The 42,665-nt window shown below is 66.7% G+C and carries 41 protein-coding genes and 1 pseudogene (1 of these 42 cut by a window edge); 23 read left to right on the forward strand and 19 right to left on the reverse strand.

From position 1 onward, the window contains the following. The 3 genes from BMZ19_RS13810 to BMZ19_RS13820 all read left to right on the forward strand — a co-directional run. Positions 1–1,578 carry the 3' portion of an FAD-binding protein gene (locus BMZ19_RS13810; RefSeq protein ID WP_090311815.1) on the forward strand. Its footprint begins 162 nt before the window's first position, so only the last 1,578 of its 1,740 coding nucleotides appear in the window; its start codon lies off the left edge, out of view; its stop codon occupies positions 1,576–1,578. 115 nt (positions 1,579–1,693) lie between these two features. Continuing rightward, positions 1,694–2,572, forward strand: a complete 879-nt coding sequence (locus tag BMZ19_RS13815; RefSeq protein ID WP_090311816.1) for an SDR family NAD(P)-dependent oxidoreductase — start codon at positions 1,694–1,696, stop codon at positions 2,570–2,572. A gap of 142 nt (positions 2,573–2,714) precedes the next feature. After that, positions 2,715–3,434 carry an EthD domain-containing protein gene (locus BMZ19_RS13820; RefSeq protein ID WP_090311817.1) on the forward strand — a complete coding sequence of 240 codons (720 nt, stop codon included), beginning with the start codon at positions 2,715–2,717 and terminating at the stop codon, positions 3,432–3,434. 212 nt (positions 3,435–3,646) lie between these two features. Here BMZ19_RS13820 and BMZ19_RS13825 read toward each other — a convergent pair whose 3' ends face one another. Both BMZ19_RS13825 and BMZ19_RS13830 read right to left on the reverse strand, forming a co-directional pair. Beyond that, positions 3,647–4,300, reverse strand: coding sequence for an FMN-binding negative transcriptional regulator (locus BMZ19_RS13825; RefSeq protein ID WP_090311819.1), 654 nt, complete (start codon positions 4,298–4,300; stop codon positions 3,647–3,649). Positions 4,301–4,309: 9 nt separating this feature from the next. Further along, positions 4,310–4,933: a LysE/ArgO family amino acid transporter gene (locus BMZ19_RS13830; RefSeq protein ID WP_090311821.1), complete on the reverse strand. Its 624-nt coding sequence runs from the start codon at positions 4,931–4,933 to the stop codon at positions 4,310–4,312. A 100-nt stretch (positions 4,934–5,033) separates the two neighbouring features. Between BMZ19_RS13830 and BMZ19_RS13835 the strand changes: the two genes are divergently transcribed. Both BMZ19_RS13835 and BMZ19_RS13840 read left to right on the forward strand, forming a co-directional pair. Next, a complete protein-coding gene (locus BMZ19_RS13835) occupies positions 5,034–5,930 on the forward strand; it encodes a LysR family transcriptional regulator ArgP (protein ID WP_090311823.1) in 897 nt (298 codons plus the stop codon). Positions 5,931–6,238: 308 nt separating this feature from the next. Further along, positions 6,239–6,997, forward strand: a complete 759-nt coding sequence (locus BMZ19_RS13840; RefSeq protein WP_090311825.1) for a glucose 1-dehydrogenase — start codon at positions 6,239–6,241, stop codon at positions 6,995–6,997. 152 nt (positions 6,998–7,149) lie between these two features. Here BMZ19_RS13840 and BMZ19_RS13845 read toward each other — a convergent pair whose 3' ends face one another. The 8 genes from BMZ19_RS13845 to cysD form a co-directional block, all read right to left on the reverse strand. Next, positions 7,150–8,313 (reverse strand): helix-turn-helix transcriptional regulator, encoded by a 1,164-nt coding sequence (locus tag BMZ19_RS13845; RefSeq protein WP_090311826.1) that lies wholly within the window; start codon positions 8,311–8,313, stop codon positions 7,150–7,152. Between the two features lie 235 nt (positions 8,314–8,548). Next, on the reverse strand, positions 8,549–9,004 hold the full coding sequence (locus tag BMZ19_RS13850; protein WP_090311913.1) for a nuclear transport factor 2 family protein: 456 nt from the start codon (positions 9,002–9,004) through the stop codon (positions 8,549–8,551). Positions 9,005–9,089: 85 nt separating this feature from the next. Further along, a complete protein-coding gene (locus BMZ19_RS13855; RefSeq protein WP_090311828.1) occupies positions 9,090–9,881 on the reverse strand; it encodes an SDR family oxidoreductase in 792 nt (263 codons plus the stop codon). 40 nt (positions 9,882–9,921) lie between these two features. Beyond that, on the reverse strand, positions 9,922–10,389 hold the full coding sequence (locus BMZ19_RS13860; RefSeq protein WP_090311830.1) for an SRPBCC domain-containing protein: 468 nt from the start codon (positions 10,387–10,389) through the stop codon (positions 9,922–9,924). Positions 10,390–10,463: 74 nt separating this feature from the next. Then, positions 10,464–11,651, reverse strand: coding sequence for a sulfotransferase family protein (locus BMZ19_RS13865; protein WP_090311832.1), 1,188 nt, complete (start codon positions 11,649–11,651; stop codon positions 10,464–10,466). Beyond that, entirely contained in the window at positions 11,648–12,757 is a 1,110-nt protein-coding gene (locus BMZ19_RS13870) for a DUF1214 domain-containing protein (protein WP_090311834.1), read from the reverse strand. Before BMZ19_RS13870 ends, BMZ19_RS13865 begins: the two co-directional genes overlap by 4 nt. A gap of 145 nt (positions 12,758–12,902) precedes the next feature. Beyond that, positions 12,903–14,780, reverse strand: a complete 1,878-nt coding sequence (cysN, locus tag BMZ19_RS13875) for a sulfate adenylyltransferase subunit CysN (protein ID WP_090311837.1) — start codon at positions 14,778–14,780, stop codon at positions 12,903–12,905. Beyond that, the gene (gene cysD / locus BMZ19_RS13880; RefSeq protein WP_090311838.1) at positions 14,780–15,676 is read right to left on the reverse strand and encodes a sulfate adenylyltransferase subunit CysD; all 897 of its coding nucleotides are present in this window, start codon (positions 15,674–15,676) and stop codon (positions 14,780–14,782) included. Before cysD ends, cysN begins: the two co-directional genes overlap by 1 nt. 276 nt (positions 15,677–15,952) lie before the next feature. On the opposite strand from cysD, the gene BMZ19_RS13885 reads away from it, so the two are divergent. After that, positions 15,953–16,936 (forward strand): DHH family phosphoesterase, encoded by a 984-nt coding sequence (locus BMZ19_RS13885; protein WP_244517230.1) that lies wholly within the window; start codon positions 15,953–15,955, stop codon positions 16,934–16,936. A 188-nt stretch (positions 16,937–17,124) separates the two neighbouring features. Here the strand turns inward: BMZ19_RS13885 and BMZ19_RS13890 are convergent, their stop codons facing one another. Genes BMZ19_RS13890 through BMZ19_RS13900 form a run of 3 tightly spaced genes read right to left on the reverse strand, consistent with a single transcriptional unit; the run spans position 17,125 to position 19,093 of the window. Further along, positions 17,125–18,117, reverse strand: a complete 993-nt coding sequence (locus tag BMZ19_RS13890; protein ID WP_090311840.1) for an NADP-dependent oxidoreductase — start codon at positions 18,115–18,117, stop codon at positions 17,125–17,127. Between the two features lie 48 nt (positions 18,118–18,165). Continuing rightward, positions 18,166–18,762 (reverse strand): Dabb family protein, encoded by a 597-nt coding sequence (locus BMZ19_RS13895; RefSeq protein ID WP_090311842.1) that lies wholly within the window; start codon positions 18,760–18,762, stop codon positions 18,166–18,168. Continuing rightward, positions 18,752–19,093 carry a hypothetical protein gene (locus tag BMZ19_RS13900; RefSeq protein ID WP_090311844.1) on the reverse strand — a complete coding sequence of 114 codons (342 nt, stop codon included), beginning with the start codon at positions 19,091–19,093 and terminating at the stop codon, positions 18,752–18,754. Before BMZ19_RS13900 ends, BMZ19_RS13895 begins: the two co-directional genes overlap by 11 nt. A 107-nt stretch (positions 19,094–19,200) precedes the next feature. Here BMZ19_RS13900 and BMZ19_RS13905 point away from each other — a divergent pair, with 107 nt between their 5' ends. Both BMZ19_RS13905 and BMZ19_RS13910 read left to right on the forward strand, forming a co-directional pair. After that, positions 19,201–20,202: an AraC family transcriptional regulator gene (locus BMZ19_RS13905; RefSeq protein WP_090311847.1), complete on the forward strand. Its 1,002-nt coding sequence runs from the start codon at positions 19,201–19,203 to the stop codon at positions 20,200–20,202. A 272-nt stretch (positions 20,203–20,474) separates the two neighbouring features. Then, positions 20,475–21,671 (forward strand): helix-turn-helix transcriptional regulator, encoded by a 1,197-nt coding sequence (locus BMZ19_RS13910; protein WP_090311849.1) that lies wholly within the window; start codon positions 20,475–20,477, stop codon positions 21,669–21,671. Here BMZ19_RS13910 and BMZ19_RS13915 read toward each other — a convergent pair. After that, entirely contained in the window at positions 21,646–22,983 is a 1,338-nt protein-coding gene (locus BMZ19_RS13915) for an MFS transporter (protein ID WP_212633238.1), read from the reverse strand. The two genes, BMZ19_RS13910 and BMZ19_RS13915, sit on opposite strands and share 26 nt — an antisense overlap. A 286-nt stretch (positions 22,984–23,269) precedes the next feature. On the opposite strand from BMZ19_RS13915, the gene BMZ19_RS13920 reads away from it, so the two are divergent. From BMZ19_RS13920 to BMZ19_RS13945, 6 genes are all read left to right on the forward strand, one after another. Continuing rightward, entirely contained in the window at positions 23,270–24,556 is a 1,287-nt protein-coding gene (locus BMZ19_RS13920) for an NAD(P)/FAD-dependent oxidoreductase (protein WP_212633239.1), read from the forward strand. A gap of 196 nt (positions 24,557–24,752) precedes the next feature. Next, positions 24,753–25,943: a saccharopine dehydrogenase family protein gene (locus BMZ19_RS13925; protein WP_090311856.1), complete on the forward strand. Its 1,191-nt coding sequence runs from the start codon at positions 24,753–24,755 to the stop codon at positions 25,941–25,943. A 99-nt stretch (positions 25,944–26,042) separates the two neighbouring features. Beyond that, on the forward strand, positions 26,043–27,413 hold the full coding sequence (locus tag BMZ19_RS13930) for a DUF1329 domain-containing protein (RefSeq protein WP_090311857.1): 1,371 nt from the start codon (positions 26,043–26,045) through the stop codon (positions 27,411–27,413). Positions 27,414–27,531: 118 nt separating this feature from the next. Next, complete coding sequence (locus BMZ19_RS13935; protein WP_090311859.1) at positions 27,532–29,136, forward strand: DUF1302 domain-containing protein; 1,605 nt, start codon at positions 27,532–27,534, stop codon at positions 29,134–29,136. A 235-nt stretch (positions 29,137–29,371) separates the two neighbouring features. Next, positions 29,372–29,758, forward strand: a complete 387-nt coding sequence (locus BMZ19_RS13940; RefSeq protein ID WP_090311861.1) for a nuclear transport factor 2 family protein — start codon at positions 29,372–29,374, stop codon at positions 29,756–29,758. Then, complete coding sequence (locus BMZ19_RS13945) at positions 29,758–30,210, forward strand: nuclear transport factor 2 family protein (RefSeq protein ID WP_090311863.1); 453 nt, start codon at positions 29,758–29,760, stop codon at positions 30,208–30,210. Before BMZ19_RS13940 ends, BMZ19_RS13945 begins: the two co-directional genes overlap by 1 nt. A gap of 74 nt (positions 30,211–30,284) precedes the next feature. Here BMZ19_RS13945 and BMZ19_RS13950 read toward each other — a convergent pair whose 3' ends face one another. Further along, positions 30,285–31,058: an SDR family oxidoreductase gene (locus BMZ19_RS13950; RefSeq protein WP_090311866.1), complete on the reverse strand. Its 774-nt coding sequence runs from the start codon at positions 31,056–31,058 to the stop codon at positions 30,285–30,287. Between the two features lie 166 nt (positions 31,059–31,224). Here BMZ19_RS13950 and BMZ19_RS13955 point away from each other — a divergent pair, with 166 nt between their 5' ends. Continuing rightward, a complete protein-coding gene (locus BMZ19_RS13955) occupies positions 31,225–32,067 on the forward strand; it encodes an alpha/beta fold hydrolase (RefSeq protein WP_090311868.1) in 843 nt (280 codons plus the stop codon). 132 nt (positions 32,068–32,199) lie between these two features. Here the strand turns inward: BMZ19_RS13955 and BMZ19_RS13960 are convergent, their stop codons facing one another. Next, complete coding sequence (locus tag BMZ19_RS13960; protein ID WP_090311870.1) at positions 32,200–33,333, reverse strand: LLM class flavin-dependent oxidoreductase; 1,134 nt, start codon at positions 33,331–33,333, stop codon at positions 32,200–32,202. Between the two features lie 271 nt (positions 33,334–33,604). Between BMZ19_RS13960 and BMZ19_RS13965 the strand changes: the two genes are divergently transcribed. The 6 genes from BMZ19_RS13965 to BMZ19_RS13990 all read left to right on the forward strand — a co-directional run bounded on the left by BMZ19_RS13965 (position 33,605) and on the right by BMZ19_RS13990 (position 38,121). Continuing rightward, positions 33,605–34,117: a flavin reductase family protein gene (locus BMZ19_RS13965; protein WP_090311872.1), complete on the forward strand. Its 513-nt coding sequence runs from the start codon at positions 33,605–33,607 to the stop codon at positions 34,115–34,117. A gap of 86 nt (positions 34,118–34,203) precedes the next feature. Continuing rightward, complete coding sequence (locus BMZ19_RS13970; RefSeq protein ID WP_090311874.1) at positions 34,204–35,031, forward strand: SDR family NAD(P)-dependent oxidoreductase; 828 nt, start codon at positions 34,204–34,206, stop codon at positions 35,029–35,031. 13 nt (positions 35,032–35,044) lie between these two features. Beyond that, on the forward strand, positions 35,045–35,854 hold the full coding sequence (locus BMZ19_RS13975; protein ID WP_090311876.1) for an SDR family NAD(P)-dependent oxidoreductase: 810 nt from the start codon (positions 35,045–35,047) through the stop codon (positions 35,852–35,854). Positions 35,855–35,857: 3 nt separating this feature from the next. After that, complete coding sequence (locus BMZ19_RS13980; RefSeq protein WP_090311878.1) at positions 35,858–36,622, forward strand: SDR family NAD(P)-dependent oxidoreductase; 765 nt, start codon at positions 35,858–35,860, stop codon at positions 36,620–36,622. A gap of 476 nt (positions 36,623–37,098) precedes the next feature. Then, entirely contained in the window at positions 37,099–37,695 is a 597-nt protein-coding gene (wrbA, locus tag BMZ19_RS13985) for an NAD(P)H:quinone oxidoreductase (RefSeq protein WP_090311880.1), read from the forward strand. A 12-nt stretch (positions 37,696–37,707) separates the two neighbouring features. Continuing rightward, entirely contained in the window at positions 37,708–38,121 is a 414-nt protein-coding gene (locus BMZ19_RS13990) for a DoxX family protein (protein WP_090311882.1), read from the forward strand. A 49-nt stretch (positions 38,122–38,170) separates the two neighbouring features. Here BMZ19_RS13990 and BMZ19_RS13995 read toward each other — a convergent pair whose 3' ends face one another. Together BMZ19_RS13995 and BMZ19_RS14000 are read right to left on the reverse strand one after the other, a co-directional pair. Beyond that, a complete protein-coding gene (locus BMZ19_RS13995; protein WP_090311884.1) occupies positions 38,171–39,094 on the reverse strand; it encodes an alpha/beta hydrolase in 924 nt (307 codons plus the stop codon). Beyond that, positions 39,084–39,917 (reverse strand): SDR family NAD(P)-dependent oxidoreductase, encoded by an 834-nt coding sequence (locus BMZ19_RS14000; RefSeq protein ID WP_090311886.1) that lies wholly within the window; start codon positions 39,915–39,917, stop codon positions 39,084–39,086. The genes BMZ19_RS13995 and BMZ19_RS14000 overlap by 11 nt, the downstream gene beginning before the upstream one ends. Positions 39,918–40,239: 322 nt before the next feature. Here BMZ19_RS14000 and BMZ19_RS14005 point away from each other — a divergent pair, with 322 nt between their 5' ends. Then, positions 40,240–41,370, forward strand: a complete 1,131-nt coding sequence (locus BMZ19_RS14005) for a helix-turn-helix transcriptional regulator (protein ID WP_090311916.1) — start codon at positions 40,240–40,242, stop codon at positions 41,368–41,370. A gap of 117 nt (positions 41,371–41,487) precedes the next feature. Here the strand turns inward: BMZ19_RS14005 and BMZ19_RS14010 are convergent, their stop codons facing one another. Beyond that, a complete protein-coding gene (locus tag BMZ19_RS14010; protein ID WP_090311889.1) occupies positions 41,488–42,243 on the reverse strand; it encodes a hypothetical protein in 756 nt (251 codons plus the stop codon). Between the two features lie 276 nt (positions 42,244–42,519). On the opposite strand from BMZ19_RS14010, the pseudogene BMZ19_RS14015 reads away from it, so the two are divergent. Then, positions 42,520–42,665, forward strand: a pseudogene (locus BMZ19_RS14015) (electron transfer flavoprotein subunit beta/FixA family protein); the annotation flags it as partial.

Below are 42,665 nucleotides of genomic sequence, written 5' to 3' on the forward strand. Positions count from 1 at the left end.
GGCGGCATCTGGATCCCCGACAACCATCGCATCGCCGCCCTGGGCGGACAGGACTCGCCCGACGAGGCCATCCGCTACATCAAGACGGTGACCCGCGGCCTGGTGGACGATGCACGCATCGAGGCCTACGTGGCGAACGCCCGCAAGATGGTCGAATACCTCGACCTGCAGACCCGTGTGCACTTCGAGGCGCAGCCGGAGTATGCCGACTACTACCCCGAGGCCGAGGGCGGAAAGAGCGGCTACCGCTCGATGGACCCGTTGCCCTTCGACGCCCGTGATCTGGGCGACGATTTCGAGCTGATGCGCGCGCCGTCGGGCAACACCCTGATGCTCGGGCGGATGAGCATGACCATGAAGGAGGCGCGGGTGATGATCTGCCGCGCCCCAGGTTGGATGCGCGCGACCCTCAAGGTGATGTGGCGCTACTGGAGCGACATACCCGGCCGTCTGCGCACCCGCCGCGACCGCTATCTCACCCTCGGCAACTCGCTGGTCGCCGCGCTGCGCTGCTCGCTGCGCGACCGTCAGGTGCCGCTGTGGCTGGAAAGCCCGCTGCAGGCGCTGATCGAGGAGAACGGCCGGGTCATCGGCGCGATCGTCCTGCGCGATGGCCGCCTCCTGCGCATCCAGGCGCGGCGGGGGGTGATCCTCGGTGCTGGCGGCTTCGAGCGTAACCAGACCATGCGCAACCAGTACCACCCGCAGCCGTCGCAGACCGAGTGGAGCGCTACGCCGCCCAACAACACGGGTGACGCGATCCGCGCCGGCCAGACACTCGGCGCCGCCACCGCGCTGATGGATCACAGCTGGTGGGCGCCGACCGTGCACGTCGAGGGCGAGGAAAAGCCGCGCGCGTTGTTCGTCGAGCGCGCCCTGCCGGGCTGCATCCTGGTCGACTCGGCAGGTACCCGCTTCGTCAACGAGGCCGCGCCCTACACCGACATCGTCTATGCCATGTACGCCAACCACGGCGAGCACAAGGCCAGCATCCCGTGCTGGATGGTGTTCGACGCCGATTTCCGCCACAAGTACCCCTGCGGCCCGCTGCTGCCCGGCTACGCCCAGCCTGACCGGGCACTGTCCGAGCAGGTGCGCCGCGGTATCCACAAGGCCGGCAGCCTGGACGAGCTGGCCCGCGCCATCGGCGTCGATGCCCAGGGGCTGGTCGATACCGTAGAGCGCTTCAACGTCATGGCCCAGGCGGGCCGCGACAGCGACTTCGGCAAGGGCGACTCGGTGTTCGACCGCTACTACGGCGACCCCGGCGTCACCCCCAACCCCTGCCTCGCGCCGCTCGTGCGCGCGCCTTTCTATGCGGTGCGCATCGACGCCGGCGATATCGGCACCAAGGGTGGCCTGCTGACCGACGTGCATGCCCGCGTGCTCGCCGATAACGGCCAGCCCATCGACGGCCTGTACGCCATCGGCAACACCGCCGCCTCGGTGATGGGCGCCACCTACCCGGGCGCCGGCTCGACCATCGGCCCGGCGATGACCTTCGGCTACCTGGCGGCCAACCATATCGGCAGCCGTGCCGAGGAGAAGGCGGACGCCCGGCCCAAGACCATCGCCTGAATGGCAACCCCCTGTAGGGGCGAATTCATTCGCCCTGACGGGATTTCTGGCGAATGAATTCGCCCCTACAGGTTGCCCCGGCCGTCCTTCAGCACACCCACCGAGAGGATCCAACATGAGTTCCGAGAATCGCCAGGTCGCCGTGGTCACCGGCGCCAGCCGTGGCGTCGGCAAGGGCATCGCGCTCGCGCTGGGCGCCGCCGGCATGATCGTCTACGTGACCGGCCGCTCCACCAAGGCCAGCGGCTCGCAGCTGCGCGGCCAGGTGCTGCCGGGCTCCATCCAGGAAACCGCCGAGGCGGTGACCCGCGCCGGCGGACTGGGCATCGCCGTGGCCTGCGACCACGGCGACGACGCGCAGGTCAAGGCGCTGTTCGAGAGGGTCAGCGAGGAACAGGGGCGCCTCGACCTGTTGGTCAACAACGCCACCTTCCTCCACGAGAACCTGATCGATCCCGGTCCGTTCTGGGAAAAGCCGCTGGAACTGGTGGGCATCCTCGACGTGGGGCTGCGCTCCGCCTACGTCGCCAGCTACCACGCCGCGCCGCTGCTGGTGGCCGGTGGCCACGGGTTGATCACCTTCGTGTCTTCCTACGGAGCTGGCTGCTACATGCACGGACCGGCCTACGGGGCGCAGAAGGCCGGCTGCGACAAGCTGGCCGCCGACATGGCCGTGGACCTGGAAGGCACCGGTGTCGCCGCGCTGTCTCTGTGGCTCGGCCCGCAGCGAACCGAACGCACCGCGATTGCCGGCGAGGAGCGCCGCGACCAGTACGAGGCCTTCCTCGCCCAGGCGGAAACCCCCGAGTTCAATGGTCGGGTGATCCACGCCCTGCTCAACGACCCGGCCCTGGCCGGGCTGAGCGGACAGACCCTGATTACCGCCGAGCTGGCCCCGGGTTATGGCATCAGCGAGGAGGGTGGCCGGTTGCCGCCGTCCTACCGCGAACAGCTGGGCGAGCCGCGCATTCCGCATCCGGCGCGGGTGATCTGAGCGGGCATTTCCAGAACTGTAGGGGCGAATTCATTCGCCAAATTACCCCGCCAAGGCGAATGAATTCGCCCCTACAGCCGATTGCTCAAGCGTCCGAATTAAGGTTCCGGGCGTGTTCCATTCCTTCAGAGGCTGCGTACCCATGGAAAAAGTCGTCTATGTCATCTGGCGCGAGCGCCAGACCAACCCCGAAGAATTCACCCGCCGCCTGCGCAACGAGGTCGCCGAACAGCTAGTGGCGCTCGGCGCCCGCGGGGTGCAGGTCAACGTCGCCGACGCTGCCGTCGAGCCCGCCGCCGGCCTGCGCCAGGCCAACCTGCAGCCGCTGATGGACGGCACCGTGTCGATCTGGATCGACAGCGCCATCGCCCAGTTCCGTCGCCCCTTCGATGAAGTCATCGCTGGCGCGGTGGAGCGTCTGGCCGCCTATCTGGTCACCGAGTCGGTGCCGATCCGCAACACCTGTTATCCGGCCGTTCTTGGCGAGCGTACCCACGGTTTCTCCCAGCTGGCCTTCCTCAGCCGCCCGCCGCGCCTCACCCACGAGGCCTGGCTGGACATCTGGCACAACAGCCATACCCAGGTGGCGATCGACACCCAGGACAACTTCCAGTACGTGCAGAACGTGGTGGTGCGCGCGCTGACCCGCGGCGCGCCGGCCATCGACGCCATCGTCGAGGAGTGCTTCCCGCCGGCGGCGATGACCGACCCGCAGAGCTTCTTCGACGCCCCCGGCGACGAGGAGAAATTCCGCCGCAACCTGGCGGCCATGATGGAAAGCTGCAACCGCTTCATCGACTACGACAAGATCGACGTACTGCCGACCAGCCAGTACCTGATCAGCAAGTCTGCGGCCGTCTGACCGCGGCGCTTGCAGGCAACCGGAACCCGGAGTCCGCCACGGGCGGGCTGCGGGTTCGTTTTTTGACGGGATGTGGATTCAATGGTCGATGGGCATTCCCGTCCGGTCAGCCCGAAACTGCCCGGTTTGGGTGTGTAGTCCCGGGAAGTCGTGCTCGAGTGCGGCACGTCCGCTTGGCAGGATGGCCTCTTTCTGTCCGAAGGAGCCAGTGGCTATTGCCCAGATGTCTCGGCGTCAATTGCCTTTCTAACGAGGGCTGCCATCGACTTGGCTTCATCATCGGGCACTTGCTGCAACCCGCTCACCGTGCAGAGTCGGTCCTGCAAATCTTCATCCTGGCTTGCCTTGAGCTTCCCCTCGAGTCGGTCGATGGGAATCTCGATTCCGACGATGGCGCGGAGCAACTTGTCGAGGTAGTCAGCAGGTGCATCGCCAACTTGCCAGGGCACCGGCCGTCCGGCCTCATGAACGCTCGTGAGTCGATTCAGCATGTCGAGTATCCAGTCGCGATCCTCGATTGGCCGAGCCACTCCATGTGCATGGGCCACTGCATAGTTCCAGGTGGGAACGACCTTGCCGTGTGCGACTTTGCCAGGGTACCACCCGGGGCTGATGTAGGCCTGTGGTCCCTGGAACATGACCACTGATGGGGTGTCGGCGCTCAATTTGCGCCAGATCTCGTTGGCTCGAGAAACATGCCCGATGAGGGTGCCGAAAGGACCTTTGTTCCGATCCAGGTAGAAGGGCACATGATTTGCGACAAGGCCGCCCGTGCCAGCGCACACCCACGCCCCAAGCGGATAGGACGCCATCAGTGTGAAGATGACTTCGCGGTCGTTGAGCTGGTGGTGCTTGGAAATGTACATGGCGATCCCTCAAGAAGCATTTATGCCGTGGCGCACCAGCAAGGCTGCCAACACCCACATGGTCAAGCCGATCAGGCCGTCCAGAACCTGCCAGGCCCGTGGCCGGGCAAACCAGGGCGCCAACCAGCGGGCGCCGAACCCGAGCAGTCCAAACCAGAGCATGCTGGCAGTGCCAGCCCCCATGACGAACCACCAGCGCAACTGTACTGGCTGTTGGGCGCCGATGCTGCCAACCAATAGCACCGTATCGAGGTAGACATGGGGGTTGAGCAGCGTGAAGGCTGCCGCCTGCGCTATCGCTGCCCAGCGGCTGAGGCCCATCCCGCCCTCCGCTGCCTGCAATTGCTGCGCCTGTCGCGCACGGTGCAGCGCCTGCAGCCCATAGAACGCCAGGAACGCGGCACCGGCCAGCGCCAACGCGCGCGCCAGGGCAGGGCTCTCTCCCAGAGCCTTTGCCATCCCCATGACGCCCGCAGTGATCAGCACTGCGTCTGCCATTGCACAGAACAGCACGACGCTGCCTACGTGCTCGCGGCGCAGACCTTGGCGCAGCACGAACGCATTCTGCGCACCGATCGCCACGATGAGGCCGAGGCTCAGAGCCAACCCCAGGGTAAAAACGGGAAAGAACATGGTTTGGATGCCTGAAAAAGGATTGATGCGCCTAGATTGCTTACCCTATGAAATGAAGACAAACTATCTCTACTAAATTGACTTTAGAAAATCTAATCACATGCTGGACTACGCTTCCCTTGCCGCACTGGCCGCCGTCGTCCGTGAGGGCAGCTTCGATCGTGCAGCCCGCGCACTCAGCGTGACGCCGTCGGCCATTTCGCAACGCATCCGGTTATTGGAGGAACGTGTCGGTGGTGCGCTGGTGGTGCGCGGGCAGCCTTGCCTTGCCACGGAAATGGGACGACGCCTCTGCCAGCATGTGGACCGTGTGCGTCTTCTTGAGCAGGAGTTGCACGAGGCCCTGCCGTCGCTCGCGCCGGAGGGGGGTGTAAGGGTTGCTTTGCCGATTGCGGTGAACGCCGACAGCCTCGCCACCTGGTTCGCTCCGGCGCTGGCAGCATTCGCCACCGAGGCCCCCGTGCTGATGGAGGTCGCGGTAGACGACCAGGAGCACACGTCGGAGTGGTTGCGCAGTGGCAAGGTTTTGGCCGCCGTGACCGCCTCAGCCCGCCCGGCCTTCGGCTGCAACAGTCGACCGCTGGGCGCCATGCGCTACCTGGCGGCGGCCAGTCCGGACTTCATGAAACGCCATTTCGGCGATGGCGTCGGCGCTGGCAGCCTGGCACGCGCGCCCAGTCTGGTCTTCAACAGCAAGGACGAGCTGCAGGCGCGCTGGGCTCACCGCCTGTGTCACCGGCATGTGGAGCTGCCCCGCCACATACTGCCGTCGCCCCAGGCGTTCGTGACGGCAACAGTAGCCGGCATGGGCTGGGGGCTGCACCCCCAAGCGTTGATCGCCGCTCATCTTGAAAATGGCTCGCTCATTGAGTTGGTTCCGGACACCCCGCTGGACGTGCCGTTGCACTGGCAGTACGGACGCTCGGCCTCATCGTTGATCGACGGATTGACCCGCCAGATCCTGGCCGCCGCGCATTCCGCCCTGATGCAGTCCTGACGCCTGACCGCTGCTCCAGTTCGAGCGCATACGGGGCTCTGACCTGGCCGCGCTTTCCTGCGTTGCGAATGAAGTTGGCGTCGCTCCCGCGAAGGCGGGAGCCCGCACGGACTTTCTGGATTCCCGCCTGCGCGGGAATGACGATTGCTTCAGCGTTTCCTCGGATACCTCAAGCGGACAGTGCACGCGCGGCTCAGCGCAACGGGATTAGTCTCCCTAGACGATGTAGCCCCTTCCGCCCGTTGCAACAATCGAATCCAGTCGATTGCGCGCTCGATCCGCGCTGATCCAGCAACGGGAGAACAACAATGAAACGAGTTGAAGGCAAGGTTTGCATCGTGACCGGCGCCGCCAGTGGCATCGGTCTGGAGGATGCCAGGCTGCTGGCCCGCGAAGGGGCCAAGGTGGTGCTCACCGACCTCAACGAGGAGGCCGGCCAGCGTGCGGCCGCCGAGATCGGCGGCGACGCCCTGTTCGTGCGTCACGACATCGCCAGCGAAGCCGACTGGAAGCGGGTGATCGAAACCACCCTGGCGACCTTCGGCCGCCTCGATGTGCTGGTCAACAACGCCGCCATCCTCGCCGTCGGCACCATCGAGGACACCTCGCTGGAGCTGTTCCAGAAGGTGCAGCGCATCAACAACGACGGCTACTTCCTCGGCTGCAAGTACGCCGTACAGGCGATGAAGGAAACCGGCGGCGGCTCGATCGTCAACATGTCCTCGCTGGCGGCGTTGGGCGGCATGCCGGCGTTCTGCGCCTACTCGGCGTCCAAGGGCGCGGTGGCGGCAATGACCCGTTCGATCGCCACGCACTGCAAGCAGCAGGGCTACCGCATCCGCTGCAACAGCGTGCATCCGGACGGCGTCAACACGCCGATGACCAGCGCCCTGGCCGGCGGCCGGCCGATTGCCCAGGCGGAGCTGGAAAAGGACCCGAAGAACCGCATGTGCGCCCCGGTGGACATCGCCAACGTGGTGCTGTTCCTCGCCTCGGACGAGTCGCGCTTCATCAACGGCGCGGAGATCCGCGTCGACAACGCCCAGTTGATCGGCGGCACCTGCTGATCCGTCATGCCGGGGCGCAACTGAGCGCCCCGGCCGAACACCCAACGTGTGCTGACAGGACTGCCTCTCTGTCACCTTTTACCCGGCCCCAGGCCGGGTTTTTTTTGTGCGCGCCGCCGTATCGCGCGTCCGAGGGAGCACGCGGTTCGCTTTCAGGCCAGTGCGGCGACGCTGTTGAGCAGGGTCTTGACCAGTTGGGCCTGGCGGGTGGCGCCGGTCTTGGCGAAGACGCCGCGCAGATGGGCGCGCACGGTGTTGCGCGAGAGGCACAGGCGCTCGGCGCTCTCGTCCAGGGTCAGGCCATCCATCATCAGCATGGCCACCTCGGTTTCCGTGCGGGTCAGCTGGAACAGGCTGCGCAGCAGGTGCCGCGAGGCCTGCGGCGAGTCGTTCGGGTCGCGGATGAACACCGCCACGGCCGGCCGCCGGGCCTTGCCCTGGCCTTCGTAGTTGAGGGCGATGGGGCGCAGCAGCACGTTCAGCGGCACTTCGCCGGTCGGGCGGGACAGGGTGAGCACCTCCACCGACTCGTCGCGGCCCTGCTGGCGCTGCTGCAGCACCGTCTGCACGGCCTTCTGCAGATCGCGGTTGTCCTGGGCGGAATAGGCGTGCAGCCGCTCCTGGCGACACTCTAGGCCATCGCGCGCGGCGAACAGGCGCTGGGCTGCCTGGTTGCTGCGCATCACCCTACCGGTTTCGTCGAGGATTGCCGTGCCGACCAACAGGCGGTCGATGGTGGCGGCGTAGAGCAGGCGCTCCGAGTCCAGCTCGTCGACCGTCGAATGCAGGTCAACCGCCTGCTGCAGGTGCGGCCTGAGCAGCTCGATCAGCGCCCGTTCCGCGGCGTCGAAGTCCGCCGCCGCATGGCCGCGGCAGGCGAACAGCGCACAGTGCATGCCGGCCTCGGTGCGCAGGTTGGCCGCCAGCACGTAACGCAGGTCCAGCGGCTGCAGGTAGCTGCGGTAGAAGTCGTGGGCCAGCCAGGGCTCGTCGCCCAGCACCTGGTCGGCGCTGGCCACCTGTCCCGCCGGCCAGTCGAGGAAGGGACAGATCGAATAGTAGTGCTCGCTGTAGGACGGCTCGCCCGGCAGGTGCGGGCCGTGGATCGAGGCGTTGACGATCAGCCCGGGGCGGTCGTGGGCGGGGTTGCGCAGCACCAGGGTCATGAAGCTGGCGCGAAAGCGCAGGCGCAGCGCCTCCAGCAGGCCGGACCAGGGCGTGGGCTCCAGCGGGCCGCGGTAGGTCAGGGCCAGCAGGTCGCTGAGTTCGCGGGCGTCAAGCCCCGCCAGTTCATGGGCATGTGACGATTCGTGCATCCCGCGCCTCGCTTGTTGTGGTTGTCAGGCTGGATGGGGCCAGTATTTGCGCCCCGCGGGGCCGGCAAATCGTCCGTTCGGCCTAGAGAGGTTTGTAGGGGCGAATTCATTCGCCATGGGCCGCAACGCGGCCCCCGATGTTGCCAAGGGCAGGCCGAAGGCCTGCCCTTGGCGAATGAATTCGCCCCTACAGGACGGGGTGTCCGCCAGGACACGTTTGGCCTGTCGGCGCCAATCAGTTGATCGGCTGAGAGGTGATCCTCCACTGAGCATCCAGTGGGCCGATCATCTCCAGCAGCCGTTTGTAACCGGTCTGAAGGATGCGCCACTCGCCCTGCACCTTGATGTAGCGATCTTCGTAGATCGCGCTGCCGTTAAGCAGGGTCTGCTCATCGAGGTTGATGAACACGTCGTTGAGGTACCAGAGGCCGGTGGCTTCATCGCCGTCGACGACAATTTCCGGGGTGTGGCCGTTGTGCATGCCGAATCGGCGGTTGGTGAAGCTGGTGCGGTAGAACTCCATGGCCTGCTCCAGGCCGTTCAGTTCGAGTTGGTAGGTCGGGCTGTCGAAGCGGATCTGTACCTCGGGGGCGAAAAGGCCGCGCAGCAGTTCGAGGTTGCAGGTGTCGATACCACGGAAATAGCGGGCCTTGAGCTGTTTGATCTGCTCGATGGCAACGAGGTCCAGCATGTCAGTGATCTCCAGGGGAAGGGCGAGGGCCATATGGCCATTCTGCGAGTGGCGAAAGGAAGCGACTTCCCTGTCGCCCGGCTAGTCAGCAAGGCAGAAAGTGACCGCCGTTGACGTCCAGCTGTGCACCGGTAATGACCTTGGCGTAGTCGCTGGCCAGGTACAGGGCGGCCATGGCGCAGTCGCCGTCCTCGGGGATCTTGCGCAGTGGGATCTGCTGCGCGATCTCGTAGACCAGCGATTCCATCGAGACGCCCAGGCGCTTGGCTTCGCTCTGGAAGTAGCCGATTACCGGCGCGCCCCACATCCAGCCCATGAAGGTGGAGTTGACGCGGATGCCGAAAGGGCCGAGATCCTGGGCCAGGTACTGCACGGCGGTCTTCAGCGCGCCCTTGGAGACGGCATAGCCGGATTCCAGTTGGTTGGGGGTGCGGGTGGCCATGGTGTTGACCATGACGATGCTGCCCGAGCGCTGCTGCTTCATCTGCGGCAGCACGGCCTGGGTCATGTGCATGGTGCCGAACAGGTTGACGTCCATCGCCTGGCGCCAGTCGTCCATGGACGACGCGGAGGAGCTGGCCCAAGTGCCATGGGCGTAGGCGGAATTGATCAGCGCGTCGATCCGGCCGAAGTGCTCGACCGTCAGGTCGGCGAGCTTCTGGCACTGTTCGGCTTGGGCAATGTCGGTAGGGACTTTCAGCACCGGCGTGTCGTAGCCCGCGTCGCGGATGGCCTGTTCGGCCTGGTCCAGCTTGGCCGGCGTGCGGGCGGCCAGCACCACGGCCTTGGCCTGGTATTCGGCGGCACGCACGGCCAGCTTGATGCCCAGACCAGGGCCGATACCGGAAATGATCACGACTTTGTCTTTCAGCAACATGGCACTTTCCTTCTTGTTGTTGTGTTGGGGACTCGGCTGCTCAGGTACGGCTGGCGTGCAGTTGTTCGGCGCGTCGTTTCAGGTCGCGGGCCATCTGATCGAAGCCTTTTTTCACCCAGGCACCGTGCTCGCGCATGATGGTGTCCTGGTTCAGGCCCAGGAAAATATCCGTGGTGAAGTAGCTGCAGCGGTTGGCATCGATGGCGGTGATGTACTGATCGCGGCGCGCGGCGTCCATGTTTTCCGGAACGGGGCGCTGCTCCCAGGACAGCAGTTGCTCCGGATCGCAAGCCACCAGGTATTCGAGAACCGGGAAGGTTTCGTCGCTATCTGGGGTACGTACCTGCATGACCACCGGATCGCCGATTTGCAGGCCGCACTGAATGCTCGGACAGAAGCTGTTCCACTCGTGGTAGTTGTCCAGATCGACGAGCACTTCCCAGACCACTCGGGCGGGGGCGTCAATTTCCACGGTAATCGAGGTCACAATGTTTTCGGCCTTGGCCATGACGTGCTCCTGATGGGAGTTCAGTTGATGGGGGAAAAGCGATCTGCAGCGGCGCGCTGCATGACTTTGCGCGGCTAATGTTTGGCGCCCAGATGCCGGGCGCGATACTCCGCGTAGTCCTGGGTCATCTGTGCCTCGGTCAAGCCGAAGCGCTCCAGGCTGTAGTCGTGGCTGGCCCGTTTGTCCCGGCCGTTTTGCGCCAGCCAGGCCTGCGCAGCGGCGCGGGCCTGCTCGGTGAACGGCAGATTGGCGAAGGCGTAGACGTTCTCCAGTACGTGCATCGGCTGGGTCACGGTGTCGGCGAAATGGATGTCGAGGAAGCGCGCGGCGGCGTGCTGCTCGCGCACCTGCATGGTGTGGCGGATGCCACGGGCCATGCGGTTGTTCCACTGCGCGCCGGCGGCTTTCGGGTCCGGGTTGGCGCTGTACATCTGCCACAGGGTGTGGGCCATGCTGGCCATCGACGGGATGGTCTGGGCGGGTTCGCGGTGAGTCAGAACTACCTGTGCCTCGGGGAATACATCCAGCAACAGGTGCAGGGTGTGCAGGTGCTGAGGAGCCTTGAGCAGCCAGCGCTGGCCAGCCGGTTCACCGCGTTGGGTTTTCTGCCATTGCAGGAACTGCAGCATTTTTTTCAGCTGGGTGTAGACCGGCCGCTGGTCCTGCCGGTCCAGCCAGCGGGTGTAGCTGGGCACGTTGACGTAGGCGTCCATGGCGCACATGAACGAGTGCTCCATGAGCATGAATTCCTCGTCGCAGAGCATGGCGTCCAGCGGGTGGATGGCGAGGATCTGCGGAATGACCTCGGCCATCAGATCGACTTCGGCCTTGGCCAGGGCGATGCGCTGGGTTGGCGCGGCGAGGGTTTCGTCGGACAGCGGTGCCGGGAAGCGGGTCTCCCACCAGGCCGCCGAGTAGAAGCGCGGGTCAACGGCCAGGGTGCGCTGCAGCAGGGTGGTGCCGGTGCGCGGCAGGCCGACGATGACCAGCGGGTCGTCGATGGCTATCTGGGTGATTTCCGGATGACGGCCGAGGTAGTCCTCCATCACCAGGCGGTTGACCAGTTGCCCGACCAGCCGCTCCTCGAGCAGATGCCGGCCGCTCGGCGACAGCTCGGCCTCGCTGGCCACGGCATCGAGCAGCGCCTGCAGGGACTCGCGGTAGTGGTCATCACCAAAATTGTCGAGGCCGTTGGCGCGTGCGCTGGCGGTTGCCAGCAGTTTGTCGACGGTCAAATCTTCGATTGGATGGTGCGTGCTCATACGGCCTCCGCGACAGCAGACACTTTGACCACTTTCGTGGTGGGGTGGCATTGCTCCTCGGCACCGACCCAGCGCAGGCACAGGGTGCCCTGGCGTACCCCGGCGGTTTGCAGCCAGTTGACTACGCCCGGGTCCCGTTCGCTGAGCACCAGGGTCACCCCGCCGTTGGCGTCGTACTGGGCCTGGTGTTTGTTGCAGCAGATGCGGTGGTAGCGGTAGTCCAGCGACTCCATCCAGTAGTTGTTGATCTGCAGGTTCCAGAAGTCGCAGTCCGGCACCTTGTCGATGTGGATGACCAGCGCCTCGTCTTCGCCCAGCACCCAGTGCGAGTGGTAGTAGAAGATGTTCGGGTCGCCGCCCACGGCCTGGCAAACGGCCTGGTCGGCCGGTGGCAGCTGGTTGCTGTGGGCCTGATAGCCCGCCGCCCAGTCGGCGAACAGCCTGGCGGTGTTCTCCACGAAGCTGGATACGCGGCTCAGGCCTTGCTGGAAGGTCGCGGGGTCGAGCGCCTTGGGGGTGGCATCGGTGCCGATGCGCTCGATGCTCAGCTTGGCCGGCACTTCGCTGCGCCGGTCGAGGAAGGTCTGGCGCACGATCAGCGCGTTGGTGGCGTCTTCCACCTTCAGCCAGTTGCCCGGTTGCGGCTCGCGGCTGAGGATAATTTCGAAGTTACCCTGAGCATCGATCTGCAACTGGCTGGCGTCGATGAATCCCGTCTGGATCAGGGTGCCGTCGGTTTCATAGCCGCCTTTCTGGGTGCCGAAGCTCAGGTAGGCGACGCTGCCGCGCTGGCCTTTGATGCGGTATTCCAGAGTGCCGTCCAGGCGCGAGTATTCGTAGAGGTTGTCCGGGTTGTCGGCACCGATCTTCGCGGTCTCGTGGGAGGTCTTGAAGAAGCTGGGAAAGGCTGGATCGGCGAACTCGATGTGCATTTCCAGGCCGATGCGCAGCAGACGAGTGAGGTAGCGGAAGCCTTCGGCGCGAGTCGCCGCATCGGCTGGCGTTTCCGGGCGAAGGATCTGCTCGCCGCAGCGTTTCAGGTGGTCGCAGAATTCGGACCAGGTCTGGCCGCTGAGCAGCCTTTCGTCGATCGAGCTTGTTGTCATTGTTGTGACTCTCCTGAGTGTGCGAGTCGGCCGCGGCGCCCGTGGTGCGCAGCGCGACTGACTCGCCCGTCAATGTATGTGCATGCGAGAAAAGGTTTCTTCATCCGGGCGGACTAATTGCACGCCGGGGCCGCCCGGCAATGCCTCACTGCGCCAGCAGGTGCTCGACGATGCGTTCGGCCGCCGCTTCGGCCGACTCGCTGCGGGTGTCGATGTGCAGATCGGGCGCCAGCGGCGGCTCATACGGCGAGTCGATGCCGGTGAAGTTCTTCAGCTCGCCGCAGCGGGCCTTCTGGTACAGGCCCTTGGGATCGCGCTGCTCGGCCAGCGCCAGCGGGGTGTCGACGAAGATCTCCAGGAAGGTGCCTTCGCCGGCCAGACTGCGCGCCAGATCGCGTTCGGCGCGGAACGGCGAGATGAACGAGACCAGGGTGATCAGCCCGGCGTCGAGCATCAGCCGGCCCACCTCGGCCACCCGGCGGATGTTCTCCACCCGGTCGGCTTCGCTGAACCCCAGGTCGCGGTTCAGGCCGTGACGCACGTTGTCGCCGTCGAGCAGGTAGGTGTGCCTACCGAGAGCGTGCAGCTTGCGTTCCACCAGATTGGCGATGGTCGACTTACCGGCGCCGGACAGGCCGGTGAACCACAACATGCGTGGGGTCTGGCCCTTCAGTGCGGCGCGGGCGGCGCCATCGACGTCGATGGCCTGCCAGTGCACGTTCTGCGCCCGGCGCAGGGCGAAGTGCAGCATGCCGGCGCCGACGGTCTGGTTGCTCAGGCGGTCGATGACGATGAAGCCGCCGGTATCGCGATTGTCCGCGTAGGCGTCGAAGGGGATCGGCTGGTCGAGGCTGAGGTTGCCGACGCCGATCTCGTTCAACTCCAGGGTCCTGGCCGCCAGGTGCTCGAGGGTGTTGACGTTGACCTTGTGCTTGAGGGTGGCGCAGCTCATGCCCAGGGTGCGGCAGCCGATCTTCATCAGGTAGGGGCGCCCGGGCAGCAACGGCTCCTCGCTCATCCATACCAGGGTGGCCTCGAACTGGTCGGCCACCGCCGGCGGCGCGTCGGCCAGGGCGATCACGTCACCGCGGCTGATGTCGATCTCGTCGTCCAGGGTCAGGGTCACCGCCTGACCGCAGACCGCTTCCCGCTGTGCGCCGGCCATGCCGAGGACGCCGCTGACCCGGCTCTGCTTGCCTGACGGCAGGACGCGGATCGGATCGCCGACGCGGATGCTACCGGCGGCGACGTTGCCGGCGAAGCCGCGGAAGTCCAGGTTGGGCCGGTTGACCCATTGTACCGGCAGGCGGAAGGGCGCCTGGCTGGCGCGGTTGTCGTCCAGCGGTGCGCTTTCCAGATGCTCCAGCAGGCTCGGCCCCCGGTACCAGGGCATGCTGTTACTGCGCTCGATGAGGTTGTCGCCCCTGAGCGCCGAGAGGGGGATGCACTGCACGTCGGTCAGGCCGAGCTTCTCGGCGAAGGCGCGGTAGTCGGTCTCGATTCTGCGGAACACCTCTTCCGAGTAGTCCATCAGGTCCATCTTGTTCACCGCCACCAGCACTTGACGGATGCCCAGCAGCGACACCAGGTAGCTGTGCCGGCGGGTCTGTGCCAGCAGGCCCTGGCGGGCGTCGATGAGGATCACCGCAAGGTCGGCGGTGGAGGCGCCGGTGACCATGTTGCGGGTGTACTGCTCGTGGCCGGGGGTGTCGGCGACGATGAACTTGCGCTTGTCGGTGGCGAAGAAGCGGTAGGCCACGTCGATGGTGATGCCCTGTTCGCGCTCGGCGGCGAGACCGTCCACCAGCAGGGCGAAGTCCAGCTCGCCACCCTGGGTGCCGAGCTTCTTCGAGTCGACCTCGAGCTGACCGAGCTGGTCCTCGAACAGCACCTTGGTCTCAAAGAGCAGGCGGCCGATCAGCGTGCTCTTGCCATCATCGACGCTGCCGCAGGTGATGAAACGCAGCAGGTCCTTGCGCTGTTGCTGCTGCAGGTACTGCTCCAGGCTGGTAATCGCGTTCATCAGAAGTACCCCTCTTGCTTCTTCTTCTCCATGGAACCGGCCGAATCGCTGTCGATCAGGCGGCCCTGGCGTTCCGAGGTTCGGCTCACCAGCATCTCCTGGATGATGGCTTCGAGGCTGTCGGCCTCGCTGTCGATGGCGCCGGTCAGCGGGTAGCAGCCGAGGGTGCGGAAGCGCACCTTGCGCAGTTCGGGCGTTTCGCCCGGCAGCAGCGGCAGGCGCTGGTCGTCGACCATGATCAGGGTGCCGTCGCGCCGCACCACCGGGCGCTCGGCGGCGAGGTAGAGGGGAACGATGGGGATGCGTTCCAGGTAGATGTATTGCCAGATGTCCAGCTCGGTCCAGTTGGATAGCGGGAACACCCGCAGGCTTTCGCCCTTGCGCTTGCGGGTGTTGTACAGGTGCCAGAGTTCCGGGCGCTGCTGCTTCGGGTCCCAGCGGTGCTGCGCGGAGCGGATCGAGAACACCCGCTCCTTGGCGCGCGACTTCTCCTCGTCGCGGCGCGCGCCACCGAACGCCGCATCGAAGCCGTACTGGTCCAGCGCCTGCTTGAGGCCCTGGGTCTTCCAGATGTCGGTATGCAGGGACGAGCCGTGGTCGAAGGGGTTGATCCCGCGCTCGACGCCCTCGGGATTGACGTGCACCAGCAGCTTCAGGCCCAGGCGCTCGGCGGTCTGGTCGCGAAAGGCGATCATCTCGCGGAACTTCCAGGTGGTGTCCACGTGGAGCAGGGGGAAGGGCGGTTTGCCGGGCGCGAAGGCCTTCATCGCCAGGTGCAGCATGACCGCGCTGTCCTTGCCGATGGAGTAGAGCATCACCGGGTTTTCACACTCGGCGACCACTTCGCGGATGATCTGGACGCTTTCGGCTTCCAGGCGTTGCAGGTGGGTCAGCATCGCTTGTCTCCGTGGGATGGGGCCGGCCCCGCGGGTTGCGGGCCGGCTTTTTTCCACGGTAGGGAAGCGGCCGTTTGGGATTCTTCGTCTGGTCGGACGAACTTTCAGGATTGCTTGGGGATCGACGGCTGATGCCTGCAGATCGTTACAGTCGGCGCCACTTGGAGCGGATTTGCCGAAAGTGCGAGTTAGTCCGCGCAGACGAAGAACTCTTGTCCGCGACCTCTCTAAGGTGATGAAGGAGACGATCAGTCGAACGGAGCTGAGGAGACCGACATGGCGATGGATGGGGTAGGGCGACAGGCGTACTGCGCCTTCAATGGCGACGCGGACGGCCTCTGCGCCTTACAGCAGTTGCGGCTGGCCGGCGAGTTGCCAGCCGAGGTGCGCCTGGTCAGCGGGGTGAAGCGCGATATCGCCCTGCTGCAGCGAGTGCAGGCCGGCGCCGGCGAGCAGGTCACGGTGCTGGACATCGCCCACGACAGCAATCGCGCGGATGTCGCGCGGCTGCTCGCGGCCGGTGCCAGCGTGCGTTACTTCGACCACCACTTTGCTGGCGAGCTGCCGGAGCACCCGGCGTTCGAGTCGTTTATCGACACCGATGCGCAGGTGTGTACCAGCCTGCTGGTCGACCGCTTCCTCGGCGGACGCTTCCACCGCTGGGCGGTGGCGGCGGCCTTCGGCGACGGCATGCCCGGCCCGGCGCACCGTCTGGCCCAGCGCCATGGGCTGAGCGAAGGCGACACCGCGGCGCTCGCCGAGCTGGGGGAGCTGCTCAACTACAACGCCTACGGCGAGTGTCTGGACGACCTGCATTTCGATCCGCTGGCGCTGGCGGAGCAATTGCTGCCCTATGCGGACCCGCTCGACTTCGTGCGCGACAGCCCCAGCTTCGCCAGGCTGCGCGCAGGCCATGCGGCCGACATGGCCGCGGCGGCTTCGCTGCAGCCCTGGCGGGAAGGTGCGGGGGCCCGGCTTTACCGGCTGCCCGCCGAACCCTGGGCGCGGCGGGTCAGCGGGGTGCTGGCCAACCGGCTGGCGGCCGGCGATCCGCAGCGGGCGCTGGGCCTGCTCTCGCCACGCAGCGACGGCGACTGGCAGTTCAGCCTGCGGGTGCCCGCCGACGCGCCGCTGTCGGCGGATGCCTTCTGCCGGCGCTACCCCAGCGGCGGCGGCCGCCAGCGCGCCGCCGGCATCAACCGGTTGCCGGACGAGGCGCTGGAGGACTTCGTGGCGGCGTTGCTGGCCGGCTATCCCTGACACACGCTTGGCTGACGGGAGTGCTCGACGGCAGCAGTCCCCGGGGCAATCGCATGATCCGCTGTAGGGGCGAATTCATTCGCCATGGGTCGCAACGCGGCCCCCGGGGTGCCATGGGCAGGCCGAGGGCCTGCTTGGCGAATGAATTCGCCCCTACCATGCGATTGCCCCCCATGCCCTTGGCGTGGCTAGCGTGGCGAGCCGGTGCCTTCGGCTACCGCCAGCACCTGCTTGCGGCACGGCTTGCCCTGCTGCAGACGTTCGTGGGCCAGTGCAACGTCGCCAAGCGGCAGCACCTCCAGAGGCGGCGGGAACACTCGTCCGTCCGCGATCAGCGTGGCAATTCGCTCCAGGGTTGCGCCGCTGGGCATGCGGCTGTAGGCCACTGCCGTGCGCAGGCAGCGGCGGGCGGCGGATTCATGGTCGGCTCCGGCATCCCCCGGCTCCAGGGTGAGGATCGCCACCAGCATCCCGCCCTGGCGCAGCAGGTCCAGCCCATCGGGCAGGCTGCCGGAGCCTATGCAGTCCAGCACCAAATCGACGCCCTCGGGCGCCCAGCAGCGCAACTCCTTGCCGATCTCCCCGCTACGGTAGTCGATGGCCAGGTCGGCGCCGAGCTGGCGCACGTGCTCCAGCTTGTCCGCACCGCAGGTGGTGGCTACGCGGGCCCCGGCGCAGCGGGCGAACTGGATGGCGAACCCGCCCACGGCGCTGCCGCCACCGTGGATCAGCACCGTCATCCCGGCGCGCAGCGCACCCTCGTCGAACAGCCCGGCCCAGGCCGCCAGGGCCGGGGTGGGTACGGCCGCTGCCGCGGGGAAGTCGAGGTTGTCCGGCATCCGCACGGTGGACGCCCGGGAAACGCAGGCGTACTCAGCATAGGAGCCCCATTTGCCGGCCCCCACATCGCTCTGGGCGAAGACTCGGGTCCCCGTCGGCAGGTCATCGACTCCCGCCCCTACGGCGCTTACCGTGCCGGCCAGGTCGAAGCCGAGCACCAGGGGGAAACGATACTGGAAGAAGCCCCCCAGGTAGCCCTCCCGGCACTTCCAGTCGGCCGGGTTGACCCCGGCACACACCACCCGTACCAGCACCTCGCCGGGGCCGGGCTGGGGTCGCTCCAGCTCGGCCAGTTGCAGCACTTCGCTGCCGCCGATCCGTTCCATCATCACTGCACGCATTGTTTTTCTCCGTCGCATGAATGCCGTCATTGCCGGGGATGCAATCCCTCAGCGGCTAGTTGCCAGGATGCTGGCCGGCAGCGGGCAAAACGCATGGCAGAGCGACTCCACCGTCCACTCCGCAAAGGCCGGGTCGAACCAACGATCGACCCAGCCCCAGTGATAGGGGTGCAGCAGGTACTCGCCCTGCAAGTCCCCCAGATCAGCGAATTCCTGCTGCCAGACATGGGTCCAGTGGTCGCCGGCGACGACCCGGCCCAGCCGCCAGTTGCGAATGCCCGCCATGTAGTCGGGCATGGCCAGCAGCTCGCGCTCCAGAGCCGCCACCTGGGCGTCCGCCACCCCATCGCGGACCTTGAACAGCAGGGTGCGCAGAATGCCCCCGGACAGCTCCGGCTCGCGCAGCCCCCCGCCGATGGGGCGATGGCGCAGCCGATCCACGTGCGCCACGCCGGGCAGGGCTTCCAGCCCCTCGGCGCTGGCGCCGCGCAGCTCGACGCTGAATTGTCCGGCGCCCCAGCACCCCGGCAGATTGCCGGCGCCGAAGGAGCCGGGACGGGCGCGGCACCAGCGCTCCAGGGCCGCTGCGAAGCGGGCCAGCCCGGCAGGGTCGGTCAGGTAGACCTGGGCGGTTTCAAGCGTCATGGCTGAGTTCCCCCGGCAGCGCCAGCGGCGTTTGTGCATCCACCAGGACATGGCGCCGCCGGCGCTGGCAGAGACGGTCCAGCTTCGGCCACACCGCCGGCGTCGAACCGGGGTTGCCGCGCATGCTGTAATAGGCGGGCGTATCGGGTAATTGCCAGAGCAGCCAGAGGGTGCTGGGTACCCCCGGCACCACCACCGGCGGCGAAACCCAGCGGTTGAGCAGTTGCGGCAGCGGCTCCGCCCGCCCCGGTAGCAGTTCCTCGTCCAGCAGGTGAAGGACCTGTTTCAACTCGCCCGCATCGAGGGTGAGTTCATCAAGAAGGTGGATCATCGACTGGCTCCTTTGCCAAGTTACCGCTGCATCCTGCATGCTCGTCCCCGGCCGGATCGCTACCCGACCGCTCAACCGACACCACCCGAACGCTCAGGCGGGCACAAATGCCGAACCTCCGATCCGCCAGTACCGAATCCGCCGTGGGCCTGGGCGCCCGACTGCTGGACGAGCTGCGTCGCAGCGGCGCCGACCACCGGGCAATGACCGATGCGGCCAGGCACCTGTCCGCTGGCGCCTTCGCCGCCCTCTACCGTTCCGCGATCGAGCACCTGGAAGCGCAGGTCGCCCTGGGCGACGGCCATGCGCCGATGGGCAAGCGGGACGTGGACCTGCTCTGCCGCTGCCTGCTGAGTTGCCGGACCCTGGCCGATGCCATCCGCTGCGCCAGCGACTTCTGCGCCATGCTTCACCCGCGGGCGGGCATCCTGGCGCTGTCCAGCAACGGCGCCGTCGCGGAGTTCCGCATGGACTCGCTGCGGCGGCGACAGAGCCCGGCGGCCTGCCTGGTGGATATCACCGGGCTGCTGTTCTACCAGCGCCTGTTCGCCTGGCTGATCGGCGAACCCATCCAGCCGCAGCGGAGCTTTCTCGGCCACCCCAACCGCGAAGACGCCATTCCCTTTCTCAGCCTGCTCAACGGCCCCGTGGAGGTCGGGCACCCCAGCTATGGATTCGCCTTCGACGCCGCCTTGCTGGAGCGTCCGCTACGCCGGCATCCGGCGGAGCTGGAGTCCTTCCTGGTGGACTTCCCCTTCCGCCTGGCGGCGGACGAAGCCACCGCCACCATCCCTCTGACCCAACAGGTGCGCAGCTTTCTCGATGCGGCCCTGGCCCGGCAGCTGCCGATGCCCACCCAGCAGGAACTCGGCGCCGTGCTCTCGCTCAGCGTGGCCACGCTGCGCCGCCGGCTGCAGGCCGAAGGCAGCAGCTACCGGGCCCTGCGCGATGCCAGCCTGCTGGATGCCGCCGTGCATTTCCTGCGCAGCACCCAATGGCCGGTGGAGCGCATCGCCGGGCAGTTGGGCTTCAGCAATGCCGCAGCGCTGCGCCGTGCCCTGGTGCGGCTGACCGGTCACTCCCCCAGTCATTACCGGAACGCCGGCTGAGCGTTAGAGGCCAGGACTGCGCGTTAGTCCCATCGGACGATGTTGGCCCCTTGAGCCGGCGGTTCAATCCGCAGTCATGGGGCCTTTCGGTAGTCCGGCCGCTGCCCCCACGAACGGGAGCGCGGAGTGCACCGCATGGGTATCCGTGCGCCAGGCCTGCCGTTCGCAGGGATTCCCGGCGCCGGCAACACCTTCGCTGCCACGGGCTGATCGCCCATGCCACATCTTCGGCCCTCCTGTGGGGAGGGCGTTGCCCGCTACGAGGTAATCCCATGGAGGCTGTCGCTGTCCTCAAGCGCCCGGTCACGCCGTCACCGGTCATCTACTCAGCCGTGCTGCCCGAACTGATCGGACTGGTCTACGAAGGACTGAACGAGGCCAGGCCCTGGGGGGCTCTGGCCGAGCGCCTGCGCCAGGTGCTGGGAGCGATCAATGTCACGGTCACCCTGCTGCACGCCGAGGATCGGCCGAGCGATATCCAGGTGATGTCCGTCGAGGAGGGCGACGACACCGACTGGCTGCTGGCGGAACGGCTCTACCGCGAGCGCTTCACCCATATCAAACTGGTCGATCCCAAGTCGCTGCCGCCGGGCGAGGTCATCGTCTTCGGCCCCGAGGACGTGGAGACCGAGTGCGCCGCGCACATGGCGTTCCTCAACCTCGCCAGCTGCCTGCGGACCTGCTTCGCCGAGCCCGGGGGCATGCGCTGCTGGATCGACGTGATCCGTGGGCATTCCGATCCGGAACGGCCCTTTGCGGCCAGCGACCGGGAGCTGATCGGGGCTCTGTTGCCCCACCTGACCCGCGCCCTCGGCCTCTACGCCAGACTCAAGCGCCAGGAGGCGGAAAAGTCGATCTACGAAGGCTGCCTGGATCATCTGGTCCTCGGCTGCCTGCTGCTCGATGGCGATGCCCAACTGCTCTGCGTGAACCAGGCCGCCCGCGCCATCATCGACAAGCACCGCGGCATCGAGCTGAACCATGGGCGCGTGCTGCTGCAGGAGCGCGCGGCCCAGCAGGCGCTGGAGAAGGCGATCGCCAATGCCCTCGCGGCCAGGGCGCAGGAAGGCGGGCACTACCGTGGCGAGCTGGTGCGCCTGCAGGCCCGCGATGGCGTGCTGCTGGGCATGCTGGCGACGCCGGCACCGTTGATTGCCTACTATCAGGGCCGGCATGTGCCGAGTGTGATCATCTACCTGTCGGAACTGACCGAGAGCCTGGCCATGCAGCAGGTCTCGGGTGGTTCCGCAGCGGAGCTGATCGCCCAGCTGCTCGATCTGACCCGCCAGGAAGCCCGGCTGGCTGCCTTGCTGGCCTGCGGCCAGACCATCAGCGAAGCCGCCGGGCAGATGGGCATCGCGGTGACAGCCGCACGCAACTACTCGAAGAACATCTACGCCAAGCTGGGCATCAAGGGGCAGAACGACCTGGTGCGGATCCTGTTCAAGAGCTTCGCCCTGCTGCGCTGAGCGGCGCATCGTCAGGCGCCTGGGGCCGCTGCTGCAAGGCAATCGGCAAGGTGGCCGCGGCCGCCAGGGCCGTGCAGAGCAGCAGGGCAGGGGCGTAGCTGCCGCTGGTGTCGACCAGGTAACCGACGGCGGCCGGGCCGAACGCCGCGCCGAGCCCGCCGAGCAGGTTGCCGATGCCGAGCAGGCTGCCGAAGTTGCGCGGGCCCATGGCTTCGACGAGGAGCAGCGGGGCGAGCTGGTTGACCAGGTTGAAGGTGGTGCCCCAGCTCAGGGTGAACACCGCGACCGCCGCCAAGCCCCAGGCCGGGTGCTGGGCGAGCAGCAGGCAGAGGAGGCCGGCGATGCCGATGGCGTTACCGCACAGCAGGATGGTCCTCGCGCTGCAGCGCTGGCTCAGCGCGCCGAACAGGAAATTGCCCGCCAGCGACGCGGCGCCCACCCCGGCGTACCAGGTGGAGGCGGCCTGCGCCGAATAGCCGGCCGAGACCAGGCAGGAAACCAGCGAGATGTAGATGCCCAGGCCGCTCATGGTCAGCAGCAACTGCATGGCGATCCACAGCCAGTAGCGGGGCATGCGCAGGACCTGGCCGATATCGTGGCCGGGAAGCGCCTCCGCCGCGTGCCGGCTGGCCGTCGTCGGCGCCTCGGGCAGGCGCGCCAGCCACAGCAGCAGGGGCACGCAGACCAGCAGGATCAGGCCGGCGATGAGCTGCATGACGCTGCGCCAGCCGAGCTCGCCGATCAGCCGGGTGAGCAGGTTGGGAAAGATCACCCCGCCGATGGCGGCCCCGGCGAGCAGGATGCCGAAGGCCAGGCCCTGCCGGGCAGGGGCCATCCAGCGCGAGGCCAGGGTCATGGCCGGCACGTAGGTCGAGGCGCCGACGCCGATGCCGCCCAGCGCCATGGCCAGGGTGAGCCGGTCGATGTCGGGGCTGCTGGCGGCGAGCAGGTAGCCCAGGGCCGCGAGGACGCTGCCCGCGGTCATCACCGGGCGCGGCGCGAGGCGGTCGAGCAGCCAGCCGGCCAGCGGCATGCTCAGGGTCATGCTGAGCATGAAGGCGGTGGCGAAGCGGGCGGCCTGTTCGTGGCTGCACTGCAGGTCCGCGGTGATCGGCAGGGCGAACAGGCCGAGGGCGCTGATGGTGGTGCCGAATATCACGCACAGCACCACCGCCAGGCCAAGGACCACAAGCCAGCCCTGACGCTGGTCGGGCAGGGCTGCCGCCACTGCCTGGGGCGCGGGGCGGCTTTCGGCAGCCGCCGCTAGCGCTGCGCCGTCCAGGGCCACTGCCGTCTGTTGCATACGCGCCATGCTTGATCTCTCACGTGATGGGTCGGGAAGTCCGGTCCGGAGTCTAACCAGCGGCCGATCTCCCCCAGCAGTACCAGCTGGTACTGGAGCACCGATTCGCCTCCTCAATAGGATCGATACCGCTGTGGCAGGCAGTGGCGGTGCAATTCCGCCGCGCCTCGACAGATCGAAGCGTGGGTTCTGCAGTGAATTCGAGGAGGCGGCAGTGAGTTGGAGAGGGTATCGGCGTGCAGAGGCGGGACAGGTTCCGGTCTTTCCGGTAGCGGATGCGTATGAGTCGGGAGTGGTGCCCATTCGCTTCAGCGGTTGGCCGCTGCCAGGGGAAATCCCGGCCTACCCAGGACTGGATCGGGACATTGAGGCGGACGTGGTGGTGGTCGGCGCCGGGCTGGCCGGGGCTTCGCTGGCCTTGCGTCTGGCCGAGTGCGGCGTGCGCGTCGTGGTGCTGGAGGCCGACCAGCCTGGCAGTGGCGCCTCCGGGCGCAACGCCGGTCACGTGCAGCCTTATCTGGGCTCGTTCGACCCGCTGCGTGCCCATGACGACGGCGGGCGGCGCTTCACCGACTACTTCATCGAGCACCGCAACGTCGTCTTCGATCTGTGCCGCAAGCATGGGCTGCAGGCCGATGCGGCCCGGTGCGGCATGGTCGATGCGGCCACCCGCCGGCACACCGCGCTCGAAGACAAGGTGAGGAAGTGGCAGGCCTTCGGCTACGACGTGGACGTGGTCGGCGCAGAGCGCCTCAAGGAACTGCTCGGCACCAGCGCATACAGCTACGGCATCCACTGGCGCGAAGGCGGCCGGGTCAACCCCTTCCTGTTCACCAACGGCATGGTCGCCGCCGCCGTGCGTCTGGGCGCACGGGTGCACGGCAACTCCGGCGTCGTGGCCTGCGAGCGCAGCGGCTCGTCCTGGCGCGTGCGCACCGCTGTTGGCAGCGTGCGCACGGCGCAGGTAGTGCTCTGCACCAACGGCCACGTCGGCAATGCCTTCTTCCCGGAGCTGGCCCGTACCCAGTTCCCGCTGGTGGCCTGCGGCCTGGCGACCCGGCCGCTGCCGCAGGCGGCGCTGGACATCATCAACCCGGCGCGGGTCGCCCTCATGCAGCATCCGGCCGGCCTGTATCCCCTGGTCATCGACGGGCGCAACCGCCTGATCACCGCGACCATTCCGGCTTCCGGCCGTGCGCAGCGCGCGGCGGATCATTTCGCCTACTTCCTGCGCTACCTGCGGCGCACCTACCCGCAGTTGGGCGATACGCGCATCGAGCTGGAGTCCTACTGGACGGGCATGACCGCCAATTCGTCCTCGGTCTACGACGCCTGTTACCCGAAGTTGTACCGGGTCGCCGATGGCGTGCTGGCCCTGAACAACTTCGGCTCCTGGGGCAACGTCCTCGGTCCGATGCTGGGCATCAACCTGGCCGACGCGCTGGTCAGCGGCTGTCCGGATGCCTGCCTGCTGCCGCTGGAAACCCCCAGGGCCGTGCAGTTCCCCGCCCTGTTCGAAACCAAGATCCGCCGCGTACTGATCCCGGCGGCGCGCTGGGCCGACCGGTTCCACCTCGTCTGAGCGGGTACAACCCGCGCAGTGAATGTCTTGTCGCAGGGCAATCGCATGAATGGCTTCCGAGCCTGGTCAATCCGCTGTAGGGGCGAATTCATTCGCCAAAGCTCACCGCCAAGGCGAATGAATTCGCCCCTACGGACTGGGAACCATTGCCCTGTGCCTTGCTGAAGAACAACAACCAGAGAAGAAGGAAACAAGCATGAAAGTCTTGCTATTGGGCTGCGGCAACGTGGGTGCCAACGTGGCGCGCCAGCTGGTCCCGCGTCACCCCGAGTTGGAATACGTGGTCGGCGACCTCGATCTGGCTGCTGCCGAGAAGCTAGCCGCCGAGCTGGGGTCGCGGGTGCGCGGCGTGCGCGCCGATGTGCTCGACCCCACCCGGCTCGACGAGCTGCTCGACGGCGTCGACCTGGTGTTCAACGCCGTCGGGCCGTTCTACCGCAGCGCGGTGCCGGTCATCGAGGCGGCGCTGCGCGCGCGGGTCGACTACATCGACATCAACGACGATCACGATGTGGCCGAGCAGCTGTTCCTCGATCCGTCCTGGCATGTGCGCGCGCTGGAGGCGGGAATCAAGCTGGTGATCGGTTGCGGCTCGACGCCGGGGCTGACCAACGTCATGGCCCGGATGCTCGTCGATCGCATGGACAAGGCGCGGGAAATCCATCTGGCCACCGCCGTGCCCTTCGTACCGGGTCTGCTGTCGCCGGCGGTCGTCGACCACATGATGCATATCACCGCCGGTGAGGTGGTGCAGTTCGTCGACGGCGAGTACCGCAAGATGCCGGGCTGGGGCGGCCGCCTCGAAGTGCCCTATGCCGCGCCGTTCAAGGCCTATCCGTCGTTCTTCATCGGCCATGGCGAAACCGTCACCCTGCCGCACTTCATCAAGGGCCTGGACCAGGTGACCAACCGCATCGCCTTCTTCCCCGAGGACGGCTCGCAGGTCTGGCGCTCGCTGATCGACCTGGGGCTCGGCAATCCCGAGGTGATCGAGTCGCTCGGCATCTCGCCGCTCAAGTTTCTCACCCATCACCTGGCCAGCGAGGCCGGCGTCAGGAGCGTGAGCGTCGATCTCTCGGACGAGCCCTGGGCGGTCGCCTCGCGGGTCGAGGTGGTCGGCGAGCGCGATGGTGCCGAGGTGCGCTGCGTGCTGGAGCACCACCTGGACCTGCCCACCGAGCAGGCCGAGGACAGCACTGCCGATCCGACGCCGACCTGCGCGCGCCTGGTCATCGAGGCCTGGTTGGCCGGTGGCGTCACCGGCACGGGCCTGCTGGCGCCGGAGGTCTGCCTGGACGCCGAAGCCTACGTGCGCGCCTTTGCCCGGGAGACCGGCGGCCGCCTGATCGAGAGCGAAACGGTGCTCAAGCGCGACCTGTACGCCTGATGGACGTCCCGCCCGCTTGCGTGTCGGGCGGCGACGATGACGAACGGACCGCTCCCTGCCGGGAGCGGCCTGGTGCAGAACAAGAACAAGAGGCAAACCATGAATATCCCGTTTCGTAGAACCCTCCCGCTGGCCGCACTGCTGATGCTGGTCAGCCAGGGCAGCTGGGCCAAGGTCACCGAAGCCGAGGCGCAGAAGCTCGGCAGCGAACTCACCTGCTTCGGCGCCGAGCAGGCCGGCAACGCCGATGGCTCCATCCCGGCCTTCAGCGGCCAATGGCTGGGCACCCCACCGGGCATGACGTTCGATGGCGTGGGGGCGCGTCACCCCGACCCCTATGCCGACGAGAAGCCGCTGTACACCGTCACCGCACAGAACATGGAGCAGTACGCCGAGCGCCTGTCCGATGGCCAGAAGGCGCTGCTGCGCAAGTATCCGCAGACCTTCGCCATCCCTGTCTATCCCAGCCACCGCGACTTCCGCCTCGACGACGTGCGCTGCGAGATCACTCGCAAGAATGCCCTCACCGCCGAGCTGGAGGACGGCAACTTGGGGGTGAAGGCCCTCAAGGGCGGCACGCCTTTCCCGATCCCGAAGACTGGCGACGAGCTGCTGCGCAACATGCTGCTGCCGGCCTATGTGCTCGAGGAGGATGCCGTTTACGACCAGGCGGTGGTCTATCCGGACGGCAAGGCGGCCTGGGGGCAGATGTACTACGAGATCATCGACAAGACCGGTGGCCCGGAGGATCTCGGCCAGCCGACGACGGGGATCTTCGCCTACTCGCGGGCAACCGTGCTCAAGCCGCAACGCCAGAAGGGCGAGGCTTCGATGACCTACACCTACTTCAACGAGCTGACCAACCCGCAGACCAGCTGGCAATACAACCCCGGCGCCCGCCGCGTACGGCAGTCTCCCGGCTTCGGCTTCGACATGCCGCTGGGCGTCGGTGGCTTCCGCACCATCGACGACGACCGCCTGTTCAATGGCTCGCCCGAGCGCTACGACTGGAAGCTGGTCGGCAAGCGCGAGCTGCTCATCCCCTACAACGGCTACCGGCTGGAAGGGGCGGACGTCATGTACGCCGACCTGCTCAAGCCCGGCACTATCGATCCGAAGTTCATGCGCTACGAGCCGCACCGGGTCTGGGTGTTGGAGGCCACGCTCAAGCCGGAATATCGCCATCGCTATGCCAAGCGCGTGCTGTACATCGAGGAGGACAGCTGGCAGGCGGTGATGGCCGATAACTACGACGCGCGCGGCCAGCTGTGGCGCACCAACTTCATGAACACCTACTACGCCTACGACGCCCGGGTGTTCCACGCCGGAGTCACGGTCTACCACGACCTGATGTCCGGGGCCTACCTCGCCGACCGCCTGACCAACGAGGGCGAGGCGCCGCGGCTCAACGGCGACCGGCTGAAACCCTTCATGTACACCACCGACATGCTGCGCCAGGCGGGGCGCTGAGCGGCCACGGCGAAGGGCAATTCTTACCCACTTATGGCACGGCGACGACGGCATGCCGTCGTCGCCGCGACCTGCCGCGCTCTGAATATCCGCGCGGCAGGCAATCAGGAGATTGAAGATGAAGTACTTTGCAGATAGGGCGATGGTGAACGGCCGGCTGGGGCCATGGTTGCTCGGCGCCTGGCTGCTGCCACTTGGCGCGCCGGTATCGGCCGGGTCCTTCGACCTGGGCGACGAAGTCAGCGCCGACTACACGCTGAACCTTTCCTACGGCGCGGCCTGGCGGCAGCACGACCCGGCGCGCGCCCTGGTGGACGGGCCGATCGACCCGGAGAGCGGCCTGCCGACCACGGTCAACTCCGACGACGGCAACCGCAACTTCAAGGGCGGGGCGATGATCAACAACCGGGTGGCGCTGCTCGGCGAGCTCGACCTGAAGTACCGCAACTACGGCGGCTTCGTGCGCGCCAGCACCTTCTACGACGACGTGTACTTCCACGCCAACGACAACGACTCGCCGGAGACCGTCAACAAGAGCGGCACCCACGACCACTTCAGCTCGCAGGCCAAGAACCGCGCCGGCAGCCGCAGCCGCATCCTCGACGCCTATCTGTACGGCAACCTGCAGACCGGCGAGCAGTCGATGCTCAACCTGCGTGCCGGCCGCCAGGTGGTGCAGTGGGGGGAAAGCCTGTTCTTCCCCAACATCGCCGGCGCCCAGTCGCCCGCCGACGCCACCAAGGCCAACGTGCCGGCCGTCGAAGTGAAGGACATCCTGCTGCCGGTCGGCCAGCTGTTCGCCCAGTGGCAGCTCAACCCGGCGTTCGGCCTGGCGGCCTACTACCAATACGAGTACAAGCCCACCGAGCTGGACCCGGTCGGCAGCTACTTTTCCTTCGCCGACATGATCGGCCCGGGCGCGCAGTTCATCTACGCGGCGCCGGGCTTCACGATTCCCAAGGGGCCGGACATTGATCCGCGCGACAGCGGCCAGTGGGGGGTGAGCGCCCGCTTCGCGCTCGGTAACGAGAGCGAGGCGAGCCTCTACTACCTGCGCTACCACGACAAGAACCCCAACGTGGTGATGAATTTCGAGGAAGGCTTCCCGACCTCGTACAGCGTGGTGAATTTCGACGACATCGAGCTGAGCGGGGCGAGCTTCTCGACCCGCCTGGGCAACGTCAACCTGGCCGGCGAGGTCAGCTACCGGGAGGGTGTCCCGGTGCTGGTCGACTCGCTGATCGGCCCGTCTGCCACCCGCGCCGACGCCACCCAGGCGCAGCTCTCGGCGATCTATCTCACCGGCCCCATGCTGCTGTCGGACCAGACCACCTTCATTGCCGAGGTGGCCTACCTGCACGTCAACGACGTCGATGCCTTCGAGTTCGCCGGCACCCGATCCGATGAGCTCACCTACGACCGCAACGCCTGGGCCTACCAGCTGCTGATGACGCCGTCGTGGAACAACGTCATCGACGGCTGGGACCTGAACATGCCGATCTCCTTCGCCCACCAGGCCCGCGGCACTGCCGCGGTGGCAGGAGCCTTCGGCAGCCTGGTTGGCGAGGGCGACAAGCGCGTGAGCGTCGGCCTCAACGGCAAGTACCTCAACAACCTCGAGCTGGGCATCGCCTACAACGGCTTCCTCGGTGAAGCCGATCTGGACAAGCGCCCGCTGGCCGACCGCGACTACTTCGCGTTCAGCGCCAAGTACAGCTTCTGAGGTTTTCGGCACCGTCCTGTAGGGGCGAATTCATTCGCCAGATACCCGACCAAGGCGAATGAATTCGCCCCTACAGCGGAATGGCCCGTTGCCGCCCTGCATCCCCCTAGATCGTCCGCTCGGACGATTCCGCGCCGTGCCCCGGCCGCCAGACTCGACCCCACCGAACGCCGTCGGCGCGCGACCCCGCGAGCCGCGCGTGCACACTGACCGAAGCGGCCCAAGGAACGACGACATGCTTACCCCCAAACAGATCCAGGCCCAGATGGCCCTCTACGTGCAGCTGGTAGATGCCGGCGATATCGACGGCATCCTCGCGCTCTACGCCGCCGATGCCACGGTCGAGGACCCGGTGGGCACGCCGGTGCACCAGGGTATCGAGGCCATCGCCCGCTTCTACCGCGAGGGGCTGGGGAGCAGCCGGGCCCGTGCCAGTCTCGAGGGCGCCATCCGCGCCACCCACAACGGCTTCGGCGCCGCGCCCTTTCGCGTCGAGCTGGACTGGGACGGGCGGCGCTGCTCGATCGAGGTGATCGACGTGATGGAGTTCGACACCGAAGGCTGCATCCGCTCCATGCGCGCCTACTGGGGCGAGCCCAACCTGACCATGAGGGACCTGTGATGAACCTGGAAGCCCGCATCGCCCGCCTGGAGGCGCTGGAGGCGATCCGGCGCCTCAAGCACCGCTACCTCAACGCCTGCGACCTGAAGCAGGTCGAGGTGATCCGCGACTGCTTCGCCGAGGGGGAGATCCTCATCGACTACGGCCCGCTCGGCACCTTCCGCGACCGCGACAGCTTCGTCGCGCTCTACCGGGAGCTGGCCTGCCAGCCGCGGGTGATCGACCTGCACCACGGTGCCAACCCGGAGATCGACCTGCTCGGCGAGGACGAGGCCGTGGGGCGCTGGGCGCTGTGCTACTGCAACCTCGACGGCGAAACCGGCGCCACCCGCAAGCTGGGCGGCCTCTACCAGGACCGCTACCGGCGCGTCGATGGACAGTGGCGCATCGTCGAGACCGCGTTCCGCGGGCACTTCGAGACCAGCGGCGCCAGCCTGCAGCACACCCCCTGACGCTCGAAGTGCTGGCTGGGAAACGAACAATGGGGATCGCGACGATCCCCGTTGTTCGTTTCCGGTATTGCCTTTCAGCCGGCGTTGGCGGCGGCCAGGAAGGCCGGACTTTCCCCGCCGCCATGCACGCAGATGTCCACCCCGCTGACGTAGCTGGCCAGCGGAGAGGCCAGGTACAGGCAGGCATTGGCGATGTCCTGCGGGCTGGCCATGCGCTGCAGCGGGATGCTGGCGGCGACCCGGGCGACACCCTCGGCATCGCCATAGTGCAGCTCGGCCTGCTCGGTGAGGGTCAGGCCGGCGGTCACCGCATTCACCCGCACTCGCGGCGCCCACTCCACCGCCAGCGAGCGGGTCAGGTTGAGCAGGCCGGCCTTGGCCGCGCCGTAGGCGGCGGTGCCGGGCGAGGGGCGGATGGCGCTGACGCTGCAGATGTTGATGATGACGCCGCCGTCGACCTGCGCCTGCATCACCCGGTTGGCCAACTGGCAGAGGTTGAGCGGCGCCAGCAGGTTGAGGCGGATGATCGACTCGGAGAAGCGCGGCGAGGCGGTCGCCGCCTCGGCATGCGGGGCGCCGCCGGCGTTGTTGACCAGCACGTCGAGGCGGCCGTAGCGCTCGACTACCGTCGCCACCAGGCGCTCGGCCTGTTCGACGTCGCGCACGTCGCAGGGCACGAACTCCGCCTGGCGGCCACCATGGGCCGGCAGACTGTCCGGTACGTTGCGCCCGCAGATCACCACCTCCGCGCCGCGCTCGAGGAAGCCCAGGCTGATGCCGCGGCCAACCCCCTTGCCGCCGCCGGTGACCAGGACCACCTTGCCGCTGAAATCGATCGGATCGTGCATGCACCACCTCGCTGGCCAGTTTCGGATGCCGCCAAGGCTACGAGGGCGGGGCGCTGGCGCCTTCGTCCGCGTGGACTCGGCGTTGTTGCTTAGTCTCCTCGGACGAGGCCGGGGCGCAGGTCCCTTCGGACAATGCCTTTCCGACAACAAGCTGAGGAGGGCCGCCATGGGCGCGCTACCGCAAGGGCGATTCGTGACGCTGAACGATGGGTTGCAGCTGCATTATCTGGAGGCCGGCTACCCGGAGGCCGGGTCCGGCGAGCCGGTGGTGTTCATCCACGGCAGCGGGCCGGGCGCCAGCGGCCACAGCAACTTCAAGCAGAACTACCCGCAGTTCGCCGCCGCCGGCTACCTGGTGATCGTGCCCGACCTGCCGGGCTACGGCGCCTCGGACAAGCCGGAAACAATCTACGACCTGGACTTCTTCGTCGATGCCCTGAGCGGTCTGCTCGATGCGCTGGACATCCCGCGCTGCGTGCTGGTCGGCAACTCTCTGGGCGGCGCCATCGCTCTGAAGCTGGCGCTGGACCAGCCGCAGCGGGTCGCCAGGCTGATCCTCATGGCGCCCGGCGGGCTGATGGAGAAGGAGCAGTACTACCAGCAGATGGAAGGCATCCAGAAGATGGGCGCGGCCTTCGCCAACGACGAGCTGAACGACGCCGCCGGCATGCGCCGCCTGCTCGGCCTGCAGCTCTACGATGCCTCGACCATCAGCGACGAGACGGTCGAGGAGCGGGTCGCCGTCGTCCTCCAGCAGCCGCGCTGCGTGCTGAGCACCATGCAGGTGCCGAACCTGTCGTCGCGCCTCGGCGAGCTGCAGTGCCCGATCCTCGGCTTCTGGGGCGTGAACGACAAGTTCTGCCCGGCCTCCGGGGCGCAGACCCTGATGGATGCCTGCCGCAATATCCGCTTCGTGCTGCTCAGCGAGTGCGGCCACTGGGTGATGGTCGAGCACCGCGAGCTGTTCAACCGCACCTGCCTGGACTTTCTCGCCGAAGGGCGGCAATAAGCGAAGTTTGTAGGGGCGAATTCATTCGCCAAATACCACGCCAAGGCGAATTAATTCGCCCCTACAGTTCATGCGTTTGCCCGAGAATCCGCTGCCCGTATCGGGCAACGGACTTCCGGGTTATCCGAGTGATCAGCCCTGCGCCTGCTTGTTGCGGAAGTAGGGGATCACCTTCTCGCCGATGTTCTTCAGCGTCTCCAGCTGCGCCCACTGCGGCACGGTGCCCATCTGGCAGATGAACAGGATCTCGTCGGCGCCGGCGTCGAGCAGGCGCTGCACGTAGCCGATGCAGTCCTCGACGGTACCGTAGGCGTGGTTGGGGTTCATCATCGCCAGCGCCGGGTCGGAGAAGTCCACGGTGACTTCCTCGGAGGCGAAGCGCGACTTGATCACCGCCTGGCCGTTGCCGTCGATGACGGTGTCGTCCTGCCACTTCGCCGGGTCCGGACGCTCGCCGCCGGCGTACCAGTAGGCCAGCGACTCCATGAAGTAGCGCTGGCCGCGGATACCGATGGCGCGCGCCTTCTCGTTGTCGTCGAGGACGATGGCCGGGCACAGCGCGGCGATGTGGCGGTTCGGGCGGAAGCCGACCTGGTTCTTCTCGTTACGGCTGTCCCAGGCCTCGTGGTACACGGCGACCTTCTTGGCGATATCCTCCGGGCCGCCGAAGCCCAGCACCAGCGCTCCCATGCCGCGGCCGCCGGCGTTCTTCAGCGATTCGTTGTTGGTGCAGGCCAGGTACATCGGCGGGTGCGGGTCCTGGTAGGGCTTGGGATGGATCGGCCGCCTGGGGATCTTCACGAAGTCGCCGTGATGCTCGATCTCGTCCTGCACGAACATCTTCGGGATCAGGTACATCGCCTCGTCGATCTGCGGCTGCAGGGTGGTCAGGTCGTAGCCGAAGGTGCCGGCTTCCTGCTGTGTGCCGCCCTTGCCGACGCCGAAGTGCACGCGTCCCTTGGACAGCAGGTCGAGGGTGGCGATGCGCTCGGCCACCTTGACCGGATGGTTCATCGCCGGCGGCAGGCACACCACGCCGTGGCCGATGCCGATGCGCTCGGTCTTGCCGGCGACGAAGGCCAGCACGGTCTCCGGCGCGGACATGTGCGAGTAGTTGGTCAGGGCGGTGTGCTCGACACACCAGAAGGTGTCGAAGCCGAGCTTGTCGGCCAGCACGGCCTGCTCGACGGTCTCGTCGAATACGCGGCGGTCGCCATCGCGGGAGGCGTCGAGCGTCTGTGCTTCGTAGATCAGGGAGAATTTCATGCGCTACCCCTTGTTGTACTTGGGAGTGGTTGGGTCCGGCGGTACCGGAGCTCGGGCGCATGGTCGGAAATGAAGGAAGGGGCAGATACATCCGATCAGACTAGCCAATTCGGCCCGCCGCACGGGCCGGGTTTGGCCCGTCCGCACGGGGCCCAGAGCGGGCGGGAAACGGCTGGCGGAGCACCCATTCTTGCTAGTCCCATGGGACGATGCCGGTCGTTTGACCCAGGTCAAGAATCGGCCCGACACAACCCAAGAGGAGGGCCGAGCCATGGGCCAGACCGACCTGAAATCCCAGATGCTCCAGGCGATGCGACGCCTGGCCAAGTCGGTGACCATCATCACCACCAGCAATGGCCGCGAGCGCTTCGCCATGGCCGCCACCGCGGTCGACTCGCTGTCCACCGAACCGCCGTCGCTGCTGATCTGCGTGAACCAGAGCGCCTCGCTGCACGCCGTGCTGGAGGAGGGCGCCGACTTCTGCGTGAACATTCTCGGCCACCAGCAGGAATACATGTCGCATCTGTGCAGCGGGCCGATCAAGGGCGAGGGGCGCTTCCAGCAGGGCCACTGGCAGACCAGCGCCGCGGGCATCCCCTGGCTGGCCGATGCCCAAGCGGCGATCCTCTGCAAGCAGGAAGGCAAGTTCCGCTACGGCACCCACACGGTATTCATCGGCCGCATCGAGCAGATCCACCAGCACGGCGAGATCAGCCCGCTGGTCTACGTGGACGGCACCTACACCACCACCGCGGCGACCCTGGCGCTGGCCGAGGCCAGCTGAGCCGCGCCCGCACATCCGCGAGCGGGGCGCCGCCTGCGCAGCACGATGCGCGGCCCGGGCCGTCCCGCCCGATCCGAGGAATTCCCATGAGACTTGCTGACAAGGTCGCCCTGGTCACCGGCGCCGGCTCGGGGATCGGCCGCGCCACCGCCGAGCTGTTCGCCGCCGAGGGCGCCCGCGTGGTGCTGGCGGACATCGACGAGGCGGCGGCCCGCCGCGTGCTGGAGGCGATGCCGACTGGCACCGACGGTATGGCCCTGGGCTGCGACATCGCCAACGGCGCCGCGGTTGAGCGGCTGTTCGCCGCGGTCGAGCAGCGCTACGGCCGCCTAGACGTGCTGGTCAACAACGCTGGCCTGGGCCAGGTGCCGGGCGATGGCTTCGAGCACTACCAGCAGCGCCTGGCCCAACGCAACGCGCAGCTGGCGGCCGGCCAGACGCCCGACGTATTCACCGACATGATCGTCGACCTGACCGACGCCGGCTGGCAGCGCCTGCTCGCCATCAACGTCGACGGCGCCTTCTACTGCAGCCGCGCGGCGGTGCGCCTGATGATCGCCAGCGGCAGCCGCGGCTCGATCGTCAACGTCGCCAGCCTGTCGGCGCTCAGCGGCGAGGGGCCGCTGGCCTACTGCACGGCCAAGGCCGCCATGCTCGGCATGACCAAGTGCCTGGCCCGCGACCTCGGCCCGCGCGGCATCCGGGTCAACGCGGTGTGCCCGGGGCCGACCCGCACGCCGATCATGCAGTCGATCTCCGCGGAGTGGGTGCAGGCGCTGGAGCGCGCCATCCCGCTCGGGCACATGCTCGAGCCCGAGGAGATCGCCCGTACCTGCCTGTTCCTGGCCAGTGACGAATCCAGCGCCTTCACCGGCCAGACCCTGGCCGCCAGTGGCGGCATGTTGATGCTTTGAAAGGAGGACAACCATGAGTGCAAGCATGCAGGACAAGGTGGCACTGATCAGCGGCGCCGGCACCGGGATCGGCGCGGCCGCCGCGCAACTGTTCGCCGCCCAGGGCGCGAAGGTGATGGTCTGCGGGCGCCGTCAGGCGCCGCTAGAGGCGGTGGTGGAGAAGATCCGCGCGGCCGGCGGCGAGGCGGACTGGGTGCAGGCCGACGTCACCGACGAGCAGGCCATCGACAGGGCGGTGGCGTGCACCGTCGAGCGCTTCGGCCAGCTCGACGTGATGGTCAACAACGCCGTCAACTACACCTGGGGTCCGCTGGCCCAGCTCAGCACCGAGGACTGGCAGCGCAGCCTGCGCGGCAGCCTCGACGTGGCCTTCTTCGGCACCCGCGCGGCGTTCCGCGCCATGGCTGGCCGCGGCGGCTCGATAGTCAACCTCGGCTCGGTGGTCGGCCTGCTCGGCAGCCCCGGTCTGTCCGCCTATGGTGCGGCCAAGGCCGGCGTGCTCAACTTCAGCCGCGCGGCGGCCCTGGAAGGCGCCGCCGAGAACATCCGCGTCAACGTGGTGATTCCCGGCGTGGTGTGGAGCGAGGGCACCCGCGAGGCGCTGCGCAGTGAGCAGATGATCGCCGGCACCGCCCGTACCGTGCCGCTGCGGCGCATCGGCGAGCCTATCGAGGTGGCCAATGCCATCCTGTTCCTCGCCTCGGACGCCTCTTCCTACATCACCGGGCAGAGCCTGGTGGTCGACGGTGGCAAGACCTGCGAGCTGAACGTCGGCGCCACCGACTACACCTCGCAGACCTCCAGCGAACTCAGAGGAGAATAAGAAATGCACAATCTGCTGAACACACCGGCCAGCCCGGTACTGGTCACTGGCGGCGCTTCCGGCATCGGCGCGGCCTGCGCCGAGGCCCTGGCTGCGGTGGGCCGCCCGGTGATCATCTGGGACCTGCAGGAGGACAAGGCCCGCGCCGTCGCCGCGCGGCTGGCCGAGCAGTACGCGGTGGCCTGCCTGGGTATCGGCATCGACCTGTGCGACGCCGAGGCCATCGCTCCGGCGCTGGCGCGCACCCGCGCCGAGCTGGGCGCGCCGGGCGGCCTGGTGCACGCCGCCGGGGTGGTTGACCAGAGCGGCCTGGAGGGGCTCACGGCGGCGCGCTGGGACGCGGTGCTGAACGTCAACCTGCGCGCCATGGCCCTGCTGGTGCAGGCCATGCTGCCGGATCTGCGTTCCCATCGCGGTTCCTCGGTGGTCGGCATCGCCTCGATCAACGCGACCTTGGGCAACGGCCTGATCCCGGCCTACAGCGCCTCCAAGGGCGGCATGCTGTCGATGGTGCGCTCGCTGGCCGACGCCCTCGGCGCCGACGGCATCCGCGTCAACTCGGTGTCGCCGGGGCAGATCCTCACGCCGATGGTCGCGCCCATCGTCGAGGCCAACCCGGGCATGTTCGAGCGGCGCATCCTGCTCGGCCGCCTCGGCCAGCCCGAGGAGCTGGGCCGGGTGGTGCGCTTCCTGCTGTCGGAGGAGGCCAGCTACATCAACGCCTCGGAGATCGTGGTGGACGGCGGCAACATCTCGTCGCAGCGCTGAACCAGAGTCAGCCGCTCGGCCGAGGCGCTGATTGCCTGGCGTTGTGAGCCGATGGCCAACTGCAAGGATCGGTTGACGTCTTGCACGAGGAGTAGAAGGAAGATTGCAAACCCGCAGAATCGAGGTTCCTACACCGAAGATTCTGCGAGTTTGCAATACCAAGGGAGGGCTGTGGCACGTAATTGCACTGGTGTCCCTACCGAGCTGCAGCAGGGACTGGGGCTCGGTGCCGGGCAAGCTGTTGCCAGCAGGGACGACGGCCCGGTACGCAGGCAAAAGTGCCCGGACTTGGAAACCATCACCTGCGTGCCCAAGGGGCGTCACGCATCAGGAGAGTCAATTATGTCGACGACGAAGGTATCCAAGTTGCAGTGACCTAGACTGATGGAGACGCCCGGATGGAGTTGAGCAGCGATCTGAGTACACGAATTACTGGTAGTGGGACCGCAACACAAAACTCTAAAGAGGAAGTGCTAATGGTTAAGGTACTGGTGCTTTATCATTCGATGTATGGCCATATCGAAACGATGGCGCAGGAGGTTGCCGAAGGCGCGCGCAGCGTTCCGGGCGTGGAGGTCACGGTAAAACGCGTCCCGGAAACCATGGATGCCGATGCCTTCAAAGCTGCGGGTGGCAAGGTGGAGCAAAGTGCAGCGGTGGCCACCCCGTCTGAGTTGGCCGATTACGATGCCATCATCTTCGGCACGCCCACCCGCTTCGGCAACATGTCCGGCCAGATGCGCAACTTCCTCGATCAAACCGGAGGTCTCTGGGTCAAGGGGGCTCTGGTCGGCAAAGTCGCCAGCGTATTCACCTCGACCGGCACGGGTGGGGGCCAGGAAATGACGATCACCTCGACTTGGACCACGCTGGCGCACCACGGAATGATCATCCTGCCGATCGGCTACAGCACTCCTGCACTCTTCGATATTTCTCAGGTGGGCGGCGGCACGCCTTACGGTGCATCGACAATCGCCGCTGCCGATGGCTCCCGCGAACCTGACGCGCGCGAGCTGGGTATCGCTCGTCATCAAGGTGAGTATGTCGCCAAGATCGCCGCAAAACTAAAATGAAGGAAGACCGCCATGCGATATACCTTGTTCGATAATCAGAAGAGCGAGATCCTCCTGCTGGCTCGCATCCTGTTGATGATCCTGTTCATCATTTCCGGCTGGAGCAAGCTGACGGGCTTTTCGGGCACTGTGGGCTATTTGGAATCGCTCGGTACGCCCGCGCCGATGCTTGCCGCGGTCATTGCCGTCATTATGGAGTTCTTCGTCGCCATCGTGATCGTAGTGGGTTTCTATACCCGCCCGCTCGCATTCCTCTTCGCCCTGTTCACTCTTGGAACCGCCCTGATCGGGCACCACTTCTGGACGATGATCGATGCAGAGCGCGCCGCCAATATGACCCAGTTCTTCAAGAACATGAGCATTATGGGTGGCTTGTTGCTGCTGAGCATTACCGGTGCTGGCAAATACTCGGTCGATGGTAGGTAGCCCCGAGCTGCGCCACGCAAGTTGTCATTGCGTGGCGCGTTCCCCTTCTCTAGGCCAGCGCGTTGCGCAGGTCGGCCGCGGCTAGCTCGAGCGCCGCGGCGGCGCCCTCGACTAGCGGGGCGAAGCTGGCGAAGCCGTGGATCATGCCGCTGGCGCGCTGCAGGCGCACCGCCACGCCGGCGGCCTGCAGGCGCTCGGCGAAGGCCTCGCCCTCGTCGCGCAGCGGGTCGAACTCGGCGCTGAGCAGGGTGGTCGGCGGCAGCTGCGCCAGATCGGCGGCGAGCAGCGGCGAGGCCAGCGGCTCCTCGGCCTGCTCGGCGCGCTCCAGGTACTGCGCGCGGAACCACTCCATCATCGCCCGACTGAGGAAATAGCCGTCGGCGTAGGCGGCGTAGGAGGGGCTGGCGCAGCGCAGGTCGGTGACCGGGTAGAACAGGCACTGGTAGGCGATGCGCGGGCCGCCCTGCTGCGCGGTCTGGCGGCAGGCCGCGATGGCCAGGTTGGCCCCGGCGCTGTCGCCGGCCACGGCCAGACGGCTAGTGTCGAGCTGCAGCTCGACGCCGCGCCCTGCCAGATCGCGCAGGGCGTGGAAGGCGTCCAGCGCGGCGGCCGGGTAGCGCGCTTCGGGCGCGCGGCGGTAGTCCACCGACACCACCGCCGTACCGCTGAGCAGGGCCAGGCGGCGGCACAGCTCGTCATGGCTGTCGAGGTCGCAGAGCACGAAGCCGCCGCCGTGGAAGAACACCACGAGCGGCAAGCCGGCCTGCGCTTGCGGCCGGTACAGGCGTGCCGCCAGCGGGCCGGCGGCACCGGCGACGCTCAGCTCGCGCACCTCGGCCAAGGGTGTCGGCGCGCACAGCGGCGGCATGGCGCTGGCCTGACGCAGGGTGGCGGCGTCCAGGCTGGCAAAGTCGGGGGCCGGCTGGGCGGTCATCTGCGCGAGCAGGGCGGCGATCTGCGGGTCAAGCGACATGGGAGTCTCCTTGCGGGTCGAAGGGGGCGAACTGCGGGTTGCGTTCCTCCAGCACCGACTCCAGACGGGCGCGTAGCGCCGGCTTGAAGCCCTTGTGCGGCAGGATCCAGAAACGTTTCTCGGCGATGGCGGCGAACACCCGCTCGGCCAGCTCGGCCGGGCTCATGCCCTGGCGGATCTGCCCATCCAGCAGGCGGTTCAGTTCGCCAGCGGCGCCCTGACCCTGGTCGGAGGTCATGATCTCGCTGGCCACCGGCCCCGGGCACAGCACCGAGACGCCGACCTGCGCCTGCAGGGCGGCCAGCTCGTAGTGCAGGCTCTCGGAGAGGGCCACCACCGCCTGCTTGCTGACGTTGTAGGCGGCCATGAACGGGCTGTTGAGCAGGCCGGCGAGGGAGGCGGTGTTGATCACGTGGGCGGGCCGGCCCTGGGCCAGCAGCAGCGGCAGGAAGGCACGGATGCCGTTGATCACGCCGCCGAGGTTGACCGCCAGGGCGCGCTGCCACTGCGAGTCGCTGAGTTCCCAGCAGTTGCCGGTCTGCATCACCCCGGCGTTGTTGAACAGCAGGTCGACTGTGCCGAAGCGTTGCAGGGCGGCGTCGCGCAGGTGCTCCAGCTGCGTGGCATCGGCCACGTCGGTGACCTGGGTGAGCACCTGTACGCCTTGTTCGCTCAGTTTCGCCGCCAGGCGTTCGAGAGACTCCCCGTCGCGGTCGGCGAGGACCAGGTGCAGTCTCTCGGTCATGGCCCGTTCGGCCAGGCCGCGGCCGATGCCGCTGGCCGCGCCAGTGATTACCGCGACGCGGTATGTTTGTTCGTTCATGGCTGTGCGCTCCTCGCTGGTCTGCCAGATCCCCGCCGTTATTTCAGGCGGCAGGGGGCATCGCTACGTCCGAGCGGACTAAGGCAAAAGCGTGGGGCGGGGGGAGAATGGAGTCCGGCGAGCCGGAGGCAGGCCGCGTTCCCAGGTCGAGTTCGATGGGTTGCGCGCCGCGGATCGGCGCCGCCGATCGAGCCCCGCCATGGCACCGCCCGGGATGCTTGCGGAGGGCGGGCGACGGAGAGCCCGGCCGTTTCATTGCGCCAGCACAGAAGGCCGTAATATGCTGCAGATCGCCCAGAACAATTACAAAGTTCCCACCATCATGACTGCTTTGCTCTCTCTGGAACGCCTCGGCGACATGCTCGGGCATCTCTATCAGGGTCCCCTGGAATCCGTGCCCTGGAACACCTTCCTGGACGAGCTCAAGGACCTGTTGGCCTCCAAGTACGCCACCTTCATCCTGCGCCCGCCGAGCCAGCATGTGGACGGCCTGAGCATCACCACCGCGGGGGCCTCGGAGGAGGTCACCAGCTCCTATAACCAGCATTTCTATCGCCTCGATCCCTTCGTCGACCTGCCCAACCGCCAGGTGGTCTCGCTCACCGAGTTCGTCTCCATGAACGAGTGGCTGAACTCGGACTTCTACAAGAGCTTCATGGAGCCGACCGACGTGTTCCATGTGCTCGGCGCCGACATCAACACTGCGGACGGCGCCCAGTGCCGCATTCGCATCAGCCGCGGGCGCAACGATCCGCCCTTCAACCAGACCGACAAGGACCTGCTGACCCTGTTCCTGCCGCATCTGGAGCGGGCGGTGATCCTGCACATGCGCCTGAACCGCACCGAGAGCGAGCGCGACCTGTACGCCGGCGCGGTGGACCAGATGGCGGTCGGCACCATCCTGCTCGATTCGGAGGGCAAGGTGCTGCAGATGAACCGGGTCGCCGAACAACTGGTGCAGGAGAAGGATGGCGTCAAGCTGGTCAGCGACGGGCTGCAGGTTGGCACGCCGCGCGACAGCCAGAAGTTCCGCCAGCTGATCAAGCAGGCCCTGCTGTCGCAGAAGAGCGGCAACCCCTCGGTGGTCGAGGCCATGCGCGTGCAGCGCCCCTCCGGCCGTGCCGACTTTGGCATCGTGGTGCGCTCGGTGCCGCCGGGCGAGTGGAGCGGGGCGAAACAGTGTCCCGCCGTGGCCATATTCATCGGCGACCCGGAGCAGGAGTCGCGCGCGCCGCAAGAGATTGTTCGCGCGCTGTTCGATCTGACGCCCTCGGAGGCCCAGCTAACCCTGCTGCTGGCCAACGGCCTGACCCTGGACGAGGCTTCCGATGAGTTGGGTATCAGCCGCAATACCGCCCGTGCGCACCTGCGCTCGACCTTCTCCAAGACCGGAGTGACCCGTCAGACCATGCTGGTGCGCCTCATTCTGCGCAGCGTGGCTACCCTCGGTTGAGAGGGTTCGGACTTTGAGGCGCGAGCGGGTAATGGGGCTGCAGGAGGGAAACAACACCTTTCGTCATCCAGGCCGGCACAACTTTGCCGCCTGGTGACGGTTGTGAAAGGGGGGGCTTTACGGTGAAGTCCGGCGATCGGCATTCCTCGCCAGCAGGTTGAGCATCTCCACCCCTTTGCCCAAGTACAGGCTGGCACTTCGGGAGACGACCATCTGACCGTTTGTCTTCAAGCGCTGGCGAACGAAGTTGTAGTTTCTCCAAACCTCGTTCAGTTCGGTGTTCATGTCTGGTGCAAGTTTCAGCAGGTTCTCATGAGTGGAGCCGATTCGCTCATCGATCTTGTTGAAGCTGTGCTCATCCAGTTCCACCGAGTGTATGCCGATATTGCTGAAACCCTTGCTCTGATAGAGCAATAGTATGCGGCTCATATCCAGACTCATCTGGTGCAGGCCGGAGATTGCAGGGGAAATATCTCCTGCCTCTGGATATGCCGCTCCGGCAGCCTCGTCGAGGTCGCTCTGGGCGTGCAGCACCGGATTGAGCGACGAGGTGTACAGCACGCGCGCATCCTCTGGCTGTTGCTCAAGCTCGCTGATACTGGTCTTCAGTCCCTGCAGGGCCGCGGCTATCTCCGGTTTGTCCGCCACCGCTGCTGCCAGCGTGTCGAGCTCCTGCAGATTGCGCCGATAGGCCTCGCGGGCCTTGGGGTCGAATGCTGCCGCCGGATCCTGGTTATTGAAATAGACGAGCAGATTTGCGCACAGCATGAAGCCATGGGTGCGGATCTCGTGCAGCTGTTGCGTGACGGACGACTCTGCTCTTGCCGTGATTGACAGGAGCAGCAAAGCAAAAGCAAGAATAATTCTATTCATATTATTTTTATCCTTGGCGATGGAAGGCAGCCGTTTTTCATGCCGTCATGAACTGTTGTCTCTGAATGCCAATAAGTCGGCAGCCTGGCGGCTCACGCATTGCATTAAATCTCCACGCGTCTGCTCTGCCTATAGTCTGGCTGGACGATGTCGATGAGTTGCGCTTCCGCGTGTCCAGAGCGCTGGACATGCATGTACTAGTTCAAGTGAACGAGGCGGGCAGATCTTCCGGTGCCATAGGCTCTATGCGACTGCTGGAGATGTCTTGGAGGTTGCATGAAAATTCTGGTCCCCGTGAAACGTGTGGTCGATTACAACGTCAAGGTTCGCGTCAAGGCGGACAACTCCGGCGTCGACCTGGCCAATGTGAAGATGGCGCTCAATCCCTTCTGCGAGATTGCCGTCGAAGAAGCGGTGCGCCT

It is taken from the genome of Pseudomonas linyingensis (assembly GCF_900109175.1).
Classification (GTDB): domain Bacteria; phylum Pseudomonadota; class Gammaproteobacteria; order Pseudomonadales; family Pseudomonadaceae; genus Geopseudomonas; species Geopseudomonas linyingensis.

Excerpts from the sequence above, each read along its gene's own strand:
- cysD (WP_090311838.1), bottom strand. The coding sequence starts at position 15,676 with ATGCTGACCCACCTGCAACGCCTGGAAGCCGAAAGCGTCCAGATCATC.
- BMZ19_RS13895 (WP_090311842.1), bottom strand. The coding sequence starts at position 18,762 with ATGACGCTTGAAACCGCCCAGGTCTACCTGACCGACCCTGCCGGGCTG.
- BMZ19_RS13965 (WP_090311872.1), top strand. The coding sequence starts at position 33,605 with ATGGGCCAGACCGACCTGAAATCCCAGATGCTCCAGGCGATGCGACGC.
- BMZ19_RS13935 (WP_090311859.1), top strand. The coding sequence starts at position 27,532 with ATGAAGTACTTTGCAGATAGGGCGATGGTGAACGGCCGGCTGGGGCCA.
- BMZ19_RS13915 (WP_212633238.1), bottom strand. The coding sequence starts at position 22,983 with ATGGCGCGTATGCAACAGACGGCAGTGGCCCTGGACGGCGCAGCGCTA.
- BMZ19_RS13855 (WP_090311828.1), bottom strand. The coding sequence starts at position 9,881 with ATGTTGCTGAAAGACAAAGTCGTGATCATTTCCGGTATCGGCCCTGGT.
- cysN (WP_090311837.1), bottom strand. The coding sequence starts at position 14,780 with ATGAACGCGATTACCAGCCTGGAGCAGTACCTGCAGCAGCAACAGCGC.
- BMZ19_RS13975 (WP_090311876.1), top strand. The coding sequence starts at position 35,045 with ATGAGTGCAAGCATGCAGGACAAGGTGGCACTGATCAGCGGCGCCGGC.
- BMZ19_RS13970 (WP_090311874.1), top strand. The coding sequence starts at position 34,204 with ATGAGACTTGCTGACAAGGTCGCCCTGGTCACCGGCGCCGGCTCGGGG.
- BMZ19_RS14005 (WP_090311916.1), top strand. The coding sequence starts at position 40,240 with ATGACTGCTTTGCTCTCTCTGGAACGCCTCGGCGACATGCTCGGGCAT.
- BMZ19_RS13945 (WP_090311863.1), top strand. The coding sequence starts at position 29,758 with ATGAACCTGGAAGCCCGCATCGCCCGCCTGGAGGCGCTGGAGGCGATC.
- BMZ19_RS13925 (WP_090311856.1), top strand. The coding sequence starts at position 24,753 with ATGAAAGTCTTGCTATTGGGCTGCGGCAACGTGGGTGCCAACGTGGCG.
- BMZ19_RS14010 (WP_090311889.1), bottom strand. The coding sequence starts at position 42,243 with ATGAATAGAATTATTCTTGCTTTTGCTTTGCTGCTCCTGTCAATCACG.
- BMZ19_RS13860 (WP_090311830.1), bottom strand. The coding sequence starts at position 10,389 with ATGGCCAAGGCCGAAAACATTGTGACCTCGATTACCGTGGAAATTGAC.
- BMZ19_RS13905 (WP_090311847.1), top strand. The coding sequence starts at position 19,201 with ATGCCGAACCTCCGATCCGCCAGTACCGAATCCGCCGTGGGCCTGGGC.
- BMZ19_RS13995 (WP_090311884.1), bottom strand. The coding sequence starts at position 39,094 with ATGTCGCTTGACCCGCAGATCGCCGCCCTGCTCGCGCAGATGACCGCC.
- BMZ19_RS13890 (WP_090311840.1), bottom strand. The coding sequence starts at position 18,117 with ATGCGTGCAGTGATGATGGAACGGATCGGCGGCAGCGAAGTGCTGCAA.
- BMZ19_RS13910 (WP_090311849.1), top strand. The coding sequence starts at position 20,475 with ATGGAGGCTGTCGCTGTCCTCAAGCGCCCGGTCACGCCGTCACCGGTC.
- BMZ19_RS13940 (WP_090311861.1), top strand. The coding sequence starts at position 29,372 with ATGCTTACCCCCAAACAGATCCAGGCCCAGATGGCCCTCTACGTGCAG.
- BMZ19_RS13980 (WP_090311878.1), top strand. The coding sequence starts at position 35,858 with ATGCACAATCTGCTGAACACACCGGCCAGCCCGGTACTGGTCACTGGC.
- BMZ19_RS13820 (WP_090311817.1), top strand. The coding sequence starts at position 2,715 with ATGGAAAAAGTCGTCTATGTCATCTGGCGCGAGCGCCAGACCAACCCC.
- BMZ19_RS13870 (WP_090311834.1), bottom strand. The coding sequence starts at position 12,757 with ATGACAACAAGCTCGATCGACGAAAGGCTGCTCAGCGGCCAGACCTGG.
- BMZ19_RS14000 (WP_090311886.1), bottom strand. The coding sequence starts at position 39,917 with ATGAACGAACAAACATACCGCGTCGCGGTAATCACTGGCGCGGCCAGC.
- BMZ19_RS13815 (WP_090311816.1), top strand. The coding sequence starts at position 1,694 with ATGAGTTCCGAGAATCGCCAGGTCGCCGTGGTCACCGGCGCCAGCCGT.
- BMZ19_RS13960 (WP_090311870.1), bottom strand. The coding sequence starts at position 33,333 with ATGAAATTCTCCCTGATCTACGAAGCACAGACGCTCGACGCCTCCCGC.
- BMZ19_RS13990 (WP_090311882.1), top strand. The coding sequence starts at position 37,708 with ATGCGATATACCTTGTTCGATAATCAGAAGAGCGAGATCCTCCTGCTG.
- wrbA (WP_090311880.1), top strand. The coding sequence starts at position 37,099 with ATGGTTAAGGTACTGGTGCTTTATCATTCGATGTATGGCCATATCGAA.
- BMZ19_RS13835 (WP_090311823.1), top strand. The coding sequence starts at position 5,034 with ATGCTGGACTACGCTTCCCTTGCCGCACTGGCCGCCGTCGTCCGTGAG.
- BMZ19_RS13850 (WP_090311913.1), bottom strand. The coding sequence starts at position 9,004 with ATGCTGGACCTCGTTGCCATCGAGCAGATCAAACAGCTCAAGGCCCGC.
- BMZ19_RS13955 (WP_090311868.1), top strand. The coding sequence starts at position 31,225 with ATGGGCGCGCTACCGCAAGGGCGATTCGTGACGCTGAACGATGGGTTG.
- BMZ19_RS13885 (WP_244517230.1), top strand. The coding sequence starts at position 15,953 with ATGGCGATGGATGGGGTAGGGCGACAGGCGTACTGCGCCTTCAATGGC.
- BMZ19_RS13930 (WP_090311857.1), top strand. The coding sequence starts at position 26,043 with ATGAATATCCCGTTTCGTAGAACCCTCCCGCTGGCCGCACTGCTGATG.
- BMZ19_RS13840 (WP_090311825.1), top strand. The coding sequence starts at position 6,239 with ATGAAACGAGTTGAAGGCAAGGTTTGCATCGTGACCGGCGCCGCCAGT.
- BMZ19_RS13900 (WP_090311844.1), bottom strand. The coding sequence starts at position 19,093 with ATGATCCACCTTCTTGATGAACTCACCCTCGATGCGGGCGAGTTGAAA.
- BMZ19_RS13825 (WP_090311819.1), bottom strand. The coding sequence starts at position 4,300 with ATGTACATTTCCAAGCACCACCAGCTCAACGACCGCGAAGTCATCTTC.
- BMZ19_RS13845 (WP_090311826.1), bottom strand. The coding sequence starts at position 8,313 with ATGCACGAATCGTCACATGCCCATGAACTGGCGGGGCTTGACGCCCGC.
- BMZ19_RS13865 (WP_090311832.1), bottom strand. The coding sequence starts at position 11,651 with ATGAGCACGCACCATCCAATCGAAGATTTGACCGTCGACAAACTGCTG.
- BMZ19_RS13950 (WP_090311866.1), bottom strand. The coding sequence starts at position 31,058 with ATGCACGATCCGATCGATTTCAGCGGCAAGGTGGTCCTGGTCACCGGC.
- BMZ19_RS13830 (WP_090311821.1), bottom strand. The coding sequence starts at position 4,933 with ATGTTCTTTCCCGTTTTTACCCTGGGGTTGGCTCTGAGCCTCGGCCTC.